We start from the raw sequence: 53,578 nt of genomic DNA, 5'->3' as shown, positions 1-53,578 counted from the left end.
AGGCACGCTGTGAGCGGGCGCCGTGTCCAGGGTGCGGGCGGAGGTGTAGCGGACGGCGAGTGTCATCGTGTCGTCAGGGTCCCTTCAGCGCGGACGCCGATGGTCAGCAGCAGGTTGGCGTAGGTGCGGGTGTCGGCGGTGACGATCGCCAGTGCCAGGTCGGGTGAGCGGGCGGCGTCGTAGAACTCGAAGCGGCCGAGCGTGTCGACCGGGAGGGGCGCCAGCTTCGAGCGGTACTCGGCGATGGCGGGCGGCTCCGGTTCGCCCTCGGGCGGCACCATCACGTGGGCCGCCTCGACGGGCAGGGCACGCAGCAGGACGTCGAGCACGGTGGTGACGTCGAGCAGGCCGGGGGCGAGGTTGAGGTGGACGGTTCTGGCGCGTTCGCCGGTGGCGGTGCTCGCCGGGTAGTGGCCGTCCGCGAGCAGCACGCGGGCGCCGTGGCCGGCTCCGGCCAGGGATTCGAGGATGCCGGGGTGCAGCAGTTCGGTCAGGAGCACGGCGTCCCCGCCTTCATCGGAGTAGGGGTAGGGGTAGGGGTAGGACTCAGGTGGTAGAAGGCGGTCGCGGTGTCGGCGAGCACCGCCTGGGTCTCCGTGCCGGAACAGTCGTTCAGGAGTACCTCGACGGTGGCGGCCCAGCGGTTCCAGCCGCCGGCCAGGACGCAGACGGGCCAGTCGGAGCCGAACATCAGCCGGTCGGGACCGAAGGCGGAGAGCAGGACGTCCCACACCGGGCGGATGTCCTCGACGGTCCACTTCTCGTGGTCGGCTTCCGTGACCAGACCCGACACCTTGCAGTGGACCTGGGGATGCCGGGCCAGCGCCCTCAACTGCTGTTCCCAACGGGCCAGTTCGCGCTGCGCGATGGGCGGCTTCCCGGCGTGGTCCAGGACGAGGGGCAGCTCCGGCAGCCGTTCCGCGAGGCGGATCGCCTGCGGGAGCTGGTGGCTGCGGACCAGCACGTCGTATCCGAGCCCGCGTTCTGCGACCGCCCGCAACCCCCGCTCGACGTCCGGCCGTTGGAGCCACTGTGGATCGGACTCCCCCTGCACGACGTGCCGTACGGCCCGCAGGTACCGGCCCCCGGAACCGGTCCGCAGGTCGTCGAGTATGTCGCCTATCGCGGGGGACGTCAGGTCCGCCCAGCCGACCACGGCGCCGATCAGCGGGTCGCCGTCGGCCAGGGCGAGGAGGTCGCGGGTCTCGGGCACGGAGGCGATGCACTGGACGACCACCGTGCTCGTCAGCCGCCGTCCGGCGATCGGCCGGGTCGCGGCCGATCGCAGGGCGTGCGAACTGAAGTTGCGGCGGATCGGCTCGTGACCGGGCTCGTCCAGCCAGGGCTGCGGCCTGAGGCGCAGGTCCCACACGTGGTGGTGGGCGTCGACGAGGGCCCGGGCGTCAGACACGAGCGGTCCAGACGGGGCCGTCGGGGTAGGCGTACTCCTTGAGGGACTCGGCGTGCATCTGCGCGCTCAGCCCCGGCAGCGTGGGCGCCAGGTAGTGGCCGTCGGCGATGCGCACCGGGTCGACGAAGTGCTCGTGCAGGTGGTCGACGTACTCGACGACGCGGTCCTCGGTGGTGCCGGAGACGGCGACGTAGTCGAACATCGACAGGTGCTGCACCATCTCGCACAGGCCCACGCCGCCCGCGTGCGGGCAGACGGGCACGCCGAACTTGGCGGCGAGCAGCAGGATCGCGATGTTCTCGCCCACGCCGCCGACCCGGGCGGAATCGATCTGCACGATGTCCACCGCGCCGGCCTGCAGGAGCTGCTTGAAGACGACCCGGTTGGCGATGTGCTCACCGGTGGCGACCTTGATGGGGGTGAGCGCCTTGCGGACGGCGGCGTGGCCGAGGATGTCGTCCGGCGAGGTGGGTTCCTCGATCCAGTACGGGTCGTACGGGGCCAGGGCCCGCATCCAGTCGATGGCGGGCTGGACGTCCCATCTCTGGTTGGCGTCGACGGCGACGCGGATGTCCGGGCCGACGGTCTCGCGGGCGACGCGCATGCGCCGTATGTCGTCTTCAAGGTCCGCGCCGACCTTCAGCTTGATCTGGGTGAAGCCGTCGGCGACGGCCTCGCGGGCCAGGCGGGCCAGCTTCTCGTCGGAGTAGCCGAGCCAGCCGGGGGTGGTGGTGTAGGCGGGGTAGCCCCTCTCGAGCAGGTGGCTGATGCGCTGTGCGCGGCCGGGTTCGGCGCGGCGCAGGATCTCCAGGGCCTCCTCGGGGGTGAGCGCGTCGGAGAGCCAGCGGAAGTCGACCTGCGCGACCAGTTCCTCCGGCGTCATTTCGCCGAGGAAGCGCCACACGGGCTTGCCGGCGCGCTTGGCGGCCAGATCCCAGGCGGCGTTGACGACCGCGCCGGTGGCCATGTGGATGGCGCCCTTCTCCGGGCCCAGCCAGCGCAGCTGGGGGTCGTGGACGAGGGAGCGGGAGAACGCGCCGAGGTCGCCGCAGACCTCCTCGACCGACAGGCCGACCACATGCGGGGCGAGGGCCGCGATGGCGGCGGCCTGCACGTCGTTGCCACGGCCGGTGGTGAAGGCCAGTGCGTGGCCCTCCAGACCGTCCGAGGCGTCGGTGCGCAGGACGACGTAGGCGGCGGAGTAGTCGGGTTCGGGGTTCATCGCGTCCGACCCGTCCAGATGCTCGGACGTCGGGAAACGCACGTCCAGCACGTCCAGGGCGGTGATACGGGCAGAGGCCGGGGAAGCGGACGGGGCGGATGACATGGCGGCAACTCCTGTGAGAGCAGGGGCGATACGGCCCCTTGCGACGAGATGGCGGTGGGGGCGGAGGGTGCCGGGCGGCCGGGACGGCCGCCCGGTTCACTCCTGGACCTTGCCGCCGGTGATGCGTGATATCGCCAGGGCGACCAGGATGATCAGGCCGTTGAGCGCTCCGATCCACTGCGCGGGGACACCCGCCAGCGTGAGCACGTTCTGGATCATGAAGAGCAGCAGGATGCCGCAGAAGGCCCCGAACATGGTGCCCTTGCCGCCGTTGAGGCTGATCCCGCCGATGACGGCGGCGGCGAACACGGTGAAGATGTATCCGTTGCCCTGCGCGGAGGCGACCGAGGCCAGGCGTCCGGAGAGCATCAGCCCGGCGAGGGCGGCGAGCAGGCTGCCGGTGACGATGACGATCCACAGCACCCGGTCGGTGCGGATACCGGCGGCCTTCGCCGCGTCGACGTTGCCGCCGATGGCGTAGAGGGAGCGGCCGAAGCTGGTCCAGCCGAGCACCACGATCGCGACGGCGAACAGCGCCAGGCAGACCCAGATGGAGGCGGGCATCCCGAACCATTCGGTGGTGCCGAGGTAGAGCATCGACGGCGGCAGCTGGAAGAAGGTCTGGCCGCCGGAGATGCCGGTCAGGACACCGCGCAGCACGATCAGCATGCCGAGGGTGACGATGAAGCCGTTGAGGCCGAAGCGGATGATCAGCAGGGCGTTGATCACGCCGATCAGCAGACCGGTGGCGAGCGTGACGGGGATGGCCCAGGCGCCGGGGAGGAGGCCCAGTCCGTGGCCCGCGCCGGCCGGTACGACCAGCCAGGCCGCGACGCCGGGTGCGAGGCCCATCGTGGACTCGAGCGACAGGTCCATCTTCTTGACGATCAGGATCATCGTCTGGGCGAGGACCAGCAGAGCCATCTCGGACATGGTCTGCAGGACGTTGATGAGGTTGTCGGCCTGCAGGAAGACCGGGTTGACGATCTGTCCGACGATCGCGATGACGACGATGGCCGGGACGAGCGCGAGGTCGCGCAGCCGGGCCAGCGGTATCCGGCCGCCGAGCAGCGCGGTCCGCTTCGCCGCGGGCTCGGGGGTGCCCGCCGCGGCGGTGTCCGCGAGGACGGTTTCAGGCATGGAGGTCCACTCCTTCCATCGCGGCCACGAGGTCGTGGTCGTGCCAGCCGCGGGCGATCTCTGAGGTCACTCGGCCCTGGAACATCACCAGGACCCGGTCGCACATGCGCAGGTCGTCCAGTTCGTCGGAGGCGATGAGCACTCCGGTGCCGGTCTGCGCGGTCTCCTCGACCTTGCCGAGGAGGAATTCCTTGGAGCGCACGTCCACGCCCGCGGTCGGGTTGATCAGGACCAGCAGCCGGGGGTCGTCGGCCAGGGCACGGGCCATGACGACCTTCTGCTGGTTGCCGCCGGAGAGCGCGGAGACGGGCAGGTCGGGGCCGGGAGTCTTGATCGCCAGCTTCTCGATCATGCCCTCGGCGAGCCGGTCCCGGCGGCTGCGGCTCAGGAACCCGTTCGCACCGAGCCGCTTCGGCACGGACAGCGTGGCGTTGTCCGCGATCGACATGTCGGGCACGAAGCCCTGATGGTGGCGGTCCTGGGGGACGAACCCCGCGCCTGCGGCGAGCGCCGCGGGCACGCTGCCGGGCCGTGGCCGCTTCCCTGCGATCTCCACCTCCCCCGCCGCTGCCGCCCGCAGTCCTACGACGGTCTCGGCGACCTCGGTACGTCCGCTGCCGGCGGCCCCCGCGAGGCCGACGATCTCGCCGGCCCCGATCCGGAAGCTGACGTCGTCGTACCCCTCGCCCTGCAGCGCGCGGACGTTCAGTGCGGCCTTGGCGCCGGCGTCGAGGGTGGCGGCCCGTTCCGCGCGCCGGTCGGCGGCCGCCTCGCCGGTCATGGCGGCGACGAGCTCGGCGCGGGGCAGGTCCGCGACGGGGGCGGTGACGATGTGCCGGGCGTCGCGGAACACGGTCACCATGTCGCAGATCTCGTAGACCTCCTGGAGGTGGTGGCTGATGAACAGGAAGGTGACGCCCTGGCGTTGCAGGTCGCGGATGCGGTCGAAGAGGCGGTTGATGGCCGCCCCGTCGAGCTGGGCGGTCGGTTCGTCGAGGATGATGAACCGGGCCCCGAAGGACAGCGCGCGGGCGATCTCGACGAACTGCCGCTGCTCGACGCTCAGTTCGGCGGCCGGGCTCTGCGGGTCGACGTCCACCGACCAGGCCGACAGGAGCTCCTGTGCACGGCGGCGGGTGGCCTGCCAGCTGATGAGACGGCTCGATCCGTGGTCGTGCCGGTTCAGGAAGAGGTTCTCGGCGACGGTCAGCGTGGGGATGATCGTCGACTTCTGGTAGACGCAGGCCACGCGCCGGCGCCAGGCGTCACGGTCGCCGAGCTTGGGGGCCGGTTCGCCGCCGAAGGTCACCGTTCCCTCGTCGGGGGCCTGAAGGCCGGTGAGGACCGACACCAGGGTCGATTTGCCGGCTCCGTTGCGGCCGACGAGCGCATGGGTCTCGCCGGGCCTGATGGTGATCCGGGCGCCGTTCAGGGCCACCGTCGGACCGAATCGTTTGACGATGCCCGTCGCCTCGACGACGGGCGGGGCTGCGGGGGCCCGCCCGTCGTCCGCCGGGGCGGGCGCGGGGGTCACTGCTCGCTCCCCGTCGCTCATCTCAACCGCCTTGTTCTCGTGGGCCGTTGTGTTCCGGGGGAGGATCAGCCGAGGTTGTTGCCCCACAGCGACTTGTCGTCGCTCTTGACGCTGGGCACGCCGCCGTAGGTGGCGCCGTCGGCGGTGACGAGCGGGGCGGAGAGCTGGTCCTCGAGCACGCCGTCGCGGACCTTGATGATGGTGCTGTCGTGGTCGGTCTTGCCGGGCTGGAACGTCTTCCCGTCGATCGCGGCCTTCAGGTAGTACAGGGCGTACTTGGCGTACAGGTCGGCCGGCTGGGAGACGGTGGCGTCGATCTTGCCCTCGGCGATGGACTTGAGCTCCTCGGGGATGCCGTCGTTGGACACGATGAAGACGTGCTTCTTGTCCTTCGGGTCCACCAACAAGCCCTTCTGCTTGAGCACCTGGAGCGTGCCGGCCAGGGCGAAGCTGGACTCCATGTAGACGCCCTTGACGTCCGGGTTGGCGGTCAGGTCGGTCTGGAGCTTCTGCGCGGCGACCGCGCCGTCCCAGTTGGTGGCCTCACCGAGCACCTTGATACCGGGGTAGTTCTTCTTCATGCAGTCGTTGAACGCCTCGGTGCGGTCACGGCCGTTGATGGAGTCCAGGCCGCCCTCCAGCATGACGACCTTGCCCTTGCCGCCCAGCCTGGTGCCCAGGTACTGGCAGGCCTTCTCGCCGTAGGCGCGGTTGTCGGCGCGCACGACCATGAACACCTTGCCGCTGTCGGGGCGGGTGTCGACGGTGACGACGGGGATCTTCTTCGCCTCGAGCTGCGCGAGGGTGGGCGCGATGGCGGCGGTGTCCTGCGGGGCCATCGCGATGCCCTTGACGCCCTGGCTGATGAAGGTCTGCGCGTTGGCGGTGAGCTTGGCGACGTCGTTCTGCGAGTTGGTGGTCTTCAGGTCCAGCCCCAGCTCCTTGCCGTACTGGGGCGTGTACTTGATGTAGGAGTTCCAGAAGTCGGTGTCGGAGCGCGGGTAGTCGACGCCGACCAGCGGCTTGCCGCCCGACGACGCCGAGGTGGTGGAGCCGCTGCTGCACGCGCTGAGCAGAGCCAGTGCGGACACGGCGGAGACGGCTGAACAGAGGGCGGTTCTGAGTCTCATCGATGCTTCCTCGCGCTCGTCCCTGGGCGGGAGATGTTTCGCCTCGACGACATCTGCGTATCGCCGTGCGGTAGAGATGGGATGTTTATAGGCTCGACTCCGGCGAACTGTCCAGACCCTCGTCAATCTCGAAATGAAATACCAGGTCACAGTCGCCTCAAAGCTGCGATGGATGCCGCAGAGGCGGGAGATGCATCCCATCAATCCACAACACCGAGTCAGCCCGTTCGACACACGAGACCCACGACAGACATGCCATGTTTGCGTGATCGCATAACGTGTCAAATCTGCCAGAACTTGGTCAACTCGCCTGACCACACAGTGCTTTTCATCCCTGCACGCCGGTTGACATCCCAGGGAGACATGGCGGACCTTCATCCGTAACAAGCGGCCCGCTGCGTTCCCCTGTCCCCTTCTGAACCAGGGATGTCCATGTCCAGTTCGCTCAGCAGACGCCACTTCCTGGCCGGCGCCACCTGCGTGGCCGCTGCCGCCGTCGCCGGAGGTGTGTTCGGCGCCGGTACGGCCCAGGCGGCGCCCAGCACGTACACGCCAGACTGGAACTCGGTCGACCAGCACCCGCCGGCCCCTGAGTGGTTCCAGGACGCGAAGTTCGGGATCTACTTCCACTGGGGCGTCTTCAGCGTCCCCGCTTACGAAAGCGAGTGGTACCCGCGGAACATGTACAACGCGGGCAGCAACGCCAACCAGCACCACATCGCGACCTACGGCCAGCCGTCGGCATGGCCGTACCACAACTTCATCAACGGGGCGCAGGACCTGGCGGGCAACTTCGTGAAGTTCGCGCCGAAGCTGAAGTCGGCAGGCGGGAACTTCGACCCCAACGAGTGGGCGCAACTCTTCGTCGACGCGGGCGCCAGGTTCGCCGGCCCGGTCGCCGAGCACCATGACGGCTTCTCCATGTGGGACAGCCAGGTCAACGAGTGGAACTCGGTGAACAAGGGCCCGGGGCTCAACCTGCTTCAGCTCTTCTCCACGGCCATCCGCGCCAAGGGCCTCAAGCTGCTGGTCGCCATGCACCACGCGTACAACTTCAACGGCTACTACGAGTACGCCCCCGCCCAGACGGACCCGAGCCTGAAGAAGCTCTACGGACAGCTGGGCTCGGCCGCGGAGAACCAGCTCTGGTACGACAAGCTCAAGGAGGTCATCGACCGCGCCCAGCCCGACATCCTGTGGCAGGACTTCAAGCTGGACGCCATCGACGAGACCCAGCGCCTGAACTTCCTGTCGTACTACTACAACCAGGCCAACAGCTGGGGCCGTGAGGTCGTCGCCACCTACAAGGACGGCCTGAACAGCAAGGGCGAGGTCTTCGACTACGAGCGCGGCGGCCCGGCCGACATCACCACGCCGTACTGGCTGACCGACGACAGCATCTCCAGCTCCAGCTGGTGCTACACGCAGGGCATCGGCTACTACACCATTCAGCAGATGCTGCACTCGTTCATCGACCGGGTCAGCAAGAACGGCAACATGCTGCTGAACATCGCACCGATGGCCGACGGCACCATCCCGCAGGCGCAGAAGGACGTCCTGCTCGGTATCGGCGACCATCTGAAGCGCTTCGGTGAGTCGTTGTACGGGACCCGCGCCTGGGCGGTGTACGGCGAGGGTCCGACGAAGATGGGCGGCGGTTCGTTCACCACCCCGCATGCCGGTACGGCGCAGGACATCCGCTTCACCCGCAACAAGGCCGGCAACACCCTGTACGCCACCGTCCTGGGCTGGCCCGGCAGCTCGCTGACGATCAAGACGCTCAGCTCGGACCGCATCAACCTGTCGTCGCTGACCTCGGTGAAGCTCCTCGGCACCACCGCCGGCACCTACATCGACCTGCCCACGCCGGTCCAGAGCTCCTCCGGCCTCACGGTCACCCTGCCCTCCTCGGCGCCGTACAGTGCCAACGCCTACGTCCTGAAGCTGGCCTTCTCCGGTACGATCCCGGGCCTGCTGCCGGCCGCCGGCGCCGTCGCCTTCACGGACGTCAACTACACCGGCAGCTCGGCCGTGTTCGCCGTCGGCGACTACACCGCGGCCGATCTGACCGCGGCGGGACTGGGCACGGACACCATCTCCTCGCTGCGGCCCTCCCCCGGCTATCAGGTGACCGGCTACTCCGGGGACAGCTTCACCGGCACCTCCTGGACCTTCACCGCCGACAACCCCGATCTGCGGGTCACCGGCAACAACGACCAAATCACCTCGCTGAGGGTCCAGTTCAATCCGGCGACGTACTTCCGGATCACGAACGTCACGGACGGGCTCGCTCTGGACAGCGGCGGCAACGTGGCCTCCGGGTCCAACCTCAAGCAGTGGAGCTGGGACGGCAGTCCCAACCTCCAGTGGCAGGCGGTGGCGGTCGCGGACGGCTACTACAAGCTGGTCAACCGCACCAACGGCATGGTCGCCGACGGCTGGGGCGCCACCGCGGACGGCACCGCGGCCCGACAGGCCGCCTGGAACGGCGGCCCCAACCAGCAGTGGAAGATCACCAACCGGGGCGGCGGCAGCTACTCGATAGCCAACCGCACCACCGGCCTGGTCCTCGACGGCGGCGGCAACGTCCCCTCGGGCTCCGTCACCAAGCAGTGGACGTACGGCAGCAGTACGAACCTGCTGTGGACCTTCACGGCCCTCTGATCCTCGGGGCCTGCGAGCGGCTGCGGTGGCGTGCTTCTGGTGCGCTGCCGCAGTCGCCGTCCGGCCGGAAGACCGGAACCGCCGGCGACACGCCGAGAAAAAGGTCGGCAACCTTTTCGCGGCCGGCGGCAACCGATCAGTGCACCATCGGTTCCATCTTCCGAACGGACAGGTATGAAGACAGCGAGGCAGGCCGCGCGGGAGCGCAGGCGCAGACGCCGACTCCTGCTGGGCACCACATGGGCACTGGCCGCCGCGGGCGTTCTCGCCTACATGGTCATGGGGGTGTTCCCCGGCGGCGGGGCGAAGACAGGGGCTGCCGCGGGCACCGCCTCCGCCACCACCCAGGTGAGAGCCGCCGGCTCGGCGGAGGCGCGCGCCGGGGCCACGTCGGCGTCCCCGACCACGACCGGCACGTCGACGCCGAAGGCCGCGACCACGCCGTCAGCTCGTCCCTCGGCCAAGGACACGCCGCGCTCCGGGCGGACGGCGTCCACCACGGCAGCACCGGCGGGCCGGATCCGGCCCAACACCACCTACACAGGGGTCGCCACCGCATACGCGGCCGGTGACGGAAACGGCGCCTGTCTGTTCGGGCCCAGCGACGACCTCATGATCGCCGCGATGAACACCACCGACTACGAGACGTCCGGGGCGTGCGGTGCGTACGTGCTCGTCCACGCGGCCAACGGTGCCTCGGTCACCGTACGGATCACCAACGAATGCCCCCTGCCCTGCGCACCCGGGCAACTCGACCTCAGCCAGCAGGCCTTCGCCAAGCTCGCCGACCTCAAGGTCGGCCGGCTGCCGATCACCTGGCAGCTGGTCAGCCCCAGCGCAGTCGGCACGATGTCGATCAGGTACAAGACCGGGTCCAGCCCGTACTGGTGCGGCATCCAGGTGATCGGCCACCGGAACCCGGTGGCGCGGCTGGAGGTCCGCACCTCGGGCGGCTGGCGGCAGTTGCCGCGCACCGACTACAACTACTTCATTTCCGCCGACGGCGCCGGATGCGGCGGCTCGATCAGAGTCACGGACCTCTACGGGGAACAGCTGACCGTCAGCGGGATCGCCCTGCGGCCGGACGTCGTGCAACCGACCCAGGTCCAGTTCGCCCGGCACTGACCGCGCGGTCGCCCCAACTTTCGTTGGGCATTACGAAACCCAAGGCGCCCCGGACACCAGGCCGGCGATCGAGCACGTCAATCCTTCCGCCGAAGCGGCTTTCACATCCCGGCTGTCTACCGGGGTGAAGTCTTCGAATGTTTCGAGATGGACAACGAATCATGCGAGAGGGATTGACGCGCCTTGGCGCGTCCCTATCATCCGAGATGCTCAGCAAGTCGACCGATGTTCGAAATTCCGCACACAGATGGATTCTCTGGATGTCATGAACACTTCAATTGGAGGAGAAGCGTGAACCCACTGAAGCGGCTCGGCCGTCGTCGAGTCCCGGTCTTAGGCCTGCTCGCCGTGGCCGCCCTCGTGACACCCGGGACGGCGTCCGGCGCGCCCGGCCCCACGATCCAGGCAACGACACTGGGCGCCCAGGCGGCCCAGTCCGGACGGTACTTCGGAACCGCCGTGGCCGCCGGGCGGCTCGGCGACAGCACGTACGGCAGGATCCTGGACCGCGAGTTCAACGCGATCACGCCCGAGAACGAGATGAAGTGGGACACGACCGAGCCGTCCCGCGGCAACTTCAACTTCGGCCCCGGCGACCAGATCGTCAACCACGCCACGGCACACGGTCAGCGGATGCGCGGCCACACCCTGGTCTGGCACAACCAACTGCCCGGCTGGGTCGGCTCCATCAGGGACGCGAACACCCTGCGCAGCGTGATGAACAACCACATCACCACCGTCATGAACCACTACAAGGGCAAGATCTACGCCTGGGACGTGGTCAACGAGGCCTTCGCCGACGGCGGCAGCGGCCAGCACCGCTCCTCGGTGCTCCAGAACGTGCTGGGCGACGGCTTCATCGAGCAGGCCTTCCGCACCGCACGGTCGGCCGACCCGGCGGCCAAGCTCTGCTACAACGACTACAACATCGAGAACTGGTCGGACGCCAAGACCCAGGGCGTCTACCGCATGGTCCGCGACTTCAAGGCGCGCGGGGTGCCCATCGACTGCGTCGGGTTCCAGTCGCACTTCGGCACCGGCGGCCCTCCGGCCAGTTTCCAGACGACGCTGTCGAACTTCGCAGCCCTCGGTGTGGACGTCCAGATCACCGAGCTGGACATCGCGCAGGCCTCGTCGACGGCGTACGCGAACACCGTGCGGGCTTGCTTGAACGTGCCGCGCTGCAAGGGCATCACGGTGTGGGGCATCCGCGACAGCGACTCCTGGCGCAGCGGGGACAACCCCCTGCTGTTCGACCGCAACGGCAACAAGAAGCCGGCGTACAACGCGACGCTGTCGGCGCTGGGCGGCACGCCCGCCGCCACCCGCAGCGCTGCCGGCGCCGCCGCCCTGCCCGGCCGTTACTCGTGGAGCTCCAGCGGCCCGCTGATCGCACCCAAACCGGACGCCACGCACAACGTCGCCGGGATCAAGGATCCGACGGTCGTCTACTACAACGGCAAGTACCACGTGTTCGCCAGCGTGGCCAGTTCCTCCGGGTACAGCCTGGTGTACCTGACCTTCAGTGACTGGTCCCAGGCCGGCTCGGCCACGCACCACTACCTGGACCGCACCGCCATCGGCACCGGATACCGGGCCGCGCCCCAGGTGTTCTACTACGCGCCGCAACGCCTGTGGTACCTCGTCTACCAGACCGGCAACGCCTCGTACTCCACCAACTCCGACATCAGCAATCCCAACGGGTGGAGCGCGCCGCGCAACTTCTACCCGTCGATGCCGGACGTCATCCGGCAGAACATCGGAGGCGGCAACTGGGTCGACATGTGGGTGATCTGCGACAGCGCCAACTGCTATCTGTTCTCCTCCGACGACAACGGGCACCTCTACCGCTCGCAGACGACCGTCGGCCAGTTCCCGAACGGTTTCACCAACACCGTGATCGCGGCCCGGGACTCCAACAAGTACGCCCTGTTCGAAGCGAGCAACGTGTACAAGGTGCAGGGCAGCAACCAGTACCTCCTCCTCGTCGAGGCCATCGGCTCGGACGGCCGGCGCTACTTCCGCTCCTGGACCGCGAGCAGCCTCGCCGGCTCGTGGTCAGCGCTGGCCGCGTCCGAGAGCAATCCGTTCGCCCGGGCGAGCAATGTGACGTTCCCCGCCAGTGCCTGGAGTCGGGACATCAGTCACGGCGAGATGATCCGCGCGGGCTACGACCAGACGCTCACGATCCCGGCCTGCAAGCTGCAGTACCTGTACCAGGGCAAGGACCCCAACGCCGGCGGTGACTACAACAGCCTTCCGTGGCGGCTGGGCCTGCTCACCCAGACCAATTCCACCTGCTGACCCTGTGGGCCCCGCCACTCGTGCGGGCCCCTCTGCGTGGGCACATCCCAGACACTGTTGCTGCTTGTGCCGGCACGGGGCGGTGTGGTCACCTGCGACCGGCTGGTCGACGCCATGTGGGGCGAGGAGCCGCCGCCGAGCGCGGTCGGCGCCCTGCGGGCATACGTCTCGCGACTGCGGCGGGAGCTGGATCCCGCCCGCACGACCGGTTCCCGCAGCAGCGTCCTCGTACTCCCGCACCTGCATCTCCGGTCACGTGTGCAGGGTCCCGCCGGGATCGGCCGGAGCGCGCTGCCGGCGGAGGCGACCCGGCTGGGCCAAGAGCCGGGCGTACGGGTACACGGTGCGCACGCTTTTTCGCCCACCCGCCCGCGTGAACCCTAGGACGTCGTACGTCAGCCTTCTTCCCAGGGCAGGGACCGCCCGCAGCACTGCTCGACGAGTCGCCAGACCTCTTCGGGGGTCTCGAGGGTGAGGGCGACGGCGGCCAGGGAGGCGCAGGTGTCGTGTCGGAGTCGGCGGATGCGGGACCGGACCTCGTCGAGTGCGGCGGGGCCGACCGAGAGGCTGTCGCAGCCGAGGCCGATGAGAAGGGGGGTCACCAGGGGGTGTGCGGCAGCGTCGCCGCAGACGGAGACCTTGCGGTCATGGCGGTGGGCGGCGGTGACGACGCGGGAGATGGCGTCGAGTACGGCGGGGTGTGCCGCCATGGCGGGGGTGGCGGCGGGGTCGCGCCGGTCCAGGCCCAGGATCTGGCAGGTGAGGTCGTTGCTGCCGATGGAGAAGAAGGCCGCTTCGCGGGCGAGGGCGTCGGCCGCGGCGACCGCTTCGGGCAGTTCCACCATGATGCCCAGGTGCGGCACCGGGACGCCTGCTTCGGTGGCCGCGGCATCGAGGAGGCGTCGGCAGGCGCGCAGTTCGTCGACGTTCGCGACCATGGGGATCATGATGCGCAGATCGGTGTCGGCTCCGGCGCCGAGCAGGCTGCGGAACTGGTCGGCGAATGCGTCCGGTTGGGCGAGCATCAGGGGCAGACCGCGCCCGAGCCGACCGTCCTCGCGGCTTGCGGCGAGGAACGGCGGCAGCTTGTCGTCGGCGAAGTCGAGCGTGCGCGCCGTGACGACCTGCCCGGCGAGAGCGCGCAGGACGGGGACGAGGGTCGCCGCGTGCTGAGCGCGGGTGGGCCAGGCGCGATGGTTGAGGAAGGGCAGCTCGGTGCGGAGCAGGCCGACACCTTCGGCGCCCGTGGCCAGGGCCGCGCGGGCCTCGGCCGGGGTGGCCACGTTGGCCCGCAGCACGATGGGGTGACCGTCGAGTGTCTCGGCGGGCAGGTCACGTTCTTCGGCGAGGGCGAGCCTGCGGGTCCGGGCGGCCTCCATCGCCCGTAGGGCCCTGGTGCGTTCCTCGTCGTCGGGGTGGGCGACGGCACTGCCCTGGCCGGCGTCGAGCAGGATCTCCTGCCCGTCCGGCAGTTCGAGCAGCCGCGGGTCCACGGCCAGGAGGAAGGGAATGCCCAGCGAGCGGGCGACGATGGCGGCATGCGAGTTCGGGCCGCCGGTCACGGAGATGGCGGCGGTCACCGTCCGGCCGGGTTCCAGCAGGTCGGCGGCGCCGATCTCCTGGGCGACCAGAACCAGGGGCTGGTCCGGGGCGGGGCCCGTGTCGCCGTGGAGGTGCGCGAGGACGCGACGGCCGACCTGGCGGACGTCCGCGGCGCGTTCGGCGAGGGTGGGGTCGTCCAGGGCGGCGATGGTTGCGGCGTAGGCGTCGATGGCCTGGCGGACGGCGACGGGTCCCGGCTCGCCGTCGTTCGCCCTCTTGACGGCCTGGTCGCGCAGGTCCTGGTCCTGGGCGATGTAGCTGTTGACCTCCATGATGTCGGCCTGTTCGTCCTTGCCCTGTGCGCGCAGCGAGGCGGACAGGTCGAGCAGGCGGGCGGCGACGGCGTCGAAGGCGTCCGTGATCTGTTGCGTGGGATTGCCGCCGGCACGGTGGGGCAACGCCGTTCTCGTGAAGGGCCGGTCGGTGCGGTGGACGACGCCGAGGGCTGTGCCGGGTGCGGCGACCTGTCCGGTGAAGGTGCGGCGGTCGGTCACCGGGCCCCCAGCGACTCGGCGCGGGAGCCCAGCGTCTCGGCGAGGGCGCGGAAGACCAGGGCGGTGGAGGTGGCCCCCGGGTCCTGGTGGCCGATGCTGCGGGCACCGAGGTAGGAGGCGCGGCCCTTGCGGGCCTGCATCGGAGTGGTGGCGCGCATGCCCTGTTCGGCGGCGTCGGCAGCAGCCCTGGCAGCCGTGCCCACGTCGGCTCCCAGGTCCGTCTGTTGCTGGAAGGCGGCCAGGGCGGGGGCGTAGGCGTCGATCATGGTTTTGTCGCCGGGTGCGGCGGCTCCGAGCTTTTCGATGCTCGCGAGGCCGGCGGCCAGGGCGGTGGCGAACTGCTGCGGGTCGGCGGTGGGGGTGTCCAAGGTCTTGCCGATGGCGCGGAAGGCGCCGCCGTAGAGCGGTCCGGAGGCGCCGCCGACGGTGGAGATGAGGGTGGTGCCGGTCTTGACCAGTACGGCCCCCACGGTGTCCGGCTCGTAGTCGGCCAGGGCCGTGACGGCGGCGGAGAAGCCGCGGTGCATGTTGGTGCCGTGGTCGGCGTCGCCGATGGCCGAGTCGAGTTGGGTGAGGTGGTCCTTGTGCTGGTCCACGGCGGCTGCGATGGCCTGCACCCAGGTGCGGGCGAGGTCGGTGTCCACGGAGTCTCCGTTCATGGTCGGTACGGGGTGGGTGGGTGGGTGGTGTGGTGAGCCGGGGGCGGGGGCGACTGCGCGCGGGGTGCGGTCCGGACGGGCCGGCCGCGGGAAGGCACCTGCCCGGCCCGCGCGAGTGGCGCGCCCCGCCCCCGGCTCGGTTCAGATGCCCCAGCGCAGCGCCGGGGTGTTCACGGGTGCGTCCCACAGGGACAGCATGTCGGCATCGGCCTTGCACACGGTGAGGGAAACACCCGCCATGTCCAGGCTGGTCACGTAGTTGCCGACGAGGTTGCGCGCGATGACCACGCCCTTGTCCGCGAGTGCGGCGGCAACCTCGTTGAAGACCACGTACAACTCGATGAGCGGGGTGCCGCCGAGACCGTTGACCATGACGATGGTCTCGTCACCCGCGTCGAGGGGCTGGTCGCCGAGGATGGCGTCCAGCGCGGTGGCCACGATCTCCTTGGCCGGGCGGAGCTTCTCGCGGCGCCGTCCGGGTTCACCGTGGATGCCGACGCCGACCTCCATCTCGTCCTCGGGCAGATCGAAGCCGGGCTTGCCGGAGGCGGGCGTGGTGCACGCGGTCAGCGCCACGGCGAAGGACCGGGAGGAGGCGTTGACCCGCTTGGCCATCTCGGCGACGGCGGTGAGGTCGGCGCCCTGCTCGGCGAGTGCCCCGGCGATCTTCTCGACGAACACGGTGGCCCCGGTGCCCCGGCGGCCGGCCGTATAGGTGGAGTCCTGGACGGCGACGTCGTCGTCCACCAGCACGGTCTCCACGGTGATGCCTTCCTCGACGGCGAGTTCGGCGGCCATCTGGAAGTTGAGGACGTCGCCCGTGTAGTTCTTCACGACGAACACCACGCCCGCGCCTCCGTCGACGGCCTGGGCCGCGGTGAGCATCTGGCCGGGCACCGGCGAGGTGAACACCTCACCGGCGCAGGCCGCGTCCAGCATGCCCCGTCCCACGAAGCCGCCGTGCAGGGGTTCGTGCCCGGATCCGCCGCCGGAGACGAGGGCGACCTTGCCCGGCTTGGTGCCCTCGGTGCGGGCGATCACCTTGTTCTCCGCGTCGACCTTCAGTGCGGGGTGCGCGGCGGCGATCCCGGACAGTGCGTCGGCCAGTACCGCTTCTGGGGCGTTGATCAGCTTCTTCATGACAGGGCTCCTTCAGCGGCCGCGACGGGCTCGGGGGTCGACTCGGGGATGGTGGGGATGCCTCGGCGGGCGTTCAGGGCGACGTAGAGGAAACCGGCGGCGACTGCTCCCACGACCTCGGCGATCAAGTAGACGGGCAGCTGGTTCCAGTGGACGGTGCCGTTGAACACCTGGCCGACCAGCATGGGGCCGATGGTGCGGGCGGGGTTGATGGACGCGCTGGTGGCGGGTGCGACCACCATGATGATGGCGAACACGGCCAGGCCGATGGCGAGTCCGGCGAAGCCGCCGGCCGAGCGGCGGTCGATGGCGCCGAAGACGACGAAGGCGAGGATGGCCGTGCCGACGGCTTCGGCGAAGAAGGCCTGGCCGGCGCTGACTTGAGGCCCGTAGGAGGCGATGCCCAGACCGACGGTCACGGCCTTGTGGCCGAGCACCCCGATGATCGCGAGGGCGCCCAGTACGGCGCCCGCGACCTGGGCGGCTATGTAACCGGGGACGTCCCGCCAGGGCATCTTCCCCGTCGCGGCGAGCGCGAGGGTGATGGCCGGGTTGATCTGGCAGCCGGAGATGTGGCCGATCGCGTAGATCATCGCGATGACGACCGTGGCGAACGCCAGCGAGATCATGCCCAGGTCGGCGAAGGTGAACGGGGCCGTGCCGTTGACGATGAGGGTTGCGGGAACCGAGCCGACGCCGATGAACACCAGCATCGCGGTGCCCAGGACCTCGGCCAGAAGCTTCTGTGGGTAGGTGTTTTCTTCCATGAAAGGCGCCCAGCGCCGAGCGGCGGCTTGGGCGTCTCACCTCCTCCGCGGGGAGCGGGCTGTGAAGGGAGGTGGCCGCCAGGTGGTCAGGGTCGGGTCGACCTGGCGGCCGCTCAGGGGAAGCCGGATGGCTTTGAGCCTCCGACTGCAGCTTGTTCACCATGGATGAACGTTGTTCCGGAAATTAAGCCCACGTTTCCGGCCTGTCAAGAGGTTCGACAGTCCCCGCGTTCCGTTGACGACCAAGCCGATACGAAGAAGGCCCGCACGGCGGAGCGCCGAGGGGCCTGGGCCAAACGGGAAAGGGCGGCAGCCACCGGCCGCCGCGCAGGTCAGCTCAACGTGCTGCGCGCGGCGGCCCCGCGAGGCGCGCCCAGGTCGCGGGAGAGGTTGCGGGCGGTCTCCCGTACGGCGACCGCAAGCTCCTGACGTGCCGATTCGGCCAGAATCCGCTCGACGGGGCCGACGATGCCGAGAGAGCCGACCACCTCGCCGGAGCGGTCGAAGACGGGAGAGGCGATACCGGCGTCCCCGATGGCGGACTCCTGGTCCTCGATCGCATAGCCCGTCCTGAGAACCTCCTTCAGCTGCCCGGCCAGCTCCTCCGGGGCCGTGATGCTGGCACCGGTGAGCACCGCCGGCTCACCCGCGAGCAGCCGCTCCCGCTCGCCTGCCGGGAGGAAGGCCACGATCGCCTTGCCCAGGGCGCATGTGCTCCACGGGATGCTGGCGCCCACCTCGAGGATCTGCACAGCACCCTCGGGCCGGAAGGCATGGTGCACCACCAGGACGTGGTCGCCGGTGAGCACCGCCACCCAGACCGCCTCGTTCGTCCGGTTGGCGAGCTGGTCCGCCCAGGTCAGCGAGCGGGTCCGCAGCTCCTGGGTGTCCAGGTAGGCGTTGCCCAGCTGCACCAGGTGCGGGCCCAGCTGGTACTTCGAGCTGTCCCGGTCCTGCACCACAAGACCCTCGGCCTCCAGCGTGCGCAGCAGCGCGTGCACGGTCGGCTTGGCCACGCCCAGGCGGTCGGCCAGCTCGGTCACTCCGAGCCGCGGACCGGTGGACGCGAGCTCCCGCAGAATCTGCACCGCCCGCTGCACCGCCTGAACCATCGAAAACTTCTCCCTCGTTCACTATTGATGAACAGCGTTCCGACATTTACGGTACTTGTTCATGAGCGCATCTGTCGGCATCGTACTCGTGTCCCACAGCGCCGAGCTCGCCGCGGGCCTTCGCCTGCTGGTGGAGCAGATCGGCTCCGACTCCGTCCCCCTCGCCACGGCCGGCGGCACCGACGACGGCCGGATCGGCACCAGCTATGACCTCGTCCTCGACGCCATCCGCAGCGTCGACCGCGGTCAGGGTGTCGTCGTCCTGCCCGACCTCGGCAGCTCCGTGCTGACCGCCCGCACCGTCCTGGAAGACGATCCCCGCCCCGACGTGCTGATCGTCGACGCGCCCTTCGTCGAAGGAGCCGTCGCAGCCGTCGTCACCGCCGCATCCGGCGCCGACCTGAAGACCGTCGCCGACGCCGCCAAGGAGGCCCGCCATGTCCACAAGCTCTGAGTCCACCACCACGACCGCGACGACCCCGTCCAGGCACGAGGCGGCCGTGGTCCTGCCCGCCAATCTCCATGCCCGTCCCGCGGGTCGACTCGCCCGGGCCGCGGCCACCTTCGCCAGTGCCGTACGGCTGGAGTACGGCGACCGGACGGTCGATCCGACCGGCGTGCTCGCCGTCATGGGCCTGGGGGCCACCCTCGGAACCACCGTGACCGTCCGCGCCGAGGGCACCGACGCCGAACAGGCCGTCACGACCTTGGTCCAGATCCTCGCCACCGCCGAGTGACCCGAACGCCACCGGCGGCACGAACCTACTGCCACCCGTCAACACGACAAGCAGAGACCAGTGGAGGCGACCGAGGTGAGCACCCCCGCCACGCACACTCCTGACGCCGAGACAGAACCGCCCTCGCGGATCGAGGACCTCCGGGTGCCGCACATCCCCGAGGCCGTTTCCGTCGTACGCCGACGGGCACGCACCGTTCTCGCCCGATGGCTGGTGCCCCCGTCGACGGCGGACAACGCCCTCCTGGTGATCTCGGAGTTGACCACCAACGCGATCGTCCATGCGCGCCCACCGGCAGTGCTGCGGCTGTCCATGCCGGAGGACAGCGCGTGCGGCGGGCTCCGTATCGAGGTCACCGACGCGGGGCCGGTACGTCGACGACGGGCCTCGCGCCCCGGCCCTCACCTCGCCGAACACCACGAAAACGGCCGCGGGACGGGCATCGTCGCAGCCCTCTCCACCCGGCAGGGAATCTCCATTGCTGATCGGTCACGGAATCGCCGCACGGCTCAACCGGGCCTGACCTCCTCGTCGCGCAGCCGGCCCGCCAGGGACGTCAGCGGCTCGGTCTCCTCCGTGTGGCCCAGTGCGGTCAGGCGGGAGATCGCCGCGTCGAGGCGGGTGAGGGCGGGGGCGGGGCGTTCCAGGTAGAGGCCTTCGACGGCAGCCGCTAGGCGGATGCACTCGGCCCACTCGCCGGCGCGGTCGTCGTCCGTTCCCGGTTCGCCGAGCAGCGCCAGGGCCTTGTCCAGGGCGGCCAGGGCGTCCTCGTACTCGCCGGCGTAAGCGTTGACCCTTCCGTGTTCGTAGGCCAGGGCGGTGTCCAGGGAACGGCCGTGGGCCTCGTGTCCGGCGGTGCGGGCCTCGTCGGCGATCCGGCCGGCGTCGACGAGGAAGGCGCGGGCGTCGGCCAGGCCGTCAGGGCCCTGCTGCTGGGCCTGGAGGCGGGCGAGTTCGCGCAGGCAGTTGCTGAGCTGCTCGTAACGCGGGGCCCGGGAGTGGGCGGCGAGTGCCTGGTCCGCGGCTTCGCGGGCCCGGCCGAACTCACCGGCTTCACCCAGGAGCACTGCCGTCTCGGCGGCGATCATGGCATGGCTTCCCGGGTCGTCGTCCCAGCCGGCCGACTCGGCCGCGAGGGCGACGAACTCCGCCGTGGCGGCCTTGAGGTCCTCCCCGTCGTGCAGCGCGCGGGCCCGGGTCAGGCGCAGTTGGGCGACGAGCCGGTCGTCCACCTCTCCGGCGGCGATGTCCGGTTCGGCCAGCAGGGAGTCGAGCAGGGCGATGCAGTCCTCCACGCGGCCCAGGTCGAGGCTGAGCCGGGCCGCGTTGCTGTAGGCGCAGTACGCGTCCGTGCGGCTGCCGTGGCGCAGGTCCAGCTCCGCGGAGCGCGTCAGGTGCCGCAAGGCCTCGTCGGGGCGGCCCAGGCGCATACAGGCCTCGGCCAGATCACCGTGGAGGCGGGTGGTGTCGACGGCGTCGGCCGGCCAGTCGGCGGCCAGTCGCAGCCCCTCGCTGAGGTCCGCGTGGGCTGCCTCGGCGTCCCTCAGGCCGAGCTGGAGGCGGCCGCGCAGGCCGAGCGTGCGGGGCAGGTGCCAGGCGGGGCCGTGTGCCTTCAGCCGGTCCAGGAGGGCGTCGACCTCGGTGACCGCGGCGGGCAGGTCGCCGGAGATGGCGTACGTGCTGGCCCGCAGTTGCAGGGCGCCGGAGATCTGCCCCACGATGTCGTGCCGGGTGGCGAAGGCGTGCAGCAGGTCCACCTCGGCGAGCACCGGTGCGATGTGCTCGTCGCTGCGTGACGTCTGCAGGCGCAGGGCGAGCGCGGTGGCCCGCAGTCGCAGCAGGCGGGCCTCCTGGAACGGGGCCAGGCCGGGCGTCTCCTCGTGCAGACGGACCATGGACGCGTGGGCGGCGGTCAGCGCGGCGGCCTTCGCCTTGGCTTCGTCGACGGCCTCCCCAGCCGCGTCCGCCTCGGCTCCGTCGGCGTCCGTGGCGCTGTCCGCGGGGATCTCCGCGGTGGCCAGCAGAGCGCAGGCGCGGGCCAACGCCGCCTCTCCCGGCTGTCCTACGGCGTCGTACAGGGTCGCGGCCTCCTCGTGGAGTTCGGCGGCCGCGGCGAACTCGTCCTTGTTGCCCGCCCGGTTCGCCTCGTCGGCCAGCAGGTCTGCGCGCAGCCGTACGAGCGGGCCCACGGCCGGGTCTTCGGGGTGGGTGTAGTCGCGGGCGGCGACGAGTGTGCGCAGCCGCGCCCAGCAGGCCTGTGCGTCCGGGTGTCCCTGCTCGTCCAACGTCCTTGCCCGGACGATGAGTTCGGGCAGCGAGTCGGGAACGGCGGCGGCCGTACGGGCGGCGGGCGCGGCGACCGGGGCGTCCGGGGCGACGTCGTCGAGGCTGCGGGGACGCAGGGTCAGTTCCAGTGCGTCCAGGAGCGGCGCACGGTCGAGGCGGGCCAGGCGGCGGTCGGTGTGGGCCGTGGTGCCGTTGCGGGCGTCGAAGCGGGCGGCGAGGTCGTCGGCGCGGCCGCGCACCTCGGCGCGCAGGCCGGCCACCGTCCAGGTGCGGCCCGCGTAGCCGGCGGCGGGCTGTTCTCCGTGGCCGAGGAGCTCGACGCGCTGGAGGAGGACCTCCACGCCGGTGAGGAAGCCGAGCTGGTCCAGCGGCGAGTCGACCTCGTCGAACAGGCTGCGGTTCTCTGCGAGCAGTTCCAGACCACGTGCCTCGTTGCCGGTGAGCGCACAGAACTCCAGGTGCCTGGCGACCTCCTGGGCCATGGAGGGGTTGCGCCGGCAGCCGCGGTAGCCGGCGAGGTGCAGTGCGCGGGCCTGGTCGGTGCGTCCGGTGCGCAGCAGGGGCAGCAGTGCGTACGAGATGGAACGGGCCGGCTCCTCCTGGCAGGATTCCTTCCCGGCCAGGACGGGCTCCCAGGTGCGCAGGGCCCGCTCGTCGTCACCAGCTTCGAGGTGGTACAGCGCGCGCTCGCAGATCTCGCAGGCCTCGCAGTCGCTGAGCCTGGTGCGGGTGCGGCCCGCCCACAGCTCGTAGGCGAGCGCGGTGTCCTCGCCCACGTGGGCGGCGAGCTGGTAGGCCTGTCCGTAGTAGGGCTGCAGGCCGAGGTCGGCCTTCTCGTACCGGTCGCGCATCTCCGTCAGCCACTGGCGCAGGCTGGCCAGCGGTACCTCGGGCAGCTGAAGCAGGGCGTGGGCCACCCACTTGAACCGCCAGAACAGCTGGTGGCGCGTGCGGTCGTCGAAGACGTCGGGCTGCTCGTCGAAGAGGGTGAGCAGCCGGGCGAAGACGACGGGTGACTTACGGGGTTCGGCGCCGTAGGTGTACGCCTCCTGGAGTTCGAGCAGTGCGTGGACCAGCGGGAGGGGTTCCGCGAACTGCTCGGCGGCGTCGACGAGTTCCTCGGCGGTGACGGTGCGGGTGCGGCCGTAGGGGCGCCGGTCGTTCTCCTGGAGCGCCTGGTACAGCTCGTCGGTGTTCTGGGGTGCGGTCGGCATCGTCAGCTGTCCTTGCGGAGGGCGTGGGCGAGAAGGTCGAGGAAGGAGCGGTTGATGAGGCTCGACTCGGCGGGCCTGAGCGGGCGCCTCGACAGCATCGCGGCCTGCCCGTAGAGGGCTTCGGCACTGGTGCGGGCCAGTTCGGGCTCGTCGATGGCGACAGCGGTGCGCACCAGTGGATTGAGCTGGTTGAGGATCAGCTGGGCGCGCGGGGCCTCCTGGCGCAGGGCGCCGAGGATGTCGCCCCAGATGCCGCCCTGCTGCTCGCGGGCGAGCTGGGAGCGGGTGCGCTCGTGCCGGGCCTCGCGGCTGTCGAGGAGGAGGGCGGGGGCGGAGGCGGGCTGGAAGGTGCGCAGCGCCACGTCGCAGTCGAAGACGGCGAGGGCGTCGCGGGCCTGGGCGAGGTAGGCCGCGGCGGCCAGTTCCGTCTCCCGGTCGACGGGGTCGAGATGGGCGGTCAGGGTCGCCGGGTCGAGGTCGTCGACGCTGACCTCGGGCCTGATCTCAGGCAGCCGGTGGACCAGTTCACGGTCGTAGGTGTAGCCGCCGTTGACGACGCCGAGCCCGGCGGCCGAGGCGATCGCCGCGACCTGCCGGAACTCCTCCACGCTGGATGTCACGAGCACGGTGCGGTGGCTGCGCGCGAACTCGTCCAGCGTGGCGTGTCCGTCGGTGGTCTCGAACGGCAGCCAGAGCAGCAGCATCCGCAGGATCTCGTCGTCGTGCACTGCGAGCGACTTCACGGCCAGGTGGTGGACCTGCAGGAAGCGGCCGAGCAGGTCCGGGTCGCTCGCGGCGGCGCGGGCGATCCAGGCGCGCAGCCGCTCGGCGAGGGCGTCTCGGACCGCGGCGAGGGTGTCGTCCTCGTACAGGGACTCGCGGGATGCCGTCGGGCGCAGGCTCTCGGCATCGACGACACAGCGGACGAAGAACGCCCACTCGGGCAGGATCTCCTCGGCCTGCTCGGACAGCAGCATGCCCTTGACGTGCACGCGGTGGCCGTGGCGGCGTCCGGCGGGCACCGCCTCGGGCAGGATGCATGCGATGCCCTTGAGGCCCACGGCCGGCAGGTCCAGCTCGATGGTGTCCAGCGGCTTGAACCCGAAGACCTCCTCGCCGTACGCGGCCAGCGCACGCGAGCGGGCTCCCGGTGTGGGGTGGGTACGCGACCAGGGTGCGGGCTCGGGGTTGACGGGTGCGCCCGGGCCGCCCGTGCCGTCGTCGAAGGTCACCGGGTGGCGCAGCAGCGAGCCGAAGTGCCGGGCCAGCGCGTGTACTTGGGCCGGGGCGGTCCACTCGCCCGCGTCGGCGCGCGGCGTCAGGGTGACGGTGGTGCCGGGCCGGGGACGGGCCGCGGCGGGCAGGGTGCGGACGGTGTAGCTGCCGTCGCCGCGCCCCCGCCACTCCACGGCGGGCGCGTCGGGGGTGCGGGCCGAGCGGCTCAGGACATGGATCTCGTCCGCGACCAGGAAGCAGGAGAGCAGGCCGATGCCGAACTGGCCGATGAAATCAGCGCGTTGCTCGGCGATCCGATCGGCGCGCTTGCTGCTGCGGCCGATGGTGGCCAGGAAGGTGTGCACATCGGCCTCGGTGAGACCGACGCCGTCGTCCTCGACGCGTACCACGGAGCCGTCGGCGTACAGGCGGATGCCGAAGGCGTCGGTGGGGGCGCCCGGTGCGAGGCCGTGTCGCGCGGTCAGCGCGTCCACCGCGTTCTGCAGGAGTTCACGCAGGTAGACGCGTGGGCTGGAGTAGAGGTGGTGGGAAAGGAGGTCGACAAGGCCGCGCAGATCCACCTGGAAGGTGCGGTCGGTGCCGGCCGGGTCGACGGTGGTGTCGGGCAGAGTCATCAGGCAGTCCGGGGTGTGGTGAGCGACGGGCAGCGGGCGGGTGGGGTTCAGGCGTTGCGCCGGGCGCGGGCGTACATCTCTTCCGGCTTCGCCATGTACTTCCAGGGCCACGGGGTGTAGGCGCCGTCCAGGTCGCGGAAGACGCGCGGCAGCGCGATGCGCTCGGAGGCCAGCGACAGGGCCATGGCGAAGATGTTGAAGTCCTCCTGCCAGCCCGGGCGTCGCTCGTAGCCGGGATGCAGGATGCTGTGCTCGGCCGCCTCCAGCAGCTCGTCCTGGATCTCCGGAGTGACGAGGCAGTTCTTGTCGTCGGACTCGACCCAGTCCTCGATGTGCGCCATCGCGATGACACACCCGATGCGATGGCCCTCGGGCGCGCCGGCGAACGCCTCACGGGCGAACGCCAGGGCCTCACCCGCTTCGCCGCTCCACCGGGGCTGGAGCTGTGAGACCCACTCGATGTGGGTCTCCAGGTCCGACGGGTCGCGGCGCAGGGCGGCGTCGAGCCGGGTCTCGTTGACGGCGCGGCCCAGTGACATGCCGCGGCCGGAGGTGAGCAGGCGGCGCCATGGCGTGAGCCATTCGGGCCGCAACTCGGCGGCCTCCAGCAGCTGTTCCTCGGCGATGTGCAGCCGCTCGTAGAAGACCCGCCACTGCTCCTGGCTCACGTTCACGGCACGGGCGGAGGTGCGCGCCTCCCAGCCCCAGGTGATGTGGCGCGCTCCGGATATCAGCAGGGCCGTCGCCCGGTGCTCCTTGTCCTGCTCGACGGCCCGGCCGATCCAGTCCTGCACGCCGTCCAAGTCGGCCAGCTCGCCCAGTACTTGGTGGTCGCGGCCGAGGTCGAAGGGGGCCAGCGCCGCCTTGACCGCCTCCCAGTCAGCCGTCTTCGCGGCCTCCAGCAGGGCCAGCACCCGCGTGTCCCCCAGCGCGTGCAGCGTGTACATCCCGTTCTTCGGCCGGCGCGGAACGGGAAGGGCGTGCGGATCCGCCACCGGTCTCTCCGCACCCCTGCCGAACAGCCTCCCCAACATGCCGTACCCTCCCCTGGTCCCCGCGTGATCGTCCGGTGCAGCATAAACGGCCCCACTGACACCGCTTCCACAGGGTTTTCACGGGCACTTCACGGTGCGAGGCGGCGTGCTCGGCGCTGGGCAGCCTACGGCGGCATCCAGCCGATCTCCCCGGGCGGTCTGTCTCAACGCCGCAACCAGGCACCGAGCTTGTCAGTCGTCCCCCATGATGACGCTCAGCGCTCTTCGCCCTCGGCCAACCCCCCACTGTCCGCGAATGAGGCCGCATGCTCCGTATCCATTTCACCACCCAGGACTTACAGAACATCCGAATCTCACGTCGGCCCGATCCCCTGTGGGAACTCGTCTGCGCCACCTGCCGGTTGGTCACACACCAGGGGCCGCTCGAGTTCGGGTCATGGCGTCGCTCCGTCCGCGAACGGCTCGCCACGGACCCGGTGGCCGGCCGTGCCCTGCACACGCTGCAGACCCTCGTCCCGCCCGTCGGCTACATCCCCGACTTCCTCACCCCGACCGTCCTTGAAGGCGGTCTGCCCGCGGCACTGCAGGAGATTCAGGCCACTCCTCCCGGCCGGCTGCGGCACGAGCTGGGCAGGCTCGCTGCCGCGCGGCCCCTGCCCGGGTGGGCCACGACACTCGGCCGCCCCGGAGACCGCGGCCTGCGATCCCTGGCGAAGGCCCTGGAGATCTCCGCCACGACACTGCTCGAACCGCGCTGGGCCCACGCCCGCAGAGCCATCCGTGACGAGGTCGACCTGCGTTCTCGTGTCCTCCTCGACGGCGGCGTCCTGGCCCTGCTGGAGAGCCTGCGACCGCTCGCCCGGTGGCGGGCACCCGTCCTGGAAGTGGACTATCCCACCCACCGCGACCTCCATCTGGAGGGCCGCGGGCTGCTTCTGCTCCCGTCCTACTTCTGCTGGCGCAGGCCCACCGCCCTGGCCGATCCCACCCTCGGGCCGGTCCTGGTCTACCCGGTCACCGCACGGCCGCTCGACTCGATCACCCTCAACGACAACGGACTCGACCGTCTACTGGGCCGCACCAGGGCCTCGGTCCTCACCGAGGTGGCCCGTGGCGGCCCCCGGACCACCTCCGAAGTGGCGACGGCCGTCGGCATCGCCCTGGCCAGCGCCAGCTACCAGCTCGCCGTCCTCCGGGACGGAGGGCTGGTGGCAAGCAGACGGGAGGGGCAGTACGTACGGCACTCGGTGACGCTCATGGGCCACCGGCTCCTGGACGGGGACGGAGGACAATTGCAGCAGACGGGTCAGACGAACCGCCCATGATTCGACCACCTTCGAAATGCTTCCCGCCCGCCCGGCGCACGGGCGAACATCCTGGGCGGGGCGTGGCCGCGAAGCACCGCGGCGACCGCGCACACCGCACCACTCGACCCACCGGGGGAATCATGAAACTGCTCCGCAATCACCGCACCCGTCGCGCCGCAACCGCGGGTGTCACCCTTCTGCTGGCGGGCGTCCTCGGGACCGTCGGAGCCACCGCCTCCGACGCCCGGACCGCGGCACCCCGGACCCAGCAGATCGCCTCGTCCGTGCTCGGCAGCGACTACAAGATCACGCTCACCGCGCTGCGCTCGACTCAGGACGAGTACGCCGCCTCGGTGCGGCTGCAGGTCTACACGCAGGACAGCGGCAAGTGGAAGGAGTCCGACCGGGTCACGGTGGGCAAGGTCGACGGGTGGTTCTGGTACCCACTGACCGGCAGCCACGCCGTCTGCGAGTTCTCGACCGCGAGCACGGAGCCCGCGCCCCTCGCCGTCAGCCTGATGATCACCCCGTCCATCGGCTGCTCCGGGCCGGCGCACTACGTCGTCAAGCAGGGCAAGGTCTACGCCGGCTGAACCGTTCCGGCTCCGCCACCGCCACGATGTCACCTACTTACGGGACCTCAACAACCACTGGTGGTGCCGGAACAAGCCGGGGATCCGTGTCGAGTGGGCCGGGCAGACCGTCGGCTACCTCAAGTCCGACACCAACTGGTTCACGTGTCGATACAAGGGTGATCCCACGGGCGGCGGCGGTCCGCACCCCAACCGCTGGATCTACACGAGCGGACGGCGGTTCCAGTTCCGTGAGGACGTTCCAGCCCCTGCGCGGGGCAGTCCAGGCGTGGAAGGGGCGGCTGCCGAGCTTCGCGGCGTGGGCGAGGACGTAGACAGGGTCGGCGCGGCGGGCCCTCACGAACCGCTGCTGCCCGGCAGCCCGTTGCGCGACACCCCGAACGTCCTGAGACTGGAGGTCCCCTTGCGATCCGTTGGCCGCCGCGCACCGAGCCTGACGAGGTTGCCCGGGCGCTGCCCGCCTCAGTCGAGGTCGATGTCCGGCCGGTACATGTCCAGCCACACCGCCAGGTCCAGCGCGCGTTCCAGACCGCGCCGTTCGGACTGTGTGTTCACGGGGGTGTCGCGGTGGGCGACGCGGTGCAGGCGGTCGCGGTCGACGAGGTCGAAGACGGGATGGGCGGGCTGGGCCAGCAGGTCCTTGGCCTGGTCCTGGAGTGCGGTGGCGTACTTGGGGTCCTGCGTGGAGGGATAGGGGCTCTTGACCCTGTCGTACACCGACTTCGGGAGCAGATCGGCGGTCGCCTCACGCAGCAGGCTCTTCTCCCTGCCGTCGAAGGACTTCAGCGACCAGGGCGTGTTGTAGACGTACTCCACCAGGCGGTGGTCGCAGAACGGGACCCGCACCTCGAGGCCGACGGCCATGCTCGCGCGGTCCTTGCGGTCGAGCAGGACGCGGACGAATCGGGTGAGGTGCAGGTGGCAGATCTGCCGCATCCGGTACTCGAAGTCGCTCTCGCCGTCGAGGCGACGGATGCCGCTGACGGCTGTGCGGTAGCCGGCGTCGACGTATCCGTCCAGGTCGAGGGAGGCGAGCAGGTCCGGGCGCAGGACCTCGGCGTCCTCGCCGAAGTGGCGGCGGAAGTTGACCAGCCAGGGGAAGGTGCCGCCGCGGCGGGCCTCCTCGTCGAAGAACTGCAGATAGCCGCCGAAGACCTCGTCGGCGGATTCGCCGGACAGGGCGACGGTCGACTGGTCCCGGATGGCCCGGAACAGCAGATACAGCGAGGCGTCCATGTCACCGAGCCCGGCGGGCAGGTCGCGGGCCCGAATCACCTTCGCGCGGATGTCGGGGTCGGCGAGCGCCTGCGCGTCGAGCACGATGTCCTGGTGTTCGGTGTGGGCGGTGCGGGCCACGTCGTGGACGAACGGGGTGTCGGGCGTGCCGCGGAGTTCGTCGGCGACGAAATGGTCGGTCTGGCCGACGAAGTCGACGGCGAAGCTGCGTACCTTCTCGCCGTGTTCGCCGAGCCGGCGGGCGGCGAGCGCGGTCATGGCGGAGGAGTCGAGGCCGCCGGAGAGCAGGGTGCAGCGCGGCACGTCGGCGACTAGCTGGCGGCGCACGATGTCGTCGAGGAGGGAGCGTACGGTGGCGATGGTGGTGTCGCGGTCGTCGGTGTGGGGCCGGGTCTCCAGCTGCCAGTAGACGCGGCGCTGCACTCCCGTGCGGTCGACGGTGACGACGGTGCCCGGTTCGACCTCCGCCATCCCGTCCCACACGGCGTGCCCCGGCGTCTTGATCATCGTGAACAGTTCACGCAGGCCGTCCGGGGTGACGCGGGCGGGGGCCAGGGGGTTGGCGAGGATCGCCTTGGGTTCGGAGCCGAACAGGACGCCGTCGGGTGTCGGGTAGTAGTAGAAGGGCTTGATGCCCATGCGGTCGCGGATCATCACCAGCTTGTCCCGGCGGCCGTCCCACACGGCGAACGCGTACATGCCGTTGAGCCGTTCCGCGACCTGCTCGCCCCATTCGAGGTAGCCGTGCAGGACCACCTCGGTGTCGGAGTCGGTGGTGAAACGGTGGCCCCGGCCGGTGAGTTCACGGCGCAGCTCGGTGAAGTTGTATGTCTCCCCGGAGTAGACGAGTGCCACGGTCCCGTGCGGGGTGTCGACGGTCATCGGCTGGCGACCGCCGGGCAGATCGATGATCGCCAGCCTGCGGTGCCCGAGGGCCGCGGGTCCCTGCACCCAGGTGCCGCGGTCGTCGGGGCCTCGGCAGGCCATCGTCTCGGTCATTGCATCCAATACGGCCGCCTCGGTGCCCAGGTCGCGGTCGAACGAGATCCAGCCGGTGATGCCGCACATGCGGTGCCTCCTGCTCCAGGCCTGCCGTTGGACGCCGTCGCACCTGCGGTTTCCCGGACGCAAGGACGGCGCACCAGCAGACAAGATGTAACTGCCACGCATATGCGAGGGTGCGCCGCACCAGGGGCGTGGTCAACACGGCCGTAACATCAGCACCCCTTCGACCCACCCTTTTCGGCCCCACTTTGCATCGGCGAAACCCGCGGAGCCGCCCCCCACCGGGCCGCCCGCGCCGGGAATCGGCCACAGGCAAAAACTTCCCCACCATGGAGCCATTGGGGTGCGGCCCAGGGGTGAGTCGAGCAACACGGGTTCGCCGTGATCGCACTGCAACCGGCCGTCGACCACCCGCGCCACGGCCACCTGGAGGGTGTGGGTCTCCTCCTTCACCACATCCGCCAGCCGCCGCCCGGCCGTGGGTACACGCATGCGTCGATGACCCGGTCCGAGTCGAGGTCGAGTGCACCGTGATGGATCCAGGCGAGGAGGTCGGGGCGCCGGCCGGGTGCCTCGGCGGCCGCCCCTTCGACGGACCCGCCGCCCTGGCGCAGCTGCGCGGAAGCGAGCGCTTCGAGGGGGTACTGCTTGCCGGAGGTCGGTGCCGTGCACCCAACCGACGCCGGGGCCGGGGCGGTGGCGGTGGCGCGGTCAGCCGCCCGTCGACTCCCGGATCATCAGGGAGAACCCGCCGACGACGTCCTGGTGCGGGGCCGGGGGCTCGGTGTGTTCGATGCGCCGGATCAGGAGGTCGACCGCCCGCTCGGCCATGCCGTCGTGGTCCGGATCGACACTGGAGAGCGAGGGGATGAAGAACTCGCTCTCCGACACGTTGTCGAAGCCGATCACCTTCACCTGGTCGGGTACACGCGTCCCCACGTCGGCCAGGCCCCGCAGCACGCCCATGGCGAGGGCGTCGGTCACGCAGAACACGCCGTCGAAGTCGAGCCCGCGCCTCGCCATCTCCCGGGCCCGTTCGGCGCCTTCGCGCATGCCGAGCCGGTCCACCTGCTGCACCAGGGCGCGGTCCGCGGACAGGCCCGCGTCCTCCAGGGCCTTCCGGTAGCCGGCGATGCGCAGGCTGGAGGTGTCCACTTCCTCGACCGCCCCGCACACGAACGCGATACGCCGGCAGCCACGCTCGATCAGATGCCGGGTGGCTGCGCGGGACGCGTCGAAGTTGGGCATGGCGACGTGGTCCACGGGGCCGCCGAAGATCCGGTCGCCGAGGATGACCACCGGGTGGTCCACCCTGAGGCGCTCGGCATCGTCCTGTCCCATGCCCGCGGCACTCAGGATGAGCCCGTCGTAGAGCCGGTTGCGGGAGAGGGACAGGGCGTCCAGCTCGTTGTCCCGGGAGGCGGTCTGCTCGATGCTCACCCTGAGTCCGCGCCGTTCGGCCGCGGCGATGATGGTGGCGGCCAGCAGCCCGTAGTAGGCGCTGTTCACCTCCGGAACGGCGAGGCCGATGGTTCCGGTACGGCCCTTGCGCAGGTTGCGGGCGGCGACGTTGACCCGGTAGTCGAGCCGGGCCATGGCCTCGAGCACCTTCTCGCGCGTCGCGGGGCGGACGTTCGGATGGTCGTTGATGACGTTCGAGACGGTCATAGGTGAGACTCCGGCCGCCTTCGCCACGTCCTGGATCGTCGTCACCCTCACCCCTGGTCTGCCGTCTGGGAACCCGGTCGCATGCTAAGCCGCACCTTCAGGTGCGCAGGACGGTGAAGGGAGAGCGGCGGGATCCTGCACACCGTCCCCGGGAGGCTGGTCGCCGGCAGGTGCCGCAGACGCGACCCCTGGCCGACTGCCGCTCTCCCGGGAGACGGCTGGAGTCGTACGCGCACGCCGCGCACGCGCCGCCCCGCTCCAGCAGGTCCCAAGCGGTGAGGGCGCGGCCGGAGTCGGAGATCGCGGTCGAGTCGTGTCAGGCGAGCGGGGCGCTGACCGTGACGAACGAGTGTGGCGGCAGGGTGAGAGCGAGTCCCTGGTCGGTGGCCTTGAGGCCGTCGAAGGGACGCGGGGCGACCGTCTGAGGCGTGCCGGGCGTGTTGTGGTCCTGCGGCCGGTCGGCCGTCAGGATGCGGGCGTTCGGCTCGCCGACGGCACGGCCGCGCAGGTCGAGCGTCACCTCCGCGGATTCCTCCGCGTCCAGGTTGGACAGCGAGATCAGAACCGCCCCGTCCTTGACGCTGGCCGAGGCGGACAGGGTCTCCAGCTCCGTGTCGCCGACCGTGCGCCGCAGGGCGTCGCCGCGCAGATGGACGGTGAGTGAAGTGGCGTCCTGGTGGCCCTTGTTCATCTCGAACACGTGATAGGTCGGGGTCAGCACCAGCGCATCGCCGTCGGTGAGGAGCATGGCCTGCAGGACGTTGACCGTCTGCGCGATGTTGGCCATGTACAGGCGGGCGGCGTGCCGGTGGAAGATGTCGAAGTGGGTGGAGGCCACCAGCGCGTCACGCAGGGTGTTCTGCTGGAACAGGAAGCCCGGGTTGGTGCCCGGCTCGACGTCCCACCAGGTGCCCCACTCGTCCAGGACCAGCCCGACCGTGCGGCCCGGGTCGTAGACGTCCATCACGGTGGAGTGGCCGGTCAGGATGCGGTCGATGCGGCGGGCCGCGACCAGAGTGCGGTAGTAGTCGTCGGTGTCGAACACGGTCGCGCTGCCCTTCGCCTCCCACGGGCCCGCCAGCGTGTAGTAGTGCACGGACAGGCCCTGGAAGAAGTTCTTCGGGGTGGCCTCGCAGCCGAAGCAGCTGATCTGCTGCATCAGCGTCTCGGTCCACTTGTAGTCGGCGTCCGAGGCGCCCGACGCGATGCGGTAGAGCTTGTTGTCGCCGTGGTCGCGGCAGTAGGTGGCGTACTGGCGGGCCAGGTCGGCGGAGTACTCGGCGCGCATGTTGCCGCCGCAGCCCCAGGTCTCGTTGCCGATGCCCCAGAACTTCACCCGCCAGGGTTCCTCGCGGCCATTGGCCTTGCGCAGCCGCACCATGGGGCTGTCGCCGTCGCGGGTGAGGTACTCGACCCACTCGCTCATCTCGCGCACGGTGCCGGAGCCGACGTTGCCGCTGATGTACGGCTCGGCGCCGAGCAGCTCGCACAGCGCCATGAACTCGTGGGTGCCGAAGTGGTTGTTCTCCTCGACGTCGCCCCAGTGCGTGTTGACCATGCTGGGCCGCCGCTCGCGCGGGCCGATGCCGTCACGCCAGTGGTACTCATCGGCGAAACAGCCGCCCGGCCAGCGCAGGTTGGGGATGTCCAGGGCACGCAACGCCTGGACGACGTCGAGGCGAATACCGCCCTCGTTCGGGATCGGCGAGTCCTCCCCGACCCAGAAGCCGCCGTAGATGCAGCGGCCGAGATGTTCGGCGAAGTGACCGTAGAGATGACGGCTGATCCTCGGGCCCTCGATGTCGAGGTTGATGACCGCGGTGGCGTTGGGCACGGACGTACTCCTGTGTCGCGTCGAGGACGTGGGTGGGGAGTTATGTGGCAAACGCTTTCTTGTAGCGATACAAACGTACCCTCCGCACCCCTGTCTTCGCCATGCGCGCAGCGCTCAGGGCTGTGTGACTTCGCGGTCGTGGTCGGCAGCGTACGCGGCGAAGACCTCCGTCGTGGTGCCGTCCAGGTGCAGGAAGCGCTGGTCGAGAATGGCGGCGAGGTCGTCAAGGGCGCCGGCGAGCAGGTCCCCGGTCAGTCGCACGTCCGGGCGCCGGGCCGCCTGCCCCTGCCCGGCGAGGGCGACGGCGTAGCCGAGGACGGCCGCCAGGGAGCAGTGGTCCTCGCCGTCGTGGAAGTAGTAGGCCTCGGCGTACTGGGTGAAGTCGATACGGACTCGTACGACCTCGGTGGCGAGGCCGTCCAGCAGCGCCGCTCCGGCCACGCTGTCGAGGTGCTCGGTCGTCGGAGCCGATCGGTGCAGCAGCGCCAGCCGGATGGCCAGGACCCGTCTGCGGGTCAGCGCGGGGTAGATCTCCAGGACCCAGGAGACCGTGGCCGTCAGGAGGGCGAAGCCGACGAGGGCCTCCAGCGGCGAGGCCAGGCGGAGCCAGCCCTCGCCGGGCGTGATGTCCCCCAGGCCGAGGGTGGCGACGGTGACCAGGGACAGGTAGACCGAGTCGAGCAGCGCGGGCTGCTGTGCCGCCCTGGAACCAGGCGTGAGCGTGAACGCGCCCGGCATGTGGGGCCAGTAGATGATCGCCCAGCCCAGGATGATGATGACGGCCCAGAGTCCCACCACCGTCACCATGGCCAGCGGCCCGACGAGGCCCACCATGCGGGGACGGAGCCGGGAGCGGCGGGCCAGTCGCCACATACTCGTCATGACGAGTCGGCTGATGCCTCCGTGGCGGGTGGGGTGCCAGAGGGTGTGGAACAGATCCCGCAGGACAGCCAGGACCAGCCCGACGCCGACCAGCGAGACCAGCCACTCCATCCACGTCTCCCACGGGCCTGTTCCGGGAAGCGCCTCGACGACCCCGGGCGCCGGGGAGCCTTGCACCTCCCGCCCGATTTTGCCCCGGTTTCTACTGCTACGCCAAGGGTGACTGGGGCCAGTGCGTCCCCCTCGCCGCTACGGCCCGCTCGCTGCCCGTGCCGGTAGCGAGCAGGGCTTCGTGCACTTCGACGGGATCTCCGCCGGCCTGCCGAGGGTTTCAGCTGGTGAGGACGGCGAGTTGCTGCGTCGCTCGGGTCATGGCGACATAGCGGTCGACCGCTCCTTCGATGCCCGTGCCGAACGCCTCCGGGTCGACGAGGACGACCAGGTCGAACTCGAGGCCCTTCGACAGCTCCGGGGTCAGCGACCGGACCCGGGATGTGGCCGGGAACGCGGGTTCGCCGATGACGCAGGCGATCCCCTCGGCATGCTCGGCCAGCCAGGTGTCCAGGATCGAGTCCAGCTCCGAGACAGCGCCGTGTACGACGGGGATGCCGCTGCTGCGGATCGAGGTCGGCACGTTGGCGTCCGGGAGTACGGCCCGGATGACCGGCTCGGCTTCCGTCATGACCTCTTGCGGTGTGCGGTAGTTGATGCTGAGGGAGGCCACGTCGACCCGGTCGAGCCCGATCCGTTCGAGCCGTTCCTGCCATGTCTCCGTGAACCCGTGCCGGGCCTGGGCGCGGTCACCGACGATGGTGAAGCTGCGGGACGGGCAGCGCAGCAGGAGCATCTGCCACTCCGCGTCGGTGAGTTCCTGGGCCTCGTCCACGACGATGTGCGCGAAGGGGCCGGCCAGCAGATCCGGTTCGACGACGGTCAGTTCGGCCTCGTCGACCAGGCTGACCTTGGCGTCCTGGCCGCGCAACATCCTCACCAGGCCTTCGCCGTCGTCACCGTCGGCGCCGGAATCGGCCACCGCGTCGATGAGGTTGTCCACGACCTGCGCCATGCGCTCGCGCTGGGCGGCGAGGACGGCCGCGTGCCGGCGCTTGCGCAGGGCGGTCTCCGGGTCGCCGAGCCGCTGCCGGGCGGCGTCCAGGAGCGGCAGGTCGGACACCGTCCAGGCCTGGGCATCCGCCCGCTGCAGCCTGCGGACGTCCTCGCGGCTCAGCCAGGGCGCGCACATCCGCAGATAGGCCGGCACCGACCACAGGTCTCCGACCACGTCGGCCGCTTCGAGCAGCGGCCAGGCCCGGTTGAGGGTCCCGACGAGCTCCTTGTCCTGCCGCAGCGCCCTGCGGAACTGCTCCGGCGGGAGGCCCTCGCCGTCGTATCCGTCCTCCAGGATCGTGACCAGCTTGTCCCAGATCTGCTCACGCGCCTCGTTGTGCGGGGTGCCGGGTTCCGGCGCGTCGAACGCCTCGGCCCAGTCGTCGGCGGTCAGCCGGATGTCGGTCCAGTCGACGGTGACCGTCATCGCCCCGGTGGGCGGCTCCTCGTAGAACCGGACGGCTTTCTCGATGGCCTTCACCATCTGCGCGGACGACTTCAGCCGGGCCGCCTCGGGGTCGGTCTCGACGCCCGCGTCGGCTCCCTCGTCGACGAGGTCCCGCAGGATGCAGGTCTGCACTCCCTCCTCGCCGAGGCTCGGCAGGACGTCGGCGACATAGTCCAGGTAGGGCCGGTGCGGGCCGACGAACAGTACGCCGCCCCGACGGTGACCGAGGCGGGGGTCGGAGTAGAGGAGGTGAGCGGAGCGGTGCAGGGCGACGACGGTCTTGCCGGTGCCGGGGCCGCCGTCGACGACGAGCGCGCCGCGGGATCCCGCCCGGATGATGGCGTCCTGGTCGGCCTGGATGGTGGCGAGCACGTCCCGCATGCGGGCCGAACGATTGCTGCCCAGGCTGGCGATGAACGCGGACTGGTCGTCGAGCGCGGCGCGCCCTTCCAGCCCGTCGGCGGTGAACACCTCGTCCCAGTAGTCGCTGATCCGGCCGCGGGTCCAGCGATAGCGTCGGCGGCTGGCGAGGCCCATCGGGTTGGCGTGGGTCGCCGCGAAGAACGGCTCGGCCGCGGGAGAGCGCCAGTCGAGCAGCAGGCGACGGCCGGTGCTGTCGGTCAGTCCGAGTCGTCCGATGTAGACGGGCTCGGGGTCGTCCGCACTGACGATGTGCCCGAGGCACAGGTCCAGGCCGAAGCGGCGCAGGGCGCGCAGTCGGCCGGTCAGCCGGTGCACCTCCATGTCCCGGTCCATCGCCTGCCGGCCGAGGCCGCCGGGTCCCTTGAGCTCGGTCTCGAGGCGGGCGGACAGTTCGGCGATCGTCTGCTCGAGGCTCTCCGCGATCGCGGCGAAGTGCCGCTCGTCGCCGGCGATCAGGGTCGGGTCGGCCTTGTGGGCGAGTCGGTCGGGAAGGTCGAACGCACGGGTGGTCAGCGGGGTCTCGTCACCAGACAGAACATGCACTTCGTGAAACTCCCATTTCCGCAGCTTGTGGCCTCGGCGTGCGATTGTGCGGTACGACCGGGGCCTTGCCGCAAGCCCCCCAGTGCGCTATAAGTTGAGAGTGGCAAGGAGTGACTGACCTCCTTTCCTTTGTTTTTTGAGCCGAATGCTCAGGGTTTTTGCGGGCGGTGCTCAGGCCGGTTCGCCGCGCAGGATGCTGTAGCGCACTCCGTCACGCCACTGTCCGTCGCGGAAGGCGATGCTGCGCAGGACGCCCTCGCGGGTGAACCCGACCTTTTCCAGGGCTCGTTGTTCGGCGATGTTGTCCGCTTCGGTGTCCGCCTCGATGCGTACGACCGTGGTGTGCGCGAAGAGGTAGTGGACCAACTGCCGTTGCGCCTCGGTTCCGACGCCCTGTCCGCGGGCCTCCGGGAGCAGGTTGATGCCCATGTTCCAGTAGGTGGTGGTCCGGGTGGGCCTGACCTGGCGCCAGGCGACGAACCCCAGCCGCTCCGCGCCGCGCACCACCATCAGATACCCTCCGTCGTCGCCCAGCAGGCCGTTCTCCGCCCACTGGCGCCGCCAGCGCCCGGTGTCCGACCAGCCCCACCACTGGAACGGCACAACGGTCTGCGGATCGATGAGGAAGCGTTCCATGACGGGCAGGTCGGGCTCGGTCACCGGACGCAGCGCAACACCGTCGATGCTCATGTGCGCCACCCTACGGCGCGACTCGGCGGTTGCCGGTGCTCCGTGGAGAGGGTCAACTCCCTTGCTCCGCCCAGCCGGTGAGGGAGACGACCTCGCGCGCGATGTCCCCGACGGTGCGTCCGTCCGTCGTCACACGCACCGCCTCCGCGGGAGCCCGCCGGTCCAGGAGCCGGGCCTTGCGGGCGCTGCCCTCGAGCTCCTTTTGCAGCTCCGAGCCGATTTCCCGCCGTACGAGCCGCTCTCGGGCGGTGGCATCGGAGGCGGTGAGCAGGACCCGTACGGCCCGTACCTCCGGTCTCATGGCGCGCTCGAACATGCCCGCCGCCTCGGGGAGCACACTCGCCGTGTTCGTGTAGATCAGACGGCGATAGCCGCGCCGGGCGAAGTTCGCCCACACCGCGGTCAGATTGCTCTCGGTGATCGCCGCGCGATGCGGATCGCCTTCCGGGGCCGGGTGCACCTGTCCCATGAAGTCACCGTCGATGATCGCGTGAGCGACGGCCGCGGCCCGCAGCAGCGCCGACACCTCCCACCCGACCGTCGTCTTGCCGACCCCGGCCCGTCCTCCGATGAGCAGCACCTCCGCGTGATCCATGGACGCAGCGTGTCAGTTCGCGGTCGGCTCATGCCATCCGATATCCATCGGCCTTCAGGGCTCTCCGGTCACTCGGCCAGGTCCAGCCCCGTCATCAGTTCCGCGAAGGCGCGGGCCGCGTTGGGTGAGGTGAGGAGGCGGTCCAGGCGGGCGCGGGCGAGGTTGCGGTGGAAGGGGCCGGAGTCGGTGGCGTCGCCGGCGTCGTGGAGGGTGCGGGTGAGCCAGTGGGAGAACTCCTGGTCGTTCCAGACCCGGCGCAGGCAGCGCTGCGAGTAGCTGCGCAGGGCAGTGTCGTCGTGGTCGCGGACGGAGTCCCTGACGGCGCGGGCGAAGACGTCGGCGTCGTAGAGGGCGAGGTTCATGCCCTTGCCGCCCATGGGCGGAGACGGGAGTACGCGGTGAGGGCGCCCTCGGGGACCGCGGTGCGGCTGATGCCGTGGTCGCCGTCGCAGCCGGCGACGAAGGCGCAGGTGATGCTGCGGAGGGTGCCGTCGGCGGTGCGGTAGCGGACGGTCGGGCGGTCGCCGGTCAGGTCGTGCAGGGAGACGTCGGCGGCCTCGAAGCGCAGATCGCCGCCGTCGTCGAGGTATGCGGCGGTCAGTTTCTGGACCAGTACCTGCTGGGGGCAGAGGCGGGCCCGGGGGCCTTCGGAGCCGTCGTTGTCGGACACCAGGTGGCTCTCGCCGTCCACCCGGAGCTCCAGGATGCCGTCGTACGGGATCGGAGCGCCGTCAGCGCGGCGTCGAGGTCGGCCGGGCGGGGCCGGTTGTGCGGGAGCCGGGCGAGCAGGGCCGCCATGCCGCAGGTGTCGGTGAGCGCGGAGAAGACCAAGCCGCCGGCTGTCGCTGCCGAGACGAGTTGGAAGGCCGGGTGCACGAGGAGGCCGAGGACGAGCCCCAGGAGCACCAGCGTGCCCGCGGTGAAACGCACCTGGCGCTCCATGCCCCAGGTTGCCCGTGCCCGGGGAGTCGGCCGGTGGAGGTCGTGTCCTGCGGCGGCCCAGGCGGAGGTGCCGCCGGTCAGTGTCGCCGTGGGGATGCCCTGCCCGGCAAGGAGCGCGCAGGCGTTCCGCGAACGGACCCCGGAGGCGCACACGACGAGGACGTCGCCGCGTTCGGCGGCCTGCCGGATGTCGGGCAGGGCGCGGCGGAGCTGATCCAGGGGAAGATTGAGCGCACCGGGCAGATGGCCGGAGGCGTACTCGCCGGGGGTGCGCACATCGATGACCGTCAGCCGGTGCAGCAGGCGATGGACCTGGTCGGTGGCGAGGGCGGAGGGAACGGGGGAAGCGGTCACGGCAGTTGTGATCCTTTGTCGAGCTCTGAAATTCGTTGGTGTTCGACGCCGTCCCGAACCGGGACGTACAGTACCCCTAGGGGTATACGTTGACGGAGGAGTCGTCGTGGACATGGAGCTCGCGGGTGCGGAACTCAAGACAGTGCTGAACCGGCTGCGTCGCGCTCAGGGCCAGATCGCCGGTGTGATCCGGATGATCGAGGAGGGGCGCGACTGCGAGGACGTCATCACCCAGCTCGCCGCGGCCTCCCGCGCAATGGACCGGGCGGGTTTCGCCATCATCGCCACCGGTCTGCAGCAGTGCCTGACCGATGTCGAGTCCGGTCGCAGGAACGGCGAGGACGTCGATCAGATGCGCGCCCGCCTGGAGAAGCTGTTCCTGTCACTGGCGTGAGGGGGTCGCACGCGTCGGCCGCCGTCACACGGCGGAGCCGATCAGCATGAAACCGGCCACACCCAGCAGCACCAGGGCGAAGATCCGCTGCAGTGCCTGCCCCGACACCGGTGCACTTCGTGGAACGCGCGCCGGACATGATGGCGATCGGCGGCCGACTGCTGGCAGATGCCGGTCAGGAACTCGACGTGATGGTCATCGACGTGGCCGTCATGAACGGCGACTGGCGCCGGGAGGTCAGGGCGGAGGTCATCGAGCGCATCCTCACCGCACTGGCCGAAGCCTGCGGGCTGCCGGTGCCGTCGCCGACCTGGTGGGTCAACTTCCGGGTCATCGACGAGGGCAGCTGGGGCTCCGGCGGCAGGGTCCTCTCCGTCCTTTCGCTCCTGGAGAGCGGGGTGTTCACCGGGGAGAAGGCCAGGGCGATCCGCGCCGCAGTCGGAGCCTGAGCCCCACAGGCGTCCCCGTCAGCCTTGACGAGTCGAACCAGCGGTACCAGATGGGCGTGTCCGTGCCTGCGCCCCGTGCGCACCCGGCCGCCGGCGCTGTCGTGAAGCAGATACCGGCGATAGTCGTCGGGGAGCAGGACGCCGAACTGCTCCTCGACCTCGCGCACTTGAGTCTCGGTCAGAACCTCCGGCAGATCACCCTGCCGACCGGAACCCGCTCCCCGTCGCGCGTACAGAGCGACGGTCCGATCCCGTACCTCGTCCAGTCACGCGCACATCGGCGCCGGTGCTCGACTGCTCAACCGTCGAGCGCGCCCGCGATCAGCCTCTCGAGCTGCTGCGCCACCTGGTCCAGCGGCTGCATGCTCCGCTTGGCGCGGCACATGGCGATGGCGCCCTCGACCGAGGCCACGATGAGGGCCGCGAGACCCGGGGCCTGCTCATTGTCGGCGCCGTGCTTGCGGAGGGCCTCGGCGAGGAGCTGCTCCCAGGTCTCGAAGGCCTCGGCTGCGGCGGTGAGGGACGGTGGCGTCTCGTCGGCCGGTGGCTCCTCGACGGAGACGGCCAGCACCGGGCAGCCGGCCCGGAAGTCGCTCTCGAGCACGATGCCGCGCCACAGGGAGAGGAAGGCGCGCAGGCCGGCGGCCGGGCCCGCGTCCAGTTCCTTGCGCAGGATGCGGGCCACCGCTCCCCCGGCGTACTGCACCGCCTCGGTGGCCAACTGTCCCTTGCCCTCCGGGAAGTAGTGGTACGTCGAGCCGAGCGGCGCCTTGGCGTGTTTGGCGAGCTCCCGGATGCTGGTGGCGTTCAGGCCGCGCCTGCTGATCAGGTCGGCCGCTCCGGCCACGATGCGCTCGCGCGACGGTGCGCTGGATTTGGCCACGGCCGTACTCCTTCTCCGAACCCCGCTGGCTATAACGCCCGTCATAGTCTAGCGTGACCACCGTTTATGACGACTGTCATAGACCTGAGTGTCAGAGAGGACCTCGTCATGCCGATGATCCGGCTCACCGTCCCGTCCGGTCCGCTGACCGAGGGGGGGCCGCAGGACCGTCCAGCGCGACCTGGCCGCCGTACTGCTGCGCTGGGAGGGCCCGGACGGCCTCGATCCGGTCGCCATGGCCTCCGCCGGCGACAACTGGTCGCTGTCCTGGCGGCTGGTCGCCCCGCACCTCGAGAACAGGCCCGGCGCGCGTGTCCTGGTCGTCGCGCACGGCAGCATCGGTCTGTACGTCTGCGACATCGCCCGTGCGCTCGGCGCCTCCGACGTGTTGTACGTCGATCCCGACGCCGGACACCGGGCGCTCGCCGAGAGCTTCGGCGCCCGTACCGCCGAGACACTCGAACCCGTGCGGCACGGCTTCGACATCGCGGTGGAGGCCACCGGCCGCGTCGACCAGCTCGCTCAGGCCGTCAAGTGCCTTTCTCCGTAGGGTATTTGCGAGTCGGCGGGCAACCACTTCCGTCCCGGAGAGCTGCCGCTGCTCGACATGTACCTCACCGGTGTCACGCTGCGCATCGCCCGCGACAACGTCCGGGGCCACCTCCCCGACGCCCTCGCGCTCGCCGCCTCCGGCACCGTCGACCCCGCACGGGTCGTCTCCCATGTCCTGGACTGGGAGCAACTCCCCGACACCCTGCCCGAGAAGCGCCTCAAGCCCGTCTTCGTCCGCAACAGCGACTGACCGAGAAGAACGATGACTGCACTACCGGCCGAAACCCCAATGCCCGACACCGAAGAACTGGAGCGCCGACGCGCAGCGATCGCGGCGCTCGGACACGAGCTGCGCACCCTGGTGGAGACCGCCGTCACCACCGTGGCCCCGATCCCCGCCGTGGACGAGTTCCCCGGCGGAGTACGGATGTACAGTCCCGTCACCGGCCACGGCAGCCCCCTCGCCCCGCCCATGCGGGTGACTCGCGAGGGTGACGGTGTCGTCGGCCGCTGCATGCTCGGCATCGCGCACGAAGGCCCGCCCGGATATGTGCACGGCGGCATGAGCGCCATGCTCCTTGACGAGCTGATGGGCTGGGCCTGCTACGCGGCCGAAAGCCCCGCCATGACCGTCTCGCTCGAGATGCGCTACCACCGGCCCGTCCCGCTGCAGACTCCGCTGCGGGTCCACGCCCGCGTCACGGGCACCGAGGACCGCAAGATCCGCGTGGCCGGCTCGATCAGCACGGAGCAGGACCCCTCGGTGGCCCTGGTCACCGCGGACGCCGTCTTCGTCTCTCCGGACCTCGGCCGCGCCCGGACTCTGTTCCCAGGCTCATAGGGTTCACCGCTCTTCGGTGAACCTGTCCCTGACGTTGTCGAAGACCGGGCGGTAGGTGCTCCACTCGGCCTCCGGGGCCGACAGATAGATGTCGTACTCCCGGCCGCCCGCGGCGCCGTAGCCGAGGTCGATGGCGCGGAAGACACGGGCCCGGCCGTGGAAGGTGAATTCCCACACCGCGGCCGGCTTGCCGCGGAAGGTCGTCTCCTGCATGCGCAGCCTGCGGTAGACGGAGTAGTTGGCCTTGGTGTTCGCCTCGATGTCCTTGAAGTGGCCGACGGGGTTGGAGCCCGCGGGATCCACCATGCCGATGGTGATGCCGGCCAGGCCGGTCGGATCGGTGTAGGTGACCTCGTCGTCGCTCGACTGCTTCTTCGGCTGCCAGCCGTCCGGCACGGGGAAGGAGACGCCGAGCCGGTCGGCGCGGACCAGGTGGTAGCCGTCGGGGACGGGCGAGGGCGACGCGGACGCGGTGGGCGTGGTCACCGCGCCCGCTCCGTCCCGGTCGGCCCGGTGCGACGACATGTACAGCGTGACGGCGGTGGCGGCCACGGCCAGGACCGCCAGGACCGGCACGAGGATCCGACCCCTACGCCCCCGACGGCGACGCCGTGCGCTCCTGCCCGTCGGCGCCGTTGGTGTCGGCGGCGCCGCGGAGGTGTGCTGCGCGGTCGAGTCGTCGTCCCCCGGGCCCACCGGGACGGCGGAGGACCGCTCGGTCGGCGGGCCGGTGGACCAGGCGGCCCGCAGCGCCCGTTCCGTCTGCTCCGCCGTCGGCCGGTCCTCGGGGTCCTTCGAGAGCAGGGCCTCGATGAGCGGTTCCAGCGGACCGGCCTTGAGCATCGGCTCCAGCGGGTCCACGGCGATGGCGTACGCGGTCTCCATGGGCGTGTCACGGCGGTACGGCGGCCGACCCTCCACCGCCTGGTACAGCGTCGCGCCCAGCGACCACAGGTCCGAGGCCGGGCCGGGCTTGTGGCCGCGGATCCGCTCGGGGGCCATGAAGTCGATGGAGCCGATCATCTCCCCGGTCTGGGTGAGGGTCGAGGACCCGGCTGTCTGCGCGATACCGAAGTCGGTCAGGACGACCCGGCCGCCGGGACCGAGCAGGACGTTTCCGGGCTTGATGTCGCGGTGCAGCACGTCGGCCGCGTGCGCGGCGCGTACGGCGGAGATCACACCGAGGCCGATGCGTGCCGCCTCTTCCGGCGGCAGCGTCCGGCCGCCGTCGAGGACGTCGGCGAGGGTGCCGGCGGGGACGTACTCCATGACGATGCACGGCTGCCCGTCGTCGTCGACGACGTCATGGACGACGACCACGTTGGGGTGCACGACCCGGGCGGCGCTGCGTGCCTCGCGGCGGACGCGCTCGTACAGCGTGGTGATCTCGGCGTCGGACAGGTGCGGCGGTGTGTGAAGCCGTTTGAGCGCGACCTGACGGGTGAGCTCCTCGTCCTCGGCGCGCCACACGGTGCCCATACCGCCGCGGCCGATGCGCTCGACCAGCCGGTAGCGCCCTGCGACGAGCCGCCCTTCGTCCGACACTGCTTCACCCTCCGCCCGCTCTGCCCCCTTTTCGTCACTCGGCAATGCACACTAACCGACGTTTTCGCACTACAGCTGTGCAGTTCGTGTCGATCGCGTCATAGGAACCCTCAGCCGGCCAGGCGGTAGGCGCGCATCGCCGCCGTGTACACCTCCGCCGTCGCCGCCGCGGCCATGTCCCAGCCGAAGGAGCGGGCGTGGTGGGCCGCGGCCTCGCCCATGCGGGCGGAGAGGACCGGGGCGTCGGCGAAACGGCGCAGTGCCCGCGCGTAGTCGACCGGGTCGTGGCCCGGTACGAGTACGCCGCTCACCCCGTCCCGTACCGCAACCGGCAGACCGCCGACCTCGGCGGCGATCACCGGGGTGCCGCAGGCCTGTGCCTCGACGGCGACCAGGCCGAAGGACTCGCTGTAGGAGGGCATGACCAGGACGGACGCCGCCCGGTACCAGTCGGCGAGCCGGCCCTGGTCCACCGGCGGCCGGAACAGTACGACGTCGGAGATGCCCAGGCAGGCCGCCAGTTTCTGCAGACCTTCCGGCCCGGCCAGACCGCTGCCGCTCGGGCCGCCCACGACCGGCACCACGATCCGCTCCCGCAACTGCGGCCGCTCCTCCAGCAGCCGGGCCACCGCACGCAGCAGGACGTCCGGCGCTTTCAGCGGCTGGATACGGCCCGCGAACAGGGGGATGAAAGCGTGCGCCGGCAGTCCGAGACGGGCTCGGGCCGCGGTCCGGCCGGCCTCGACTCCGGACGCGTCGGGTCGGAAACGTTCCAGGTTGACGCCGGGGTGGACCACCGACACCCGGTCGGTGTCGGCATCGTAGTGGTGGCGGAGTTCCTCCGCCTCCTTGTCGGTGTTGGCTATCAGCCGGTCGGCCGCGCGGGCGACTTGGGTCTCGCCGAGCACGCGGTGCGCGGGTTCGGGGGTGTCCCCCTCGGCGAGGGCGGCGTTCTTGACCTTGGCCATGGTGTGCATGGCGTGGACGAGCGGGACGCCCCAACGCTCGGCGGTGAGACGGCCGACCTGGCCGGAGAGCCAGTAGTGGGAGTGGACCAGGTCGTAGTGGCCCAAGGGGTGGCCGGCCCAGGCCCGGGTCACGCCGTGGGTGAAGGCGCACAGCTGCGCGGGCAGGTCCTCCTTGGCCAGGCCTTCGTAGGGTCCGGCGGCCACGTGCCGCACCAGGACGCCGGGTGCGAGTTCCACGCTGGGCGGAAGGGCGGCGGAGGTGGCGCGGGTGAAGATCTCCACCTCGATGCCGAGGGCGGCGAGGCGCTTGGCCAGCTCGACGATGTAGACGTTCATGCCGCCGGCGTCGCCGGTGCCCGGCTGGTGCAGCGGTGAGGTGTGCACGCTGAGCATGGCGACGCGGCGGGGGCGGCTGCGGGCACCCGGCGGTCGCTGCCGGGGCGGGACGAGGAGGGTGCCCCCGTGCAGCGGGGCGCGCGGGGTCACGCCACGGCCTCGGCGGTGAGATCGATGCGCTGCTCGCCCGCGTACACGTTCATGGAGGTACCGCGCAGGAAGCCCACGAGCGTGAGCCCGGTCTCCGCCGCCAGGTCCACGGCGAGGGAGGACGGTGCAGAGACCGCCGCCAGCAGCGGGACACCTGCCATGACCGCCTTCTGTACGAGCTCGAAGGAGGCCCGTCCGGACACCAGCAGGATGCCGCGGGACAACGGTAGTTGGCCGGCCTGGAGCGCGCGGCCGATCAGTTTGTCGACGGCGTTGTGCCGGCCGACGTCCTCGCGCAGGTCCAGCAGTTCGCCCTCGGGCGAGAACAGCGCGGCGGCGTGCAGGCCGCCGGTCCGGTCGAACACCCGCTGGGCGGCGCGGAGTTGATCGGGCAGGGTGGACAGCAGGGCGGGGGTGACACGGACCGGGGGTGTGTCGGCGATCGGCCAGCGCGCGGTGGTCCGTACGGCGTCCAGGCTCGCCTTGCCGCACAGTCCGCAGGAGGACGTGGTGTAGACGTTCCGCTCGAGCGTGATGTCGGGGACGGGCACGCCGGGGGCGAGTTGTACGTCGACGACGTTGTACGTGTTCGAGCCGTCGGCGGTGGCGCCCGCGCAGTAGACGATGTTCGCGACCTCGTCGGCCCGCCCCAGGACTCCCTCGCTCACCAGGAAGCCCGCGGCCAGGGCGAAGTCGTCGCCGGGAGTGCGCATGGTGATCGCGAGGGGTCTGCCGTTGAGGCGGATCTCCAGGGGTTCCTCGGCGACCAGGGTGTCGGGGCGGGTATGTGTCGCTCCGCTGCGGATGCGGAGTACGCGTCGGCGTTCGGTGACACGTCCCATGGCCTCAGCTCCTGGTTCGACTTCCTGCGGCGGCCGCGCTCTCAGCACTCGATGACGTTCACGGCAAGGCCGCCCCGCGCCGTCTCCTTGTACTTGACCGACAAGGGGGCGCCCTGTTCGACTGGTCCCTTGACCTGCAAGTTCGTGGGAATATTCTTGACCCACTCAGCGAGTAGGGACTTCTCAGGGACTTTCGGCTGGGAGTGGTCCTCCAGCCAGGAGTCCATGGCGACGAGACCGCGCTGACCTGCGCCGGGCATGAAGTGAGCGTAGTGGTCGAGGGTGACCTTCGAGGTCGAGTGCCCGAGCCACTTCGACAGGCTGACGATCGACTCGCCGGCTTCCAGCTGTACGCTCGCGTAGGTGTGCCGAAGGACGTGGAACATGTCCTCTCGCGGGGCGGCGTAGATAGGGACGCGACGTATGCGGCCTCCGTCGCGCCGCACCTTTTCCCCGACAGGCTTGATAATGCCGGCGGTGGCGAGGGCAGGCTTCCAACTGCGGTCGTTCCAAGTGCGGTAGTAGATCCGGTTGCCGTGCGAGGTGGTGAGGACCAGATTCACCGTGATCGGCTTCCGCTGACGCTCCTCCAGGGCGGTGGCCGGTGGCTCGGGGTTGCGCCAGGGCAGTGTGCAGGGCGTCGAAGGAAAGCGCCGAAAGTGCTCGCGTGCCCGCATGGCGAGGTTGGGCGGAAGAGGTACGTCGCGGGTCTTACGCCCCTTGGGGAGCGAAAAGTAGGGACGTCCCTTGATGTCCCACTTCAGCTGGCGTCGCACGTAGACGACACTCGCGTTGAAGTCGAAGTCCTCCTGGGCGAGACCGAAGGCCTCCCCTTGACGGAGCCCCAGCCCGATGCCCAGATCGACAGCGAACCGGTAGCGCTCCTGGAGGCCCGCCCGAACGGCGTCGACAACCTCACGAGCCCAGGCCTTGGCCTTCTTCTCGGTGGGGCGCGGGGGTTTGACGCTGTTGTTGGCCTTCATGGGGTTGCGCACCAGGCGCTGGTCGTCCACCGCGCTGCTGAGGATCGACGACAGATGCCCCCAGATCACCTCCGCCGTTGTCTCCTCGACACGGGAGAGCAGCGAGGCTTTGAAAGAGCGCAGGACCGCTGCGTCGATAGCACGCAGAGGGAGGTCGCCCACCAGCGGGATGATGTGGTTCCAGATACGGCTGCCCAGGGGCCCTGCGGTTGAGGGCTCGTCGGCTCGGCCTGGCCACCAGTGATCCACGATGTACTCGGTGAGCGGGATCTCGCCCCTGCGTGCGTCGACGAAATCGCCACGGCTGGAGTCGGTCTGGGCGGTGGCGAGCCACTGCTTGGCGTCCTCGCTCGTGTCGAAGGAGCGGTCCTGGACGCCGGGAATTCCCTTGACCCGGTAGCGCTTTCCCTTGCCGTACAGGGCGGTGCGCTCGCGTTTTCCGGTCTTCTTGTTGGGCCGCTTCTTGAGCCAGCGGTCTTCTATGTAACCGGCCATTCAGTATGGTTCTCCATGCTTGCGTGCGTTGCGTAGTGGTCGGTGGCAACGCACTTCGCATCCGGTGCTTATCCCGGTCGCGGATGCTCTTTTCCTGGTCTTTTCGAAAGGCGGCTACTCGCGGGGCTTGGCGCGGCGTTGAGGCTTCTGCGCAAGAGGGTTGAGAGCAGAGTTGGACCGGGAGTCGGCCTGTTCCTGGGCTTGCACCCACGCGTCGAGAGCGGCGATGCGGTACATCACGCGGCGCCCCATCCGAAAGCTCGGCGGGCCTTGGCGGCGATGACGCCAGACATAAAGGGTGTTTGGAGAGATGCCGAGATACTCAGCGGCCTTCGGGAGGTTTAGGAAAGCGGTCTCGACTATGTGATTAGGCTGCGACATGGCTGTGCTCCTGCCTTCGGTTCGGCTGCGACAGGATGAGAATCCGGAGAAAGGGCAACTTGGTCGGGCCGGGAATTTCTGATATCCGGTGACGCCGGTGGGTGCTCGCGTCGGAACCGCGTCGGTGAGGACGCGTCGCGCAAGTACTCGGCGGAGGCAGGCGCCCACGGACCCCTGTGTCGGCGGGGGCGCCCCACGGTGGTCGTGGTGCCGACCGTGGCGAGACGGATCACCCCCGCAGACGTGGTGGTGATCCGAGTAGGTCTACTGAGAGTGCTTGACAAGCAGAGTGCTCCACACCGACCCAGCGCCAGCGGTCCATCGGCGGTGACCGAAGCGCGGGTTGCAGGCATCGCCTACGGCTGCTGCTACGAACTGGTGCTGGCTGTAGCCACTGCTCCCGCCGCATGGCTGCAGGTCAACTGTTCCGGGAGACCTCGAAACTGTCGTGTGCGTGGATGTAGACGGGACACTGTTCTTGATCGAGTGAAGGCCGGTGGTCCTGCGTTGCTGCAATCTGTGAACCCCGGCGAAGTGATCGAAGTCATTTCAGGTCTGTGCGGTCTGGCCACCGCGGCGATGCGGATCCGAGGACGAACGGCACTCGCCCGGGAGTAGCGGCGAGCCATGGCCGTCGCGATCGGCGTGGCTGGAGGCACCGGCCGGTCGGTGACCGTGCGTCAGCAGGTTGCCGGGGCCCAGTGGTCCCGTCGACATCGGCACGGGCGCCGCGCCGTCGCCGACGGCCGCAGGGTGGGTTCCGGGTGGGCGGTAAATGGTGAACACCGAAACCAACCCAATGACAGGGCCACTCTCTTTTGGCCACACCGGACGAGGCGGCTCGCTCGGCTTCGCCGATCGCGAGCACGGCGTTGCCTTCGGCTACGTGATGAACAACATCATTGGGGGTGCCGACGATACTCGTGCGGTTTCGCTGGTAGAAGCGGTGCGGAGGTCATTGGTGTAGGCAGCTGCTACCCGGGAAACAGACTCTGCCCTAGCACGCATCAGAAAGTCCTCTTGCGCCCCAGCAGCCGACTCCACCGCTCGTCGCCCGACCGTGGGACTTGCGCCTGCCGGGCCTTGACCGTGGAAGCGAGTGGGTTCGCGCAGTCCTGGGGATGGATGCCACGGAACCATCGCGTGATCCGCAGATCGGGCGGGGTGTCCTCGTGGGTCCGGGTGGGAAGGAGTGATTCTCAGGGATTTCGCTTCACTGTCGGTTCAGGTTTGGCCGCAGCCTTGCGGGGAGGGGCGGGCAAGGATGCTGGGTGTGGTTTTCGTACACGGGGTCAACTCGTCTCCATCTGTGTGGGACGAGTTCGTCGGGCTGATGGCGGGCGATGAGGAGCTGGCGGGGGTGGTGGGCGAGGTACGGCCCCTGTTCGGGTACGCGACGGGGGTGTGGCGGGCACCATGGCGTCCGTTGCAGGTGATCCCGTCGGTCACCACAGCGGCCGACAGTTTGAAGGAGTATCTCGTCACTGAGGCGGGCGGGTTCGAGCGCCTGGTGCTGGTAGGACACAGTCAGGGTGGCCTGGTGATTCAGCGCTGCCTGGTGCGGATGCTCGGCGAAGGCCGGGGCCGGGAGTTGGCGCGGATTCGGCAGGTGGTGCTGCTGGCCACGCCGAACACCGGCTCGCAACTGCTGTTCACGGCCCGGCGGATGCTGGTGCGGGGTAACCCGCAGGAGCGGGTGCTGCGCCCGTACGACGAACTGGTGGCCGACACGCTGACCGTGGTCATGCGTGATGTGGTCAACGCCCCGGTGGTGCCGAGCGAGCGGACGTGCCGCATCCCGTTCTCGGTGTACGCCGGCGAGCGGGACGGGATCGTCACCCGAGCCTCGGCGCAGGCGTTGTTCCCTCAGGCGGCAGCACTGCCAGGTGATCATTTCACGATCGTTCGCCCCACCTCGCGACAGCACCGTAGCTACACCACGGTCAAACGTCTGCTGCTGGAAGCCGCCTCGGCGAGTGAGCGGGATCCGCCGATGGAGACGGTCGGCACCGTTGCGCCCGCGGTCCTGGAGGTCCACACGGCGGTCCCGGCCGGGCAGGCAGCAGGTCCGGGAGCGGAGCTGACTGCTTACCTGCCCCGCGAGCACGACATCGCGTTGCGCGCGGAGCTGTCCACGGTGTTCGCCGGCGGGGCTTCGCGGCTGGTCATCTTGACCGGTGAGTCCTCGACCGGGAAGACCCGCGCCCTGTACCAGGCGCTACAGGAGACGGCCCCGGACAAGGTGCTGCTACGTCCGGTTGACGCCGAGAGCCTGCTCGGTCTGCTCGGGGCCGGGCGTATCGGACCGGGGCATGTGTTGTGGCTGAATGAAGCCCAGCGCTTCCTGTACGGCGACGACGGGGAAAAGGCTGCCGCGCGGCTACGGCAGTTGATGGAGCGCACGAGCGGGATCGCAGTGGTCGGCACGCTGTGGGCCGACCCATTCTGGAACGAGTTGACTGCGCCCGAGCGTTCTGAACACGCGCAGGCCAGGGCACTGTTGGAGCACCCGGCGTTCGCCAGGCGCATCGAGGTGCCCGGGCGCCTGAGGGCTGGTGAGCTGGACGCGTGGCGTCGCCTGGCAGACGGCACCGGTGATACCCGCCTGATGCAGGCCCTTCGCGCAGGGGCGGGTGACGGTCGGGTGGTGCAGCACCTGAGCGGCGGCCCTCAACTGCTGGCCGGCTACCTCGCCGGGCCCGGCGGATTCTTCACCGCTCGGGAACACGCACTGATCACTGCCGCGCTCGATGCTCGCCGCCTCGGGCATCGAGCACCCCTGCCCGCGAGTCTCCTGGCCCAGGTCGCGGACGGCGACCTGCATGCCCGCGACCGCTCCCCGGACTCCGACTGGGCAGAACGCGATCTGCGAGCGCTGACCTCAGGCCAGCGGGCGGATGGGACCCGCACCGATATCCGGCGCACCCTTACCGCTCTGACCCCGGTCTATCCCTATGCCGGAGCCCCTGCCCGTTATGAGCCGGCCGACTACCTAGACCAGCACATCCGCCGCCTGCGCGCCGACCAGTTGGGCACGCCCGCCCTCTGGCACACACTGATCGAGCAGACCGCGGACCCCGCTGACATGGCTGCCCTGGCCCGCGCTGCCTGGGATCGTGATTTACGCACCACGGCCGCGCGTCTTTGGACCAAGGCCGTCGCCGCAGGCCATCCCACGATCGGCCTTGTCCAGATCTCCTGGATGCTCGATCGCGAGCTCGCCGCCCTCGAATTCACCGCCACCCATGTTGAACTCACCAACACATACGCGGTGGCCGAAATACTTTTGCAGCAACGGCGACGGGAACTGACCAGATTCGTCCCGGCACTGCTGAAGCGCAATCCGGCTGCACACGCCGACGTCACCAACCTGTTCGCGGTAGTCGCATTGTTCGAAGAGCTGCGGAAGGCCGAGGATGAGCAAGCTGCCAGGGCCCTGGCGCAACGCGCCGCCGACCTCGCCGACCTCGCCGACCCGGGCGGGGTGGCCGCCTTCCTGGACGTCCTGCGGGAGACGGGGGACCGGGAGACGACGAGGATGCTGCTGAAGCGCAACCCGGCCAACCGTGCTGACCTCACCGACGTCGACGGGGTAACTGACCTGCTGGAAGCGCTGAGGGAAGCCGGCGACGAGCATGCCGCCATGACGCTCGCGCAGCGCGTCGCCACCCACACCGACCCTGCTCACCCGGAGGTGTCGGTCGCGCTGCTGGAGCAGTTGCGCGAGACCGGGGACGGGCACATAGCTGCGGCCCTGGTGCAGCGCATCGCCGCCCACGCCGACCTCACCGACCTCACCGACCTCACCGACCCAGACAGGGTGGCCGCCCTGCTGAAGATCCTGCATGACGCCGGTGAGGAGGAGGCTGCCACGTCGCTGGCGCAGCGTGCCGCCGCCCATGCCCCCTGCGCCGACCTCGCCGACCCGGACGCCGCGCTCGCCCAGGCGTTCGTACTTTGGGTGGCCGGCGACGAGCAGGCTGCCAAAGATGTTGCACAGCGGGCCGCCGCCCACGCCGACCTCACTGATCCGGGCCGTGCAGCCACCCTGGTGCATCTGCTGCGGGAGACCGAGGACGAGCAGGCTGCCATAGCGCTGGCGCAGCGTGCCGCCGACCAAGCCGACACCACCGACCTGAGCGGGCTAGCCACCCTGCTGAAGGTCCTGGGGAAGACCGGGGACGGGCACATCGGCATGGCACTGGCTCAGCGCGCCGCCACCCAAGCCGACCTCGCCGACCCGCTTGTGGTCAGCAATATGCTGTACGCGCTGTGGAACACCCCGTACCAGCAGGCCATCACCATGCTGGCGCAGCGCGCCGTCACCGACATGACCGAACTCACCGATCCCCACACGGTCGTCGCCCTTGTGCGCCACCTTCGGTATTCCGGGCATGAACAGGACGCCACAGCTCTGGCGCTCCGCGCCGCCGCCCAGGTCGACCTCATCGATCTCTCACGCCCAGAGGCGATCTCCGACCTGTTGACGGAGCTTCGGAAAGCAGGGGCCAGCCAGACCGCCACTCTCAAAGCTCGCGCCCAGAACGCTGGACAATACCCAGGCACTTTCGGGCTATTCGGGCGCGAACCGGACAGTCGGCCCTCCGCGCCCTGGTCCTGGCCTGAATTGTTCACGACTATGGCTGATTAACCACGTGGCTGTGATGCCGCTTCGGCCGGCCGCTGAGGATGCGCTCCATGGCGGCTAGCGGCCGACACGGCCGCTGCAGCGTCAGCAGGCCCGCCGTCCGCCCGTCCGCCCCGACCAGATCATCCGGGAACTCGCCCACCGCCTCCATGAGCACCCCTCCCACAAGATCGCGCTGCCACCGGTCTACGACGCGGCCCGCGACCACTCACAACTCGGCGCCTGCACCCACGGCCAGCGCTGCCCTCTCGTGGTCACGGGAGCCGTCGTCGTCGACGAGCGCAATCGCGTTCTGTGCCTGCGGCACGAGGAAGGCTATGCCCTCGCGGAGGCGGAGCCAGAGGAGGCGGACGACTCCCTCAGCATCACCTTCGCGCCCCTCATCGACAACGGAGAGTCTTGATGACCGAGGCAGTCGGCGACACGACCGAGGCCGCAGGCGGCCGGCGAATCGCCGCACTCGGAGAAATGCTGGAACTGGGCGACGCTGCCGTCGAAGCCCACTGCGAGGTCGGGCGCATGGCAGCCGAGAACAGCGTCGACCTCGTCATGGCGGTGGGCGGGGACATGGCCAAGCAGCTCGCCCTCGCGGCAGGTGCGGCAGGGGTGCTTCGCACTGGTCGGCGACAACATCGCCGCCGCCCACCTCGACTCCATCCTCCGCCCCGACGACGTCGTGCTCGTCAAAGCGTCCCGCGGCGGCCAGCCCTGGCAGATCGCCCAGGCACTCACCGGGCAGCCTCCTACGGGGTTGTGAGTCATCGTCACCACTAGCGAATGAGCTCACCGCCCTGCCCGTCGAGCTGACACCCCCTACCCTTCAAAACAGCTACGCCGCAGGCAAATCCTCAGAGGCTTCCGGTTCAGCCGACAGACTGCCAATAGTGAGACCTAGCATTAGCCTCGCGCTTTCACGAGGCGGGCTGTCCAAGAACTGATCAGAGACACGAAAAGTGCCCTTGACCTGCAACGATAGGACTTGCTGAGGGCCCT

At 70.0% G+C, this 53,578-nt stretch carries 43 protein-coding genes and 4 pseudogenes; 17 read left to right on the top strand and 30 right to left on the bottom strand.

Annotated features, from left to right (window positions below; translation table 11 throughout):
• Positions 1-62 precede the first annotated feature (62 nt).
• The 6 genes from ACWCRD_RS43045 to ACWCRD_RS43020 all read right to left on the bottom strand — a co-directional run bounded on the left by ACWCRD_RS43045 (position 63) and on the right by ACWCRD_RS43020 (position 6,542).
• Entirely contained in the window at positions 63-500 is a 438-nt protein-coding gene (locus ACWCRD_RS43045; protein ID WP_344399416.1) for an RbsD/FucU domain-containing protein, read from the bottom strand.
• On the bottom strand, positions 491-1,411 hold the full coding sequence (locus tag ACWCRD_RS43040; RefSeq protein WP_450971127.1) for an amidohydrolase family protein: 921 nt from the start codon (positions 1,409-1,411) through the stop codon (positions 491-493). The genes ACWCRD_RS43045 and ACWCRD_RS43040 overlap by 10 nt, the downstream gene beginning before the upstream one ends.
• On the bottom strand, positions 1,404-2,738 hold the full coding sequence (locus ACWCRD_RS43035) for an L-fuconate dehydratase (RefSeq protein WP_450971126.1): 1,335 nt from the start codon (positions 2,736-2,738) through the stop codon (positions 1,404-1,406). The genes ACWCRD_RS43040 and ACWCRD_RS43035 overlap by 8 nt, the downstream gene beginning before the upstream one ends.
• A 96-nt stretch (positions 2,739-2,834) precedes the next feature.
• Positions 2,835-3,878 (bottom strand): ABC transporter permease, encoded by a 1,044-nt coding sequence (locus ACWCRD_RS43030; RefSeq protein WP_450971125.1) that lies wholly within the window; start codon positions 3,876-3,878, stop codon positions 2,835-2,837.
• On the bottom strand, positions 3,871-5,433 hold the full coding sequence (locus ACWCRD_RS43025; protein WP_450971124.1) for a sugar ABC transporter ATP-binding protein: 1,563 nt from the start codon (positions 5,431-5,433) through the stop codon (positions 3,871-3,873). The genes ACWCRD_RS43030 and ACWCRD_RS43025 overlap by 8 nt, the downstream gene beginning before the upstream one ends.
• A gap of 44 nt (positions 5,434-5,477) precedes the next feature.
• Positions 5,478-6,542 carry a sugar ABC transporter substrate-binding protein gene (locus ACWCRD_RS43020; RefSeq protein ID WP_450971123.1) on the bottom strand — a complete coding sequence of 355 codons (1,065 nt, stop codon included), beginning with the start codon at positions 6,540-6,542 and terminating at the stop codon, positions 5,478-5,480.
• A 432-nt stretch (positions 6,543-6,974) separates the two neighbouring features.
• On the opposite strand from ACWCRD_RS43020, the gene ACWCRD_RS43015 reads away from it, so the two are divergent.
• From ACWCRD_RS43015 to ACWCRD_RS43000, 4 genes are all read left to right on the top strand, one after another.
• Positions 6,975-9,206, top strand: coding sequence for an alpha-L-fucosidase (locus ACWCRD_RS43015; RefSeq protein WP_450971122.1), 2,232 nt, complete (start codon positions 6,975-6,977; stop codon positions 9,204-9,206).
• Positions 9,207-9,380: 174 nt separating this feature from the next.
• Entirely contained in the window at positions 9,381-10,331 is a 951-nt protein-coding gene (locus ACWCRD_RS43010; protein WP_450971121.1) for an expansin EXLX1 family cellulose-binding protein, read from the top strand.
• A gap of 291 nt (positions 10,332-10,622) precedes the next feature.
• Positions 10,623-12,635, top strand: a complete 2,013-nt coding sequence (locus ACWCRD_RS43005) for a non-reducing end alpha-L-arabinofuranosidase family hydrolase (protein WP_450971120.1) — start codon at positions 10,623-10,625, stop codon at positions 12,633-12,635.
• Positions 12,636-12,671: 36 nt separating this feature from the next.
• Positions 12,672-13,019, top strand: coding sequence for an AfsR/SARP family transcriptional regulator (locus tag ACWCRD_RS43000; protein WP_450971119.1), 348 nt, complete (start codon positions 12,672-12,674; stop codon positions 13,017-13,019).
• A gap of 11 nt (positions 13,020-13,030) precedes the next feature.
• On the opposite strand, the gene ACWCRD_RS42995 is transcribed toward ACWCRD_RS43000, so the two are convergent.
• From ACWCRD_RS42995 to ACWCRD_RS42975, 5 genes are all read right to left on the bottom strand, one after another.
• Complete coding sequence (locus ACWCRD_RS42995; RefSeq protein WP_450971118.1) at positions 13,031-14,731, bottom strand: phosphoenolpyruvate--protein phosphotransferase; 1,701 nt, start codon at positions 14,729-14,731, stop codon at positions 13,031-13,033.
• A complete protein-coding gene (dhaL, locus tag ACWCRD_RS42990; RefSeq protein ID WP_450971117.1) occupies positions 14,728-15,390 on the bottom strand; it encodes a dihydroxyacetone kinase subunit DhaL in 663 nt (220 codons plus the stop codon). Before dhaL ends, ACWCRD_RS42995 begins: the two co-directional genes overlap by 4 nt.
• A 141-nt stretch (positions 15,391-15,531) precedes the next feature.
• Positions 15,532-16,530, bottom strand: coding sequence for a dihydroxyacetone kinase subunit DhaK (gene dhaK / locus ACWCRD_RS42985; RefSeq protein ID WP_450971116.1), 999 nt, complete (start codon positions 16,528-16,530; stop codon positions 15,532-15,534).
• Positions 16,527-17,297 carry an MIP/aquaporin family protein gene (locus ACWCRD_RS42980; protein WP_450971115.1) on the bottom strand — a complete coding sequence of 257 codons (771 nt, stop codon included), beginning with the start codon at positions 17,295-17,297 and terminating at the stop codon, positions 16,527-16,529. The genes dhaK and ACWCRD_RS42980 overlap by 4 nt, the downstream gene beginning before the upstream one ends.
• Before the next feature lie 332 nt (positions 17,298-17,629).
• Positions 17,630-18,409 carry an IclR family transcriptional regulator gene (locus ACWCRD_RS42975; RefSeq protein WP_450971114.1) on the bottom strand — a complete coding sequence of 260 codons (780 nt, stop codon included), beginning with the start codon at positions 18,407-18,409 and terminating at the stop codon, positions 17,630-17,632.
• A gap of 61 nt (positions 18,410-18,470) precedes the next feature.
• Here ACWCRD_RS42975 and dhaM point away from each other — a divergent pair, with 61 nt between their 5' ends.
• From dhaM to ACWCRD_RS42960, 3 genes and pseudogenes are all read left to right on the top strand, one after another.
• Complete coding sequence (dhaM, locus tag ACWCRD_RS42970) at positions 18,471-18,863, top strand: dihydroxyacetone kinase phosphoryl donor subunit DhaM (RefSeq protein ID WP_450971113.1); 393 nt, start codon at positions 18,471-18,473, stop codon at positions 18,861-18,863.
• Positions 18,847-19,146: an HPr family phosphocarrier protein gene (locus ACWCRD_RS42965; protein WP_450971112.1), complete on the top strand. Its 300-nt coding sequence runs from the start codon at positions 18,847-18,849 to the stop codon at positions 19,144-19,146. Before dhaM ends, ACWCRD_RS42965 begins: the two co-directional genes overlap by 17 nt.
• Before the next feature lie 60 nt (positions 19,147-19,206).
• Positions 19,207-19,599: pseudogene (locus tag ACWCRD_RS42960) on the top strand (ATP-binding protein); the annotation flags it as partial.
• Positions 19,600-19,655: 56 nt separating this feature from the next.
• Here the strand turns inward: ACWCRD_RS42960 and ACWCRD_RS42955 are convergent.
• Genes ACWCRD_RS42955 through ACWCRD_RS42945 form a run of 3 tightly spaced genes read right to left on the bottom strand, consistent with a single transcriptional unit; the run spans position 19,656 to position 25,530 of the window.
• Positions 19,656-22,646 carry a hypothetical protein gene (locus tag ACWCRD_RS42955; protein ID WP_450971111.1) on the bottom strand — a complete coding sequence of 997 codons (2,991 nt, stop codon included), beginning with the start codon at positions 22,644-22,646 and terminating at the stop codon, positions 19,656-19,658.
• Positions 22,647-22,648: 2 nt separating this feature from the next.
• The gene (locus ACWCRD_RS42950; RefSeq protein ID WP_450971110.1) at positions 22,649-24,496 is read right to left on the bottom strand and encodes an HSP90 family protein; all 1,848 of its coding nucleotides are present in this window, start codon (positions 24,494-24,496) and stop codon (positions 22,649-22,651) included.
• 47 nt (positions 24,497-24,543) lie between these two features.
• Positions 24,544-25,530 (bottom strand): hypothetical protein, encoded by a 987-nt coding sequence (locus ACWCRD_RS42945; protein ID WP_450971109.1) that lies wholly within the window; start codon positions 25,528-25,530, stop codon positions 24,544-24,546.
• Positions 25,531-25,796: 266 nt separating this feature from the next.
• On the opposite strand from ACWCRD_RS42945, the gene ACWCRD_RS42940 reads away from it, so the two are divergent.
• Complete coding sequence (locus ACWCRD_RS42940; protein WP_450971108.1) at positions 25,797-26,816, top strand: helix-turn-helix domain-containing protein; 1,020 nt, start codon at positions 25,797-25,799, stop codon at positions 26,814-26,816.
• A 122-nt stretch (positions 26,817-26,938) separates the two neighbouring features.
• Complete coding sequence (locus tag ACWCRD_RS42935; RefSeq protein ID WP_450971107.1) at positions 26,939-27,391, top strand: hypothetical protein; 453 nt, start codon at positions 26,939-26,941, stop codon at positions 27,389-27,391.
• Between the two features lie 462 nt (positions 27,392-27,853).
• On the opposite strand, the gene asnB is transcribed toward ACWCRD_RS42935, so the two are convergent.
• The 10 genes and pseudogenes from asnB to ACWCRD_RS42885 all read right to left on the bottom strand — a co-directional run.
• The gene (asnB, locus tag ACWCRD_RS42930; RefSeq protein ID WP_450971106.1) at positions 27,854-29,695 is read right to left on the bottom strand and encodes an asparagine synthase (glutamine-hydrolyzing); all 1,842 of its coding nucleotides are present in this window, start codon (positions 29,693-29,695) and stop codon (positions 27,854-27,856) included.
• Between the two features lie 648 nt (positions 29,696-30,343).
• Positions 30,344-31,345 (bottom strand): LacI family DNA-binding transcriptional regulator, encoded by a 1,002-nt coding sequence (locus ACWCRD_RS42925; RefSeq protein WP_450971105.1) that lies wholly within the window; start codon positions 31,343-31,345, stop codon positions 30,344-30,346.
• 271 nt (positions 31,346-31,616) lie between these two features.
• On the bottom strand, positions 31,617-33,134 hold the full coding sequence (locus ACWCRD_RS42920; RefSeq protein WP_450971104.1) for an alpha-N-arabinofuranosidase: 1,518 nt from the start codon (positions 33,132-33,134) through the stop codon (positions 31,617-31,619).
• 114 nt (positions 33,135-33,248) lie between these two features.
• Positions 33,249-34,127, bottom strand: coding sequence for a potassium channel family protein (locus ACWCRD_RS42915; RefSeq protein WP_450971103.1), 879 nt, complete (start codon positions 34,125-34,127; stop codon positions 33,249-33,251).
• A 220-nt stretch (positions 34,128-34,347) separates the two neighbouring features.
• Positions 34,348-36,537 (bottom strand): RNA polymerase recycling motor ATPase HelR, encoded by a 2,190-nt coding sequence (helR, locus tag ACWCRD_RS42910; RefSeq protein WP_450971102.1) that lies wholly within the window; start codon positions 36,535-36,537, stop codon positions 34,348-34,350.
• 171 nt (positions 36,538-36,708) lie between these two features.
• The gene (locus ACWCRD_RS42905; protein WP_450971101.1) at positions 36,709-37,227 is read right to left on the bottom strand and encodes a GNAT family N-acetyltransferase; all 519 of its coding nucleotides are present in this window, start codon (positions 37,225-37,227) and stop codon (positions 36,709-36,711) included.
• A gap of 52 nt (positions 37,228-37,279) precedes the next feature.
• Positions 37,280-37,822 (bottom strand): hypothetical protein, encoded by a 543-nt coding sequence (locus tag ACWCRD_RS42900; protein ID WP_450971100.1) that lies wholly within the window; start codon positions 37,820-37,822, stop codon positions 37,280-37,282.
• A gap of 68 nt (positions 37,823-37,890) precedes the next feature.
• A complete protein-coding gene (locus ACWCRD_RS42895; RefSeq protein WP_450971099.1) occupies positions 37,891-38,199 on the bottom strand; it encodes a hypothetical protein in 309 nt (102 codons plus the stop codon).
• Positions 38,181-38,492, bottom strand: coding sequence for an FAD-dependent monooxygenase (locus tag ACWCRD_RS42890; protein WP_450971098.1), 312 nt, complete (start codon positions 38,490-38,492; stop codon positions 38,181-38,183). Before ACWCRD_RS42890 ends, ACWCRD_RS42895 begins: the two co-directional genes overlap by 19 nt.
• A 44-nt stretch (positions 38,493-38,536) precedes the next feature.
• Positions 38,537-39,118: pseudogene (locus ACWCRD_RS42885) on the bottom strand (rhodanese-like domain-containing protein); the annotation flags it as partial.
• A gap of 106 nt (positions 39,119-39,224) precedes the next feature.
• On the opposite strand from ACWCRD_RS42885, the gene ACWCRD_RS42880 reads away from it, so the two are divergent.
• A complete protein-coding gene (locus tag ACWCRD_RS42880) occupies positions 39,225-39,512 on the top strand; it encodes a metal-sensitive transcriptional regulator (protein WP_450971097.1) in 288 nt (95 codons plus the stop codon).
• Positions 39,513-39,604: 92 nt separating this feature from the next.
• Complete coding sequence (locus ACWCRD_RS42875; protein ID WP_450971096.1) at positions 39,605-39,961, top strand: tautomerase enzyme; 357 nt, start codon at positions 39,605-39,607, stop codon at positions 39,959-39,961.
• A 298-nt stretch (positions 39,962-40,259) separates the two neighbouring features.
• On the opposite strand, the gene ACWCRD_RS42870 is transcribed toward ACWCRD_RS42875, so the two are convergent.
• Positions 40,260-40,844 (bottom strand): TetR/AcrR family transcriptional regulator, encoded by a 585-nt coding sequence (locus ACWCRD_RS42870; RefSeq protein WP_450971095.1) that lies wholly within the window; start codon positions 40,842-40,844, stop codon positions 40,260-40,262.
• A gap of 211 nt (positions 40,845-41,055) precedes the next feature.
• On the opposite strand from ACWCRD_RS42870, the pseudogene ACWCRD_RS42865 reads away from it, so the two are divergent.
• Together ACWCRD_RS42865 and ACWCRD_RS42860 are read left to right on the top strand one after the other, a co-directional pair.
• A pseudogene (locus tag ACWCRD_RS42865) lies at positions 41,056-41,646 on the top strand (zinc-binding dehydrogenase); the annotation flags it as partial.
• Positions 41,647-41,685: 39 nt separating this feature from the next.
• Positions 41,686-42,237 carry a PaaI family thioesterase gene (locus ACWCRD_RS42860; protein ID WP_450971094.1) on the top strand — a complete coding sequence of 184 codons (552 nt, stop codon included), beginning with the start codon at positions 41,686-41,688 and terminating at the stop codon, positions 42,235-42,237.
• 3 nt (positions 42,238-42,240) lie between these two features.
• On the opposite strand, the gene ACWCRD_RS42855 is transcribed toward ACWCRD_RS42860, so the two are convergent.
• From ACWCRD_RS42855 to ACWCRD_RS42835, 5 genes are all read right to left on the bottom strand, one after another.
• The gene (locus ACWCRD_RS42855; protein WP_450971093.1) at positions 42,241-43,782 is read right to left on the bottom strand and encodes a serine/threonine-protein kinase; all 1,542 of its coding nucleotides are present in this window, start codon (positions 43,780-43,782) and stop codon (positions 42,241-42,243) included.
• Positions 43,783-43,892: 110 nt separating this feature from the next.
• On the bottom strand, positions 43,893-45,236 hold the full coding sequence (gene mshA, locus ACWCRD_RS42850; RefSeq protein ID WP_450971092.1) for a D-inositol-3-phosphate glycosyltransferase: 1,344 nt from the start codon (positions 45,234-45,236) through the stop codon (positions 43,893-43,895).
• Positions 45,233-46,078 (bottom strand): formate dehydrogenase accessory sulfurtransferase FdhD, encoded by an 846-nt coding sequence (fdhD, locus tag ACWCRD_RS42845; protein WP_450971091.1) that lies wholly within the window; start codon positions 46,076-46,078, stop codon positions 45,233-45,235. Before fdhD ends, mshA begins: the two co-directional genes overlap by 4 nt.
• Positions 46,079-46,119: 41 nt before the next feature.
• Entirely contained in the window at positions 46,120-47,556 is a 1,437-nt protein-coding gene (locus ACWCRD_RS42840) for a tyrosine-type recombinase/integrase (protein ID WP_450971090.1), read from the bottom strand.
• A 114-nt stretch (positions 47,557-47,670) separates the two neighbouring features.
• Entirely contained in the window at positions 47,671-47,937 is a 267-nt protein-coding gene (locus ACWCRD_RS42835; protein ID WP_450971089.1) for a helix-turn-helix transcriptional regulator, read from the bottom strand.
• 775 nt (positions 47,938-48,712) lie between these two features.
• Here ACWCRD_RS42835 and ACWCRD_RS42830 point away from each other — a divergent pair.
• The 4 genes and pseudogenes from ACWCRD_RS42830 to ACWCRD_RS42815 all read left to right on the top strand — a co-directional run.
• A pseudogene (locus ACWCRD_RS42830) lies at positions 48,713-48,904 on the top strand (esterase); the annotation flags it as partial.
• A gap of 297 nt (positions 48,905-49,201) precedes the next feature.
• Positions 49,202-52,588, top strand: coding sequence for an alpha/beta fold hydrolase (locus ACWCRD_RS42825; protein ID WP_450971088.1), 3,387 nt, complete (start codon positions 49,202-49,204; stop codon positions 52,586-52,588).
• 247 nt (positions 52,589-52,835) lie between these two features.
• Positions 52,836-52,988, top strand: coding sequence for a hypothetical protein (locus ACWCRD_RS42820; protein WP_450971087.1), 153 nt, complete (start codon positions 52,836-52,838; stop codon positions 52,986-52,988).
• Positions 52,989-53,180: 192 nt separating this feature from the next.
• Positions 53,181-53,342, top strand: coding sequence for a hypothetical protein (locus ACWCRD_RS42815; protein WP_450971086.1), 162 nt, complete (start codon positions 53,181-53,183; stop codon positions 53,340-53,342).
• Positions 53,343-53,578 lie beyond the last annotated feature (236 nt).

It is taken from the genome of Streptomyces sp. NPDC002092, assembly GCF_053593775.1.
This window is presented reverse-complemented; position numbering and strand designations above follow the sequence as displayed.

What these genes read in the sequence shown, in the direction of transcription:
- ACWCRD_RS43035 (WP_450971126.1), bottom strand. Translation starts at nt 2,738, where the DNA reads ATGTCATCCGCCCCGTCCGCTTCCCCGGCCTCTGCCCGTATCACCGCC.
- ACWCRD_RS43030 (WP_450971125.1), bottom strand. Translation starts at nt 3,878, where the DNA reads ATGCCTGAAACCGTCCTCGCGGACACCGCCGCGGCGGGCACCCCCGAG.
- ACWCRD_RS43025 (WP_450971124.1), bottom strand. Translation starts at nt 5,433, where the DNA reads ATGAGCGACGGGGAGCGAGCAGTGACCCCCGCGCCCGCCCCGGCGGAC.
- ACWCRD_RS43020 (WP_450971123.1), bottom strand. Translation starts at nt 6,542, where the DNA reads ATGAGACTCAGAACCGCCCTCTGTTCAGCCGTCTCCGCCGTGTCCGCA.
- ACWCRD_RS43015 (WP_450971122.1), top strand. Translation starts at nt 6,975, where the DNA reads ATGTCCAGTTCGCTCAGCAGACGCCACTTCCTGGCCGGCGCCACCTGC.
- ACWCRD_RS43010 (WP_450971121.1), top strand. Translation starts at nt 9,381, where the DNA reads ATGAAGACAGCGAGGCAGGCCGCGCGGGAGCGCAGGCGCAGACGCCGA.
- dhaL (WP_450971117.1), bottom strand. Translation starts at nt 15,390, where the DNA reads ATGAACGGAGACTCCGTGGACACCGACCTCGCCCGCACCTGGGTGCAG.
- dhaK (WP_450971116.1), bottom strand. Translation starts at nt 16,530, where the DNA reads ATGAAGAAGCTGATCAACGCCCCAGAAGCGGTACTGGCCGACGCACTG.
- ACWCRD_RS42980 (WP_450971115.1), bottom strand. Translation starts at nt 17,297, where the DNA reads ATGGAAGAAAACACCTACCCACAGAAGCTTCTGGCCGAGGTCCTGGGC.
- ACWCRD_RS42975 (WP_450971114.1), bottom strand. Translation starts at nt 18,409, where the DNA reads ATGGTTCAGGCGGTGCAGCGGGCGGTGCAGATTCTGCGGGAGCTCGCG.
- dhaM (WP_450971113.1), top strand. Translation starts at nt 18,471, where the DNA reads ATGAGCGCATCTGTCGGCATCGTACTCGTGTCCCACAGCGCCGAGCTC.
- ACWCRD_RS42965 (WP_450971112.1), top strand. Translation starts at nt 18,847, where the DNA reads ATGTCCACAAGCTCTGAGTCCACCACCACGACCGCGACGACCCCGTCC.
- ACWCRD_RS42955 (WP_450971111.1), bottom strand. Translation starts at nt 22,646, where the DNA reads ATGCCGACCGCACCCCAGAACACCGACGAGCTGTACCAGGCGCTCCAG.
- ACWCRD_RS42950 (WP_450971110.1), bottom strand. Translation starts at nt 24,496, where the DNA reads ATGACTCTGCCCGACACCACCGTCGACCCGGCCGGCACCGACCGCACC.
- ACWCRD_RS42945 (WP_450971109.1), bottom strand. Translation starts at nt 25,530, where the DNA reads ATGTTGGGGAGGCTGTTCGGCAGGGGTGCGGAGAGACCGGTGGCGGAT.
- ACWCRD_RS42940 (WP_450971108.1), top strand. Translation starts at nt 25,797, where the DNA reads ATGCTCCGTATCCATTTCACCACCCAGGACTTACAGAACATCCGAATC.
- ACWCRD_RS42935 (WP_450971107.1), top strand. Translation starts at nt 26,939, where the DNA reads ATGAAACTGCTCCGCAATCACCGCACCCGTCGCGCCGCAACCGCGGGT.
- asnB (WP_450971106.1), bottom strand. Translation starts at nt 29,695, where the DNA reads ATGTGCGGCATCACCGGCTGGATCTCGTTCGACCGCGACCTGGGCACC.
- ACWCRD_RS42915 (WP_450971103.1), bottom strand. Translation starts at nt 34,127, where the DNA reads ATGGAGTGGCTGGTCTCGCTGGTCGGCGTCGGGCTGGTCCTGGCTGTC.
- ACWCRD_RS42905 (WP_450971101.1), bottom strand. Translation starts at nt 37,227, where the DNA reads ATGAGCATCGACGGTGTTGCGCTGCGTCCGGTGACCGAGCCCGACCTG.
- ACWCRD_RS42900 (WP_450971100.1), bottom strand. Translation starts at nt 37,822, where the DNA reads ATGGATCACGCGGAGGTGCTGCTCATCGGAGGACGGGCCGGGGTCGGC.
- ACWCRD_RS42895 (WP_450971099.1), bottom strand. Translation starts at nt 38,199, where the DNA reads ATGGGCGGCAAGGGCATGAACCTCGCCCTCTACGACGCCGACGTCTTC.
- ACWCRD_RS42860 (WP_450971094.1), top strand. Translation starts at nt 41,686, where the DNA reads ATGCCCGACACCGAAGAACTGGAGCGCCGACGCGCAGCGATCGCGGCG.
- fdhD (WP_450971091.1), bottom strand. Translation starts at nt 46,078, where the DNA reads ATGGGACGTGTCACCGAACGCCGACGCGTACTCCGCATCCGCAGCGGA.
- ACWCRD_RS42840 (WP_450971090.1), bottom strand. Translation starts at nt 47,556, where the DNA reads ATGGCCGGTTACATAGAAGACCGCTGGCTCAAGAAGCGGCCCAACAAG.
- ACWCRD_RS42835 (WP_450971089.1), bottom strand. Translation starts at nt 47,937, where the DNA reads ATGTCGCAGCCTAATCACATAGTCGAGACCGCTTTCCTAAACCTCCCG.
- ACWCRD_RS42825 (WP_450971088.1), top strand. Translation starts at nt 49,202, where the DNA reads ATGCTGGGTGTGGTTTTCGTACACGGGGTCAACTCGTCTCCATCTGTG.